We start from the raw sequence: 55,669 nt of genomic DNA, 5'->3' as shown, positions 1-55,669 counted from the left end.
TGCCCGGGGTGACGTCGGCGTCCTCCGCCTCGGCCAGTTCCCGCATCTCCTCGGACACCACCGAGTTGGGCGGCGGCTCCTCGTCGCCGGTGTAGCCGGGCTCCAGGCGCAGGTCGTCCTGGTCGGTGGGGAGCAGGTCGCCGGGGCCGAGGTCGCCGGGGCGCAGGCGCTCGCTCCACGGCACCCACTCGGGGGCGAGGAGGGCGTCGGGGCCGGGCAGGAGGACGACCTCGTCGAGCGTGACGATCCTGGCGCGGGAGGCCCGGGCGACCGTCACCGCCCAGCGCCAGCCCCGGTAGCCCAGCTCCTTGCACTCGAAGAAGTGCGTGACAACGCGGTCACCCTCCGACACCAGGCCCGTGTGCTCACCGATCACCCCGGGCGCGGCGGCCTCCTCGGCGGCGGCGCGGGCGAGGTCGACGGCCTCGGCGCACAGGCGGTCGGGGGTGCGGCTTCGCGTTGTCGCTGCGCTCACAGGTATCGCTTCTCTCCTACGCCGTCTCGTCGAGTGCGGCTGCCTCCGGCGGTTTCGCCTACGGAGCGGACCTGGGGACCGCATCGACGTCTGCATCCGCGCGCCCGGGCGCACCTCTGCCATCCATTCTGCGTTATGGCTGAGACAGGCACGCTACACCGGGCGGGATTCGTGCAATTTCCCACCCGGTCCGTACCCGGCCCCCGCACCGTCCGCCGCTCCCTCACGCCGTACGCCGCCGTCCGTGCCGTACCGCACTATCCGGGCCGCTCCCGGGGCACTATGAACGTCGTGGCAGCCACGGGCAAGGCGAGTGGTCGGGGCGGCGGTTCGGGCCGGGTGGGCGGGGCCGTCCGCGCGGTCGGCCGTGCCCTGCACCTTCCGGTCACCGGTACGGCGCGCGGTATCCGCCGGGCCACGCACGCGCACGGCGCGGGCGAGTCGGGCCTCGGCAAGCTGATCGAGCTGCACGCGGTGAACGGCGCCGGGGACGTCATGGTCACCGTGGCGCTGGCGTCGACCGTGTTCTTCTCCGTGCCCACCGACGAGGCGCGCGGCCGGGTCGCGCTGTATCTCGCCATCACCATGGCCCCGTTCACCGTGCTCGCCCCCGTCATCGGACCGCTCCTGGACCGGTTGCCGCACGGGCGGCGGGCCGCGATGGCGGGCGCGATGCTGGCGCGGGCGCTGCTCGCGCTGGTCATCTCGGGGGCGGTGGCGAGCGGCTCGCTGGAGCTGTATCCGGCCGCGCTGGGCGTGCTGGTGGCCTCCAAGGCGTACGGCGTCATCCGCAGTGCCGTCGTGCCGCGACTGCTGCCACGGGGGTTCTCGCTGGTGAAGGCCAACTCCCGGGTCACCCTCGCCGGGCTGCTGGCCACCGGGGCCGCCGCGCCGGTGGCGGCCGGGCTGCACGCGCTCGGCGACCCCTGGCCGCTGTACGGCGCCTTCGTGATCTTCGCTGCCGGGACGTTTCTGTCGTTCTCCCTGCCGCCCAAGGTGGACTCGGCCAAGGGCGAGGACGTGGCGCTGCTCGCGGCCGGCACCCGGCGTCCGCCCGGGGAGCGGGCCAGACGGCCGGGGCTGCGTTCGGTCGGGCCCGCCGTCACCTACGCGCTCGGCGCCAACGCCTCCTTGCGCTGCCTGTCCGGCTTCCTGATCTTCTTCCTGGCCTTCCTGCTGCGCGAGCACCCGCTGGCCGGGCAGAGCGCGGCGGTCTCGCTCGGCATCGTGGGCGTCGCGGCGGGCGCGGGCAACGCGCTGGGGACGGCCGTGGGCGCCTGGCTCAGGTCCCGCGCCCCGGAGATCATCATCGTGACCGTCGTCGCGGTGGTGCTCGGCGTGGCGGTGCTCGGCGGCCTGTTCTTCGGGGTGTTCCCGGTGGCCTGTCTCGCGGCGGTCGCCGGGTGCGCGCAGGCGCTGGGCAAGCTGGCGCTGGACGCGCTGATCCAGCGGGACGTGCCGGAGGCGGTGCGCACCTCGGCGTTCGCCCGCTCGGAGACGCTGTTGCAGATGGCGTGGGTGTTCGGCGGCGCGGTCGGCATCGTGATGCCGCTGGACGGCACGGTGGGGCTGCTGGTCGGCGCCGTCTTCGTGGCCGCCGGCTGGCTGACCACCCTGCGCGGGCTGCTCGCCTCGGCCCGGGGCGGCGGCTGCCCGGCACGCGCGACCTGACGAACCGGCCGCCCGGCACGCGAACCGGCCGCCCGGCGCGCCCGACCCGACGAACCGGCCGCCGGCGCACGTGGCGTAACGAACCGGGCACGCCGTACCCCACGTGGGCGGACGGCTCGGGGCGCCCGATAGCCTTCGGCCATGACCACGCTGCAATCCGCTGTGCGACGCCGCCGCGCCGTCGCCGTTGCCGGCGCCGTTTCCGCCGGACTGCTCGTCCTGTCGGCCTGTGACAAGCCGACCCCCGTCGCGACGATCACCGTCGGTGGGAACTCGGTCAACTCCGAGGCCCTCTGCTACAACGACGGCGACAAGCTGACCGCCGACTCGCTGAAGGACTGCGTCAAGAACTCCGACGACGTGAAGTCGATCGAGGTCGGCCAGGACGCACAGGTCCGCATCGGCGTCGACCCGAAGATCGCGGACGAGGGCTGGTTCGTCCTGGTCAACGGCCGTCCGTTCACCGAGCCCAGCAAGAACACGTACCGCACGATCCCGAGCGGCGCGTTCTTCAGCGCCCAGTACGGCACGCAGGGCGAGACCAACACGCTCACGATCCAGATGGGCCAGAAGGCGAACAAGGGCATGTGGTCCTTCAAGCTGAAGAACGCCGACGAGCTGAAGAAGGCCGAGGGCTGACCACGCCCCCCGTTCCCGTGCTCGTCGCCACCGCGGTCCCCGTCGAGCGGGACGCGGTGGCGAAGGCGCTGCCCGCGCCGGCCGAGGAGGTACGGCTGCCGGGCGCGGCCCTGTGCCGTACCGGCGCGGGCTGGGACCTGCTCGCCGCCGGCGTCGGACCGGCGCTCGCCGCCGCCTCCACCGCCGCCGCGCTGACCGCCGCCGCGCTGGCCGGCCGGCCCTACGGCCTGGTCGTCTCGGCCGGGATCGGCGGCGGTTTCCAGCCCGGCGCGCCCGTCGGCTCGCTCGTCGTCGCCGACGCGATCACGGCGGCCGATCTGGGCGCCGAGACCGCCGACGGCTTCCTGCCGGTCACCGAACTCGGCTTCGGGACCGTCACCCACCACCCACCGGAATCAGCCGTACGAGTCACCGCCGAGGCCCTCGGCGCCCGTACCGGCACCGTCCTGACCGTCTCCACGGTGACCGGCACCGCCGCCCGCGCCGCCGCCCTGCGGGCCCGGCATCCCGGCGCGCTCGCCGAGGGCATGGAGGGGTTCGGGGTGGCGGAGGCCGCCGCCGCGCACGGGGTGCCCGTGCTGGAGATCCGCGCCGTCTCCAACCCGGTGGGGCCCCGGGACCGCGCCGCCTGGCGCATCGGCGACGCCCTCGCCGCCCTCACCGAGGGCTTCGGGAAGCTCGCGCCCGCATTGGAGAGTTGGAACCCACATGACCACCAGTGAGCAGCGGTCCCTGCCGATCGCGTACTCCCCCTGCCCGAACGACACCTTCGTCTTCGACGCCCTCGCCCACGGCCGGGTGCCCGGCGCGCCCGCGCTGGACGTGACGTTCGCCGACATCGACATCACCAACGGCATGGCCGAGCGCGGCGAGCTGGACGTGCTGAAGGTGTCGTACGCCGTGCTGCCGTACGTCCTCGACGAGTACGCGCTGCTGCCGTGCGGCGGCGCGCTGGGGCGGGGCTGCGGGCCGCTGGTGCTCACCCGGGAGGCGGGGGCTGGGGGCACCTCCCACGCTTTCGGCAGTGGGGGACTGACGGGCCGTACGGTCGCGGTGCCGAGCGAGAGGTCGACCGCCTACCTGCTGTTCCGGCTCTGGGCCGCGGACACCCTGCCCGGCGGGGTCGGCGAGATCGTGGTCATGCCGTTCCACGAGATCATGCCGGCCGTGCGGGACGGCAAGGTGGACGCGGGCCTGGTCATCCACGAGGCCCGGTTCACGTACCAGGACTACGGGCTGCACAAGCTCGCCGACATGGGCGAGCACTGGGAGCGGACCACCGGGCTGCCGATCCCGCTGGGCGCGATCATCGCCCGGCGCTCGCTGGGCGCGCAGACGCTCACCCGGCTGGCCGAATCGATCCGTACGTCCGTGCGCATGGCCTGGGACGACCCGGAGGTCTCCCGCCCGTACGTCATGGCGCACGCCCAGGAGATGGACCCGGCCGTCGCCGACCAGCACATCGGGCTGTACGTCAACGAGTTCACGGCGGACCTCGGCGAGGACGGCTACGCGGCGGTCCGCGGGCTGCTCACCCGCGCGGCGGCCGAGGGGCTGCTGCCGCCCCTCGGCCCGAGGGCGCTGGACTTCCCCTGAGGAAGTCCGGGCCGGGTCAGACGTCCAGTTGGTCGGCGACCGCGCGGAGCAGACCGGCGATCTTCTTGCCGGAGGCCTTCTCCGGGTAGCGGCCCTTCTCCAGCATCGGGGTGATGTTCTCGAGAAGGGTCGTCAAATCCTGCACGATCGACGCCAGCTCGTCCGGCTTCTTGCGCTGGGCGGCGGCGACCGAGGGCGTCGGGTCGAGCACGTTCACCGACAGCGCCTGGTCACCGCGCTGACCGGCGACGACCCCGAACTCCACGCGCTGTCCCGGCTTGAGTGAGTCGACTCCGGCGGGGAGAACCGAGGAATGGACGAAGACGTCACCGCCGTCGTCGCGGGAGAGAAAGCCGAAGCCCTTCTCGCTGTTGAACCACTTGACCTTGCCGGTAGGCACGTCTGTCCTCGTCCTCGTACTCGTTGGGAAAACTACTTCGGAAACTGCTCTTGACAGCACTAGAGCGGGTCGACCATGACCCGCCGATACCAAGGCTAATGGTCTTCGGGCGGGTGACAAGACGTTCCCCGGTTGTTCTCTCGCGCAGGGAACTACCCTGGTCCGGTGCGTGACAAAACCCAAGCGAATTCCGCCGCGCCCGGTGACCGACTGATCCGGGCCGGGGCCGTCGTCTTCTTCCTCGGGGCCGTGGCCACCCTGGTCACGGTGGCCCCGCTGTTCCTCGGGGCGAAGCCTTTTCCGACCTACATGTTCGGTCTGAGCATGCTCATGGCCGTCGGATTCCTCATCGCCGGTGCCGGTGTACTGCGCTCGGTCACCGCCGGACGGCGTCAGGCGCGGGAGGCCGCCCCGGGCGCCTCGCGATAGCCGTCCAGCCATTCCGGGAAGGCGCTCAGACCGGCCAGGACGACGTCCGCGCCGGCCGCGCCCAGCTCCTCGGCCGGGCACGGTCCGGTCGCGACGGCGACCGAGAACGCACCCGCGGCGCGGGCCCCGCGGACGTCTCCGACGTGGTCGCCGACGTACACGGACGCGCCGTACTCGCGCAGTGCCTCCGCCTTCTGCTCGGCCCACAGGTCGCCGACGACCACGTCCGGCTCGATGCCGAGGTGGGACAGGTGCAGCTTGGCGTTCGGCTCGTACTTCGCGGTCACCACCATCGTCCGCCCGCCGGCCGCGCGCACCGCGTCCACCGCCTCCCGGGCGCCGGGCATCGCGGGCGACGCGGCGATGGCTATGGAGGGGTACATCGCCCGGTACATCTCGGCCATCTCGGGCACCCGCTCCGGCGGGAACCAGTGGGCCAGCTCCTCCACGAGCGGCGGACCGAGCCGGGTCACCGCCAGATCGGCGTCGATGAACGTGCCGGTTCGCTCCGCCAGGGCGCGGTAACAGGCGCGGATGCCCGGGCGGGAGTCGATGAGGGTCATGTCCAGGTCGAAACCGACGGTCAGGGTGGAGGCCATGGGGGACATTCTGCCGGGTGCGGACGGGAGGACGTCGCGGCCCCGTCACCGCCTCCCCTGCGCTACCCCTTCCGCTGTGAGCGCCACACCAGGTACAGCGCCGAGGCCACCGCCGCGCCCCGGACCACCCACGGCCAGGTGTCGCCGATCGCGTCGCTCATGTGGCCCTGCGGAATCGGGGTGCCCCAGCGGCCGTCGGTGCGGCCCCACAGCCAGAGCAGACCGGCCGCGACCGCCGCGCCGGGCAGGATCATCACGGCCCACTTGGTCTCCGCGGGGGTCAGCCGCCGGGAGCCGTAGGCGATGGCCCAGCCGAGGAGCAGGGCGAACCAGTTGCCGAGGACGGCGCCGGCGACCAGCGCGGCGGCGGCCAGCAGCAGAAGGGGGTTGGACCAGCCGGACAGCGGCCCACGGGCGGCCGCCCCGGCAGCCTCGGCCGGGGCCGCCTTGCCGCGGGCCGGCAGCAGTCCGCGCAGCCGGCGGCGCGGAGCGGGCGCCGGCTCGGCCTCCGGCGTGGCCTCGGTCCCCGAGGGGGCCTTGGGTCCCGGCACGGCCCCGGTCTCGGCGGTGCCCGGTCCGGCCTCCCGCGGGGGGCGTTTGAGCAGCTCCGGGATCTCCACCCCGCCGACGAACCCCGGCACCGGGTCGGCGTCCGCCACCGGACCGCGTACCCGCCACCAGTCGGGCGGTGCCGAGCCGTCGCCGAGTTCGTGCGCGGGGGCGAGGTGCGGCGGGGCCGGCCCGGCCGGTGCCGCGGCGGGCGGCTCGGGCTCGGCGGGGCGCGGGCGCGGTACGGCCCGGCGCAGCCCCCTGGGCCGCTCCCGCCGAGGCGCCTGCTCCTCGGCGGAGGGCTGGGCCGGTACGGCGGTGGCGGGCGGCTGCGGGGCACCGCCGGCCGTGTCCGCCGCCGTGACCACCTCGTCCGGGCTGCCCAGGCGGTCCAGGATGCGGCGGACGGCGGCCGGCGAGTCCACCGTCGCCTTCGCCCGGTGCCGGTCGATCTCGTTGCGCAGCTCCGACACCAGCCGCATGCGTGTCGCCGACGGCAGCTGCCGCTGCTGGGCGATGTCACCGACGCGGCTCAGATACTCGTAGACGACCTGATCGCTCTCGATCCCCACGGAACCCCTCCGGGGTGCGCCGACTTGAAACCCCGGGAGGGACGGTACCGCTTCCCGGTGGATGCCCTCGGCATATGGTTGTCCGCTAACGTTGACCGGATGAGCCCCGAGGCCCACTCAGCCCCTCGGTCCCTCGCGGAGGCACTGCGCGCGCGGGACGACTCCTCCCTCGCCGCGCTGCTACGCAGCCGCCCGGACCTCGTCACCCCCGTGCCCACCGATCTCACCCAGCTCGCCACGCGGGCCGGCACCCGTGCGTCGGTGCTGCGCGCCCTGGAGCGGCTGGACCGGTTCGCGCTCCAGACCGCCGAGGCGCTGGCCGTCGCCCCGGACCCGGCGTCGTACGACACCCTGCTCGGGCTGATGACCGGGGACGCGGGCGACGAGGCCGTGGCCGGCGCGCTGCCGCGGGCCCTTCACGCCCTGCGCGAACAGGCGCTGGTGTGGGGCGGGGACGACCGGCTGCGGCTGGTGCGGACCGCCCGCGAGGTGCTGGCCCCCTCGCCGCAGCACCCGTCCCCGACCGGGCTCGGGCCGACCGTGCAGGAGGCCACCTCGGGCATGTCGCCGGGGCGGATCCAGGAGATCGTGACGACCGCCGGGCTGCCGTCGACGCACGACTCGGTGTCCGCCGTGGCCGCGCTGACCGCCCTGTTCACCCACCGCAAGAAGCTGGCCCGGCTGCTCGCGCAGGCCCCGGAGGCCGCCCGCGAGGTGCTGTCCCGGCTGGTGTGGGGGCCGCCGTACGGGCAGGTCACCGCGGATCCGGCGGCGCATCTGCGCTGGCTGCTGGACCGTGGTCTGCTGCTGCCGACCGCGCCCGGCACGGTCGTGCTGCCCCGCGAGGTCGCGCTGCATCTGCGCGCCGGCCGCGCCCACCGGGCCACCGAGCCGCTGCCGCCCGCCGTGGTACCGGCCGCGTCGCACAGCCCGCAGGTCGTGGACGCCACCGCGGCCGGGCAGGCGTACACCGCGCTGGCCACGGTGGAGGAGCTGCTGAAGGAGTGGGACGAGGGCGGCCCGGCCGTGCTGCGGGCGGGCGGGCTGAGCGTCCGTGACCTGAAGCGGACGGCCGTGGCCCTGGACGTCTCCGAGCCGGTCGCCGCCTTCTGGGTGGAACTGGCGTACGCGGCCGGGCTGATCGCCTCCGACGGCGAGGCCGACGAGCGGTACGCGGCCACCCCCGCCTACGACGAGTGGCTGGAGCAGCCGCCGGCCGAGCGCTGGGTCCGGCTCGCCCAGGCGTGGCTGGCGGCCACCCGGACCCCGGGGCTGGTCGGCGGCCGGGACGCCAAGGACCGGACGCTGTCGGCGCTCGGCCCGGGGCTCGACCGGTCCGCCGCGCCCGAGGTACGGCACCGGGTGCTGTCCCTGCTGGCCGGGCTGGGGGCGGGTGCCGCACCGGACGCCGAGTCGGTGCTGGCCCGGCTGCGCTGGGAACGTCCGCTGCGGGGCGGCCGGCGGGACGGTGAGGAGGGCCGGCGGGACGGCGAGGAGGACCTGCGGTCCCGGCTGGCCCGCTGGACCCTGTCGGAGGCGGAACTGCTGGGCCTGACCGGCCGGGGCGCCCTCTCCGCCCACGGGCGCGCGCTGCTGGGGGCTCCCCCCGCGGCCCGCTCCGGCTCCTCGGCGGCCGAGGCACCGGGACCGGGGTCTTCCACCGCCGGCGGACACGGTGCCGAAGCCACGCAGGCCGACACCACCGGGGCCGGAGCCTCCGGTCACTCCGCCTCCGATGCCTCCGGTCACCGCGCCGCCGGCGGTGCCGGGGACAAGCTGCCCGTGCATCGCCACCGGGTCCCCGACCGGCTCGTGCCGCTGTCCGGGCCCGAGCAGGCCGTCGCGGGGGCCGAGGCGGCGCGGCTGCTCGCGCCGTTGCTGCCCGAACCCCTGGACCATGTGCTGCTCCAGGCCGACCTGACGGCGGTCGCCCCCGGCCCGCTGCGGCGCCCGCTCGCGGACACGCTGGGCGTGCTCGCGGACGTGGAGTCCAAGGGCGGGGCGACCGTGTACCGGTTCACCCCGGCGTCCGTCCGCCGGGCCCTGGACGCCGGCCGGACCGCCGCCGACCTGCACGCCTTCCTCACCGAGCACTCCCGCACCCCCGTGCCGCAGCCGCTCGCCTATCTGATCGACGACGTGGCCCGCAGGCACGGCCATCTGCGGGTCGGTGCCGCCTCGGCGTACGTCCGCTGCGACGACGACGCCCTGCTGAACGAGATCCTCGCCGACAAGCGCGCCGCCGCCCTGCGGCTGCGCCGCCTCGCCCCGACCGTGCTGGCCGCGCCGACCGACCCGGCGACGCTGCTGGAGGGGCTGCGCGCGATGGGCTACGCGCCCGCCGCCGAGTCCGCCGAGGGCGATGTGCTGATCGCCCGCGCCCACGCGCACCGGACCCCGCCGCGCGCCGCGCCCGAACCGGTGCCGGACGGGCCGCCGGCGCCCGACGCCACGCTGCTCACGGCGGCGATCCGCGCGATCCGGGCCGGTGATCTGGCCGCCACCACCCCGCGCAAGCCCGTCGGCGAGCCCCTGGCGGGCGGCGAGCTGCCCCGCACCTCCTCCGCCGAGACCCTGGCCACCGTGCAGGCCGCCGTCCTGACCGGCGACTCCCTGTGGATCGGCTACGTCAACGCCGAGGGCGCCGCCAGCCAGCGGGTCATCTCGCCGGTCCGGGTGGAGGGCGGCTTCGTCACGGCGTACGACCACACGGCGGACGAGATCCGGACGTACCCCCTGCACCGGATCACGGGAGTGGCCGAACTGGCGGAGGACTGAGCCGCCACCGTCGACGCCCCGCCGCCCAGGTCCCGGGCCGCCGACGCGTCCGCCCCGGCGGCCCGGGACCGGCGCACCCGGCCCGGCAGTCCGGGACCGACCCACTCGGCCCGGCAGCCCCTTCCCGGACGCCGAACCCGGCACCCCCGCCACACCCACCGACCCGGGCAGCCCCGCCGCACGCTCCACACCTGGCAGCCGCGCCCCGCAGGCCCGGTCGGCGCGCCGACCCCACGAGCCCCGGCCGGGCACCGCTCCCGCCCCGTACGGCCGACCCCGCGGCCCCCGGCAGCCCCCGTCCCGCCCCCTCAGCAGTCCCCGACCGGAGTGTCCTCGCGCAGGCCGTAGCGGGTGCGGGCCGCGTTCTCCAGGGGGGCGGAGGAGATCTGGTCGCGCAGGGCGAGCGTGCGGCGGCCGAAGTGGGACTCGGTCCAGTCCGCGTGGCCCGCGCCGTCGGGAGCCTGCTCGCGGGAGACCACCCGGTAGCGGCCGTCGGCGGCCCGCGCCAGCCGCAGCACCTGCGGGACCCGTCCGCCGCCGCACTCCACCAGGCCGCCGTCGCGCACCCCGTACTCGACGCACAGCGTGTCGACGCCCGCCCGGACCTCGTCCCCGTGCCGCTCCAGGCCGACCGGCTCGGCCCGGCAGAACCAGTGCGCGTCCAGCGCGGGCACCTCCTCGCCGTACCCGGTGCCCCGCTGCTCCGCCGCCAGCCGGGCCTCGATCACCGGCCGGACCTCCTCCCACAGCCGGGCATCGACCTGCCCCGGCCGCATGGCCCAGACACCGCTGCCCACCAGCACCACCACGGCCCCCGCGCCGGTCGCCCATCTGACCGCTGCCATTCCACGCCCTCCCCTCGGCCCCCGCCGCAGGCGTAGACCCACGGGGGCGGGACGAGGTTGCATAGCGCACGGCCTCGGGACAAACCCGCTCGATGAGGCACACTGGACGTTTGGCCGTTGTGGAAAGGGTGTGCCGCGCGTGAATGGTCCACTGATCGTCCAGTCCGACAAGACCCTGCTGCTGGAAGTCGACCACGAACGGGCCGACGACTGCCGGCGGGCCATCGCGCCCTTCGCCGAGCTGGAGCGGGCGCCCGAGCACATCCACACCTACCGGGTCACCCCGCTCGGCCTGTGGAACGCGCGCGCCGCCGGGCACGACGCCGAGCAGGTCGTGGACGCCCTGGTGCAGTACAGCCGCTATCCCGTGCCGCACGCGCTGCTCGTGGACATCGCCGAGACGATGGACCGCTACGGCCGGCTCACCCTCAGCAAGCACCCCGCGCACGGCCTCGTGCTGACCACCACCGACCGGCCGGTGCTGGAGGAGGTGCTGAAGTCCAAGCGGATCGCCCCGCTGGTCGGCGCCCGGATCGACCCGGACACGGTCGTCGTGCACCCCTCCGAGCGCGGGCAGATCAAGCAGACGCTGCTGAAGCTGGGCTGGCCGGCCGAGGACCTCGCCGGCTACGTCGACGGCGAGGCGCACCCCATCGAGCTGCTGGAGGACGGCTGGGCGCTGCGCCCCTACCAGAAGCAGGCCGTGGAGAACTTCTGGCACGGCGGCAGCGGTGTGGTCGTCCTTCCTTGCGGCGCCGGGAAGACGCTGGTCGGCGCCGGGTCCATGGCCCAGGCGAAGTCGACCACGCTGATCCTCGTCACCAACACCGTCTCCGCCCGGCAGTGGAAGCACGAGCTGGTGAAGCGGACCTCGCTGACCGAGGACGAGATCGGCGAGTACAGCGGCACCAAGAAGGAGATCCGGCCGGTCACCATCGCCACCTACCAGGTGCTGACGACCAAGCGGAAGGGCGTCTACCCGCACCTGGAGCTGTTCGACTCCCGGGACTGGGGGCTGATCGTCTACGACGAGGTGCATCTGCTGCCCGCGCCCGTCTTCAAGTTCACCGCCGACCTCCAGGCGCGCCGCCGGCTGGGGCTCACGGCCACCCTGGTGCGCGAGGACGGCCGGGAGTCGGACGTGTTCTCCCTCATCGGGCCCAAGCGGTTCGACGCGCCGTGGAAGGAGATCGAGGCGCAGGGCTATATCGCGCCCGCCGACTGTGTCGAGGTCCGGGTGAACCTGACCGACTCCGAGCGGCTGGCGTACGCGACGGCCGAGGCGGAGGAGAAGTACCGCTTCTGCGCGACCACCGCGACCAAGCGGAAGGTCACCGAGGCGATCGTCCGCCGGTTCGCGGGGCAGCAGGTCCTGGTCATCGGCCAGTACATCGACCAGCTGGACGAGCTGGGTGAGCATCTGAACGCTCCTGTCATCAAGGGGGAGACCTCCAACGCCCAGCGCGAGAAGCTCTTCGACGCCTTCCGTGAGGGCGAGATCAGCGTGCTGGTGGTGTCGAAGGTCGCGAACTTCTCCATCGACCTGCCCGAGGCCACGGTCGCCATCCAGGTGTCCGGCACCTTCGGCTCCCGCCAGGAGGAGGCCCAGCGGCTCGGCCGGGTGCTGCGCCCCAAGGCCGACGGCCACCAGGCGCACTTCTACTCGGTGGTCGCCCGCGACACCATCGACCAGGACTTCGCCGCGCACCGGCAGCGGTTCCTGGCCGAGCAGGGCTACGCCTACCGGATCGTGGACGCCGACGAGATCCTGGCGGAGGGCGCGGCCTGACGCTCCGGGCGGCGGACCGCCGCCCCCGCCAGCAGGACGAGCACCAGCAGCGGGTACGGGGACGCCGCCGGCTGCTGCCACCACGGCAGGTGCAGGTCCCGGTCGCCGGCGTGCGGGACGAGCCACAGCGTGCGGGCGGTGAAGACCGCCGCCGTGACGGCCGCCGCCCACCGGTGGCCGTCGCCCAGCAGCACCGCGAGCAGCGGCACGCACCACACCCAGTGGTGGGACCAGCTGATCGGGCAGACCAGCAGGGCCGTGCACGCGGTGAGCAGGATGCCGTGCCGCTCCTGCCGGGCGCGGGCCGCGAGCCACAGGCCGACGGCACCGGTGGCCAGCGCCGGCAGCACCCAGCCGAGGCCCGGCGCGGGATCGCCGAGCATCCGCGCGATCAGCCCCTGGAGGGACTGGTTGTCCACGATCCAGACCTTGCCGACCCGGCCGGTCTCCCACAGCCGCCGGGTCCAGAAGGAGACGCTCGCCGAGGGCAGCAGCACGGCGCCGCACGCGACCGTCCCCGCGAAGGCCGCGAGCGCGGTCGCCGCCTCCCGTGTCCGGCCGCGCAGCAGCAGCCAGGCCACGAACACGGCCGGGGTGAGTTTGATCCCGGCCGCGATCCCCAGGGCCGCTCCCGCCCACCGGGCGCCCGGGGGGCGGGTCAGGTCCCACAGGGTCAGGCAGGCGACGGCCAGGTTGACCTGGCCGAACAGCAGGGTCTGGAAGACCGGTTCGAGCCAGAGGGCGAGGGCGGTGGCGGCGCAGACCACCGGCGGGGCCGGGGTGCGCCGGGCCAGGCGGGCGGACAGGACGACGAGGACGGCGAGCAGGAGCACGTTGGCCGCGAGGAACGCCGTCTTCAGGACGGGAACGGGGAGCCAGGCCGCCGGGACGAACAGGATCGCGGCGAAGGGCGGGTAGGTCGCGGGGAGCCGCCACTCGGTGACGGTGAAGCCGTACAGGTCGGTGCCGTGGGCCACGGCGGCGCCCTCGGCGCGGTAGACGAGGAGGTCGGCCATGGGCGCGCCGCGCAGGGCGCAGAGCGTGCCGAAGGCGGCGAGGGAGAGGGCGAGCAGGATCAGGGCCGGGGCCGTCCGTTTCCGCACGGAGCCGACCCTATGTCGTCATCTGCGGCGTATGCCCGCTTCCTCGCCGTACTCGCCGTACTCGCCGAGGATGACGACGCTGAACGCGGCCTCGGCGAACACCTTGACGGCGCGCAGGGCGTCGCCCAGCGGGTGGTGGCGGGTGCCGTCCAGGACGGTGGCGCCGGACGGCGGCCGGAAGGGGGCGGGAGTGAGGGTCACTGCGCTCATGTCCCCATGGTGGATCGCCGGGCACCTCCGGCACATCGGCCCCCGGGTCCAGTTTCCGGCCGCCCCGCGTAGGCCCCCGGGTGGAGGCCACCCCTGAGACCGAGCGGCCCGTATCCCCTAGGGGACGGGCAGGCCGGGGACGCGGGAGCAGCGGGAGACCCCGGGAAACGGCCGAGCGAACCACGCGGAGAACGCCCGGCGCACGGACCACGAACGGCCGGCGCACGGACCACGAACGGCCCGCGCACGGACCACGAACGGCCGGGCCCGGAAATTCGTTGGACGTTTCCCGGCGCCCCGCCTAAGATCTCCGCCCTTGCCGCCTCCCCCACGGAGTGCCGCCGTCCGGCCGGAAACCGGGCGGCATCGTCGTAGCCCATGCAGCAGGCCCACCGGAGGCACCCCCTTGTCCACGCCCGCCCACGACCCGCTCGACGACCCCCTGGCCCGGGAGCGCGCCCACCTCGCCGCCTCCCGTGCCGCCCTGCGCGCCATGCGCGAGGACGTCGAGGCACTCGACATCCGCGACGTCACCGCGAACTGGGTCAACGCCGAGGTCCTCACCCGCCAGATCGACGAGCGCATCAAGGCGCTGGCCGACCTCAGCGACACCCCCCTGTTCTTCGGCCGCCTGGACTACCTGCACGCGCCGGGCGCCGAGCAGGCCGAGGGCGCCGGGGGCGAGCGGTTCTACATCGGGCGGCGGCATGTGCACGACGCCGACGGCGACCCCATGGTCATCGACTGGCGCGCACCGGTGTCGCAGCCGTTCTACCGGGCGTCGAAGAAGAACCCCATGGACGTCGGGCTGCGCCGGCGCTTCGGCTACACCGGCGGCGACCTGACCGCGTACGAGGACGAGCACCTGTCCGACCCGGCGGAGGCCGCCGCCACCAGCAAGCTGCTCCAGCAGGAGATCGAACGGCCGCGCGTGGGCCCCATGCGGGACATCGTCGCCACCATCCAGCCGGAGCAGGACGAGATCGTCCGGTCCGGTCTGTCCGGGACGGTCTGTGTGCAGGGTGGTCCGGGCACCGGGAAGACCGCCGTCGGCCTGCACCGGGTCGCGTATCTGCTGTACGCCCACCGGGAGCGGCTGGCCCGCACCGGCACCCTGGTCATCGGGCCGAACCGGTCCTTCCTGCACTACATCGAGCAGGTGCTGCCCGCGCTGGGCGAGCTGACCGTGCGGCAGGCGACGGTGGACGACCTGGTAGCCCATGTGGAGGTGCGCGGCACGGACGAGGCCGCCGCGGCGATCGTCAAGGGCGACGCCCGGATGGCCGAGGTGCTCCGGCGGGCCCTGTACGCGCACGTGACCCCTCCCACCGAGCCGGTCGTGGTCGTGCGCGGCTCCCGGCGCTGGCGGATCCCGGCGTACGAACTGGAGGAGATCACCGCCGAGTTGCTCGCCCGGGACATCCGTTACGGCGCGGCCCGGGAGGCGCTGCCGCAGCGCATCGCGCACGCGGTGCTGGTGCGGATGGAGCAGGCCGGGGAGGCCCCGGACGACCGGGTGCAGGACGCGGTGGCCCGCAACAGCGCGGTGAAGGCGGCCGTGAAGGCGATCTGGCCGGCCGTGGACCCGGCGAAGCTGGTGCTGCGGCTGCTGTCGGACGCGGAGTTCCTCGCCGAGCACGCCGCGGGGATCCTGGACGAGGACGAGCAGAAGACGATCCTGTGGACCAGGCCGGCCCGCAGCGTGAAGTCGGCCAAGTGGTCGGCGGCGGACGCCGTGCTGATCGACGAGGCGGCCGATCTGATCCAGCGCACGCACTCGCTGGGGCACGTGGTGCTGGACGAGGCGCAGGACCTGTCCCCCATGCAGTACCGGGCCGTCGGCCGCCGCTGCACCACCGGCAGTGCCACCGTGCTGGGCGACCTGGCGCAGGGCACGACCCCGTGGGCGACCCGCAGTTGGGCGGAGGCGCTCGCGCACCTGGGCAAGCCGGAGGGTGCGGTGGAGGAGCTGACGGCCGGTTTCCGCGTGCCGACGGACGTCATCGCGTACGCCTCCCGGCTGCTGCCGCACATCGCGCCCGGGCTCACCCCGGTCGCCTCGGTCCGGGAGAACCCCGGCTTCTTCGAGGTGCGTACGGCGACCGGGGCGGCCGATGTGGTCGATGCCTGCGCGCTGCTGCTGCGCAACGAGGGCTCGACGGGTCTGATCGCCGCCGACGCCCGGATCCCGGAGCTGGCCGAGGCCCTGACGGCCGCCGGCATCTCCTATCTCGCGCCCGGTGAGGAGACCACCCGCGAGACCCGGCTGACCCTGGTCCCGGCCTCGCTCGCCAAGGGCCTGGAGTACGACTACGTGGTGCTGGACGAGCCGCGGGCCGTGGTGGACGGCGAGCCGGACGAGCGCACCGGGCTGCGGCGGCTGTACGTGGCGCTGACCCGGGCGGTGTCGGGCCTGATCGTGACGCACGCGGCACCGCTCCCCCCGCAGCTCGCCGAGCGGAACGCGTAGGGTGCTGATCCGTTCCGGCATGTCCCCCTGGAGAGGCCCCCGTTGAGCACGCCGTACCCCCACTCCCCGTATCCCGCGTACCCGTACCAGCAGCCCGGGGCGCCGTACCCGCCCGTCCCCGGGACGGCGTGCGAGGTGTGCGGGGCGATGCCCGCCGCGCCGGTGACGGTGCGCGGGCACCAGGGCATGGTGGTGATGATGCGGCTGCTGCGGCGGCGGGACACGCTGTGCCGCACCTGCGCGCTGGCCGTGTTCCGCCGGATGCAGCGGGACACCCTGGTACGGGGCTGGTGGGGGCCGCTGTCGGTGTTGATCACGCCGGCCACCCTGCTGCTCAACCTCGGTGCGCTGGCCCGGATCCGGAAGCTGCCGGCACCGGCCACGGCCGCCTGGCGCCCGCCGCTGGACCCCGGCCGACCGCTGCTGCGGCGGCCGGCCGTGCTGCTCCCGCTCGCCGTCCTGGCCGCGCTGGTGATCGCCGTGCCCGTCCTGCTCGCGGCCGGCGGCTCCGACGAGCCGTCCCGGGTGCGCTTCCAGCCCCGGAAGAACACCGAGCCGCTCTCGGTCGGGGCGTGCGCGCACAACGACCGCGAGTGGCCCCACCAGGACCTCAGGAACGTGCCCTGCGACTCGCCGGACGCCCAGTACCTGGTCACCGAGCAGCACAACGGGTACTGCGCGGACGGCGACTACTACGCCTACCTCCAGTACAGCGCGAACGGCACGACCCCGCTGTGCCTGCACCCGGTGCGGAAGCAGCCGGCGTCGTCCCCGTCCGGCGCGGTGCGGGACTAGGCCCTGTCGTCGTCCCCGTCCAGCGCGGTACGCCACTGGGCGACCACCTCCGCCGAGACCGGCCCCCGCCAGCCGGCGGGGCGGGCCGCGCCGCCGATGTGGAACGCGTCGATCCCGCCCTCGCGGAGCCGGGCCACATGGTCGAGGCGCAGCCCGCCGCCGACCATGATCTGCTGCTCGTAGCCCGGGCCGCCGCCCTGCGCCGCCTCGGCGAGCAGCGTGGGCAGGCCGTCGTCCACGCCGGAGGCGGCGCCCGCGGTGAGGTAGGTGTCCAGGCCGGGCAGGTCGGCGAGCTGCTTGCGCAGGGCGTCCCGGTCGGCGGCCCGGTCGATCGCCCGGTGGAAGGTCCACGGGCAGCCGTCAAGCGCGTCGACGACCCGCTCCACTGCGGCCACGTCGGCGCCGCCGTCCTCGGCGAGGAACCCGAGCACGAACTGGTCGGCGCCGGCCTCCCGCAGCTCGCCGGCCAGGCCGACCAGCCGGTCCAGGTCGCCGGCCGCGAAGCCGCCCGCGATGCGGAGCATCACGCGCAGGTCGATGTCGACGGCGGCGCGGATCGCGGCGACGGTGGCGGGCGCGGGGGTGAGCCCGTCGGCCGCCATCTCGGTGACCAGCTCCAGCCGGTCCGCGCCTCCGGCCTGGGCGGCGACCGCGTCCTCGAGGTCGAGGGCGATCACCTCCAGGACTGCACGCTTGCTCATGGCACCCCATTCATCGGCATTCGTCGGGCGACTACAGGTCTAGTCCAATTCAAGAGTATGCCCGTCCCCCGGCGCCAGCCGTACGAACGGGGGCCAGCCGTACGAACGGGGGCCAGCCGCACGAACGGGACGGCCGGCGGACCACCGGCACGCGGGAGGCGGCGGGCAGGCGGGAGGCGGCGTTCCACGACCGGCGCGGAAGAATGGGGGCATGGCCGACCTCGACGCCCTGCGACTCCGCTTCACCCGCGCCCTGGAGGCCGCCCGCGCCCCCGGCGGCGGCCCCGACCCCGCCCCGTACGCCGACAACCTGCTCGCCCGCTGGCAGGAGCCGCAGCGCCACTACCACACCGTGGCGCACCTCACCGCCGTACTCGACCACGTCGACACCCTCGAGCGGTACGCGGCCGACCCGGACGTGGTCCGGCTGGCCGCCTGGTTCCACGACGCCGTCTACCTCCCGGAGCGGTCCGAGAACGAGGAGCGGTCCGCGCGGCTGGCCGAGCGCGCCCTGCCGGAGGCCGGCCTTCCGGACGCGAAGACGGCCGAGGTGGCCCGGCTGGTCCGGCTCACCGTCGGCCACGACCCGGCCCCCGACGACGCCGACGGCCAGGTGCTGTGCGACGCCGACCTCGCGATTCTGGCCGCGCCCCCGTCCGCGTACGCCGTCTACACCGCCGGGATCCACGAGGAGTACCACTTCGTGCCCAACGACGCCTTCAGGGACGGGCGTTCGGCTGTTCTTCGCCAACTCCTCGGCCTGCCCCGCCTGTTCCACACCCCCTACGGCCGGGAGCGCTGGGAGGCCACCGCCCGCTACAACCTCTCCTCCGAGCTGGAAATGCTGTCGACCTGAGGGAAGCGGGCCGCCTAGGGTGCGCCCATGCGATCGATGAACGGCGATGACGTGACCGAGGCCGTCGCGGGCTGCCTCGCGGCCCTGCGCCCGGCGGTGGACCGCGACTGGACGGCCGTCACGGCCGGGAGGCTGGAGTGGGACTGCCGCGCCACGGCCGTGCACATCGCCGACGACCTGGTGGCCTACGCCTCCAACCTCGTCGCACGCGCCCAGGACGACTACGTCCCCTTCGAGCTGACCCCCGACAAGGGTGCGGGCAACGCGGACCTGCTCCAGGTCATCAACGCGACCGGCGGCCTGCTGGCGGCGGCCGTCGACACCGCCCCGCCCGGGGTGCGCGCCTACCACCCCTACCCGTACGGCAGCGCCGACCGCGCGGGCTTCGCGGCGATGGGCGTCGCCGAGGTGCTGCTGCACACCCATGACATGGCCCAGGGCCTCGGCCTGCCCTACGAGCCCTCCGCGGACCTCGCCGAGTCCCTCCTGACCTGGATCTTCCCGCACGTCCAGCCGGGCCCCGAGCCCTGGCCGACCCTGCTGTGGGCCACCGGCCGCGGCGAACTGCCCGGCCGCGCCCCGGTCACCGAGTGGCGCTGGCGCAACAACCTGGTCATACCCACCGAGCGGTGCACCCTCACCGGCCTCCGCCCGGCCGTCGCCCACGATCTGCGCCTCGGCGGCGACGGCGGCTTCGACTGGCTCGGCGGCGAGCCGTACACCGGCACCCAGCAGGCCGCCGGCATTCTGGTGAAGGCGTACCAAGCGGGCGTGCACCGGCCGGAGTTCGGGGTCTTCGCCGTCGTCCGGAACGAGGACGGCCGCGCCCTCGGCGGCATCGGCTTCCACGGCGCCCCCGACGAGGAGGGCCGGGTGGAGATCGGCTACGACCTCGTGGAGGAGGCCCGCGGCCAGGGCTACGCGACCGAGGCGCTGCGCGCGCTGACCGAGTGGGCGCTGGCCCGCGAGGACGTCGACCTGGTACTGCTGACCATCGAGCACGGCAACACCGCCTCGCAGCGGGTCGCGGCCCGCGCGGGCTTCGTCCGGGCGACCGTGGAGGAGGAACGGACGGCCCACGACGAGCACGGCATGGAAACCGGACTCGGGCTGTATCTGCGCCGCTCCTGACGCCGCCCCCGGATCTAGCCGCCCCGCGCCCGCAGCCCCTTGGGCCGGCGCAGCCCCGACTCCCGCAGCAGCCGGACCACTTCCCGGCTGCTGACCTCCACCGCCCCCGCCGCCACCGCGTCCGCGTACCGGCGCTCCGGGAGGTCGTAGTGGTCGCCGTCGAAGGCCCGCCGGGGCAGGCCCAACCGGGCGGCGAAGGCGTGCAGTTCGTCGTACGAGGCGTCGCTGACCAGGTGGGACCACAGGCGGCCGTGCCCGGGCCAGGCGGGCGGGTCGACGTACAGGGTCACGACGAGACCGTTCCCCCGGTGGCCGCGCCCAGCGATCCCACCGCCGCGACCTTCACGCCCGCCTTGTGGCACACCCAGTGCGGGTCGGGGCCCAGTTCCGGTTCCACGTCCAGGGCGTGCGGGTCGCCGGAGCCGCACACCGGGCACAGCGGCCAGCGGCCGTACCGCTCCAGCAGGGCGTCCTGCACGTCCTGGGCGACCAGCCCGGCGACGAAGGCGGCGCCGTCCGGCCACTGCTCGACCCACCAGCGGCGCTGGGCGATGGACTCCTCCACCAGCGAGACCACGTCGGCCTCGGCGACCTCGCGCGCGACCAGGTCCGCGAGCACCAGGGCGCGGGCCGCGTGCAACGCCTGTTCCAGGGGGCTGATGGGGTCCATGCACCCATTGTGCGCACTCTTGACCGGGACACCGAACCGAAAATATCTTTCACGTGTGACCCAGGACGTGAAGGAAATTTTCGGCAGTCCGGTCGGCTCCCTCGCCGCGAAGGTGCGCACGCTCGCCCCCTCCATGACCCGGTCCATGCAGCGGGTCGCCGAGGCCGTCGCCAACGACCCGGCCGGCTGCGCCGCCCTCACGGTCACCGGCCTCGCCGAACTCACCGGCACCAGCGAGGCCACCGTCGTGCGCACCGCCCGGCTGCTGGGCTACCCCGGCTACCGGGACCTGCGGCTCGCCCTGGCCGGACTCGCCGCCCAGCAGCAGTCCGGCCGCGCGCCCGCGATCACCACCGACATCGCGGTGGACGACTCCCTGGACGACGTCGTCGCCAAGCTGGCCTACGAGGAGCAGCAGACCCTCGCCGACACGGCCGCCGGACTCGACACCGGGCAGCTCGGCGCGGCCGTCACCGCGCTGGTCGCGGCCCGGCGCACCGATGTGTACGGCGTGGGCGCGTCCGGGCTGGTCGCCCAGGACCTCACCCAGAAGCTGCTGCGGATAGGCCTTATAGCCCACGCGCACAGCGACCCGCATCTGGCGGTCACCAACGCCGTGCAGCTCCGTTCGGGCGATGTGGCGATCGCGATCACGCATTCCGGGACGACGGGGGACGTCATCGAGCCGCTGCGGGTCGCCTTCGAGCGCGGGGCGACGACGGTGGCCGTCACCGGGCGGCCGGACGCGCCGGTCACCCAGTACGCCGATCTCGTGCTGACCACGTCGACCTCGCGGGAGACGGAGCTGCGGCCCGCCGCGATGTCCTCCCGGACCAGTCAGTTGCTGGTGGTGGACTGTCTGTTCGTCGGGGTGGCGCAGCGGACGTACGAGACGGCGGCACCGGCGCTGGCCGCGTCCTACGAGGCGCTGGCGCACCGGCACCGGAGCGCTTCGCGATAGACCGTAGGGACAGCACGTCCCCGTACCGGAGAGAGCCACCCCCCTTATGACCTCTCACGACCTGCGCAGTCAGCTGGCCTCCCTGACCACCGAGGCCTTCCGGCCCGAGCTGGCCGGCATCGATCAGCTGCCCACCCTGGAGATCGCCCGGCTGATGAACGGCGAGGACGCGGGCGTGCCCGGCGCCGTGGCCGGGCAGCTGCCGAGGATCGCCGCCGCCATCGACGCCGTGGCCGAGCGCATGAGCCGCGGCGGCCGGCTCGTCTACGCCGGGGCCGGCACCGCCGGGCGGCTGGGCGTGCTGGACGCCTCCGAGTGCCCGCCCACCTTCAACACCGACCCGGACCAGGTCGTGGGCCTGATCGCGGGCGGCCCCGCGGCGATGGTCACCTCCGTGGAGGGCGCGGAGGACTCCGCCGAGCTGGCCCGCCGGGACCTGGACGCGCTGAAGATCACCCCGGACGACAGCGTGGTGGGCGTCTCCGCCTCCGGCCGCACCCCGTACGCCGTCGGCGCCGTCGAGCACGCCCGCGCCCTCGGCGCGCTGACCGTCGGCCTGGCCTGCAACGAGCACAGCGCGCTGGGATCCGCCGCCGAGCACCGTATCGAGGTGGTCGTCGGTCCGGAGCTGATCACCGGCTCCACCCGGCTGAAGGCGGGCACGGCCCAGAAGCTGGTGCTGAACATGCTGTCGACGATCACGATGATCCGGCTCGGCAAGACGTACGGGAACCTGATGGTCGACGTGCGCGCCTCCAACGCCAAGCTCCGGGCCCGCTCGCACCGGATCGTCGCCCTGGCCACGGGCGCCGGGGACGCCGAGATCGACCGGGCCCTCACGGAGACCGGCGGCGAGGTGAAGCACGCCATCCTGGCCCTGCTCGCCGGCGTCGACGGCCCCACGGCCGCCCGTCTGCTTCGGGAGTCGGGCGGCCACCTGCGCGCCGCCCTGGCCCACGCGCCCGACTGACCCACCCCCGGCCACAGGGCCGGCGGACCGAGAGCCACCGTGCCGAAGACCGCCGAGCCGAGAACCGCCGAGCCGAGAGCCATCGGGCCAAGGACTGCCGGGCCAAGGACCGCCGAGCGGAGGGTCATCGGCTGAGGGCCGTCGGCCTGATGGTCACCAGGCCGAGGACCGCGGGGCTGAAGGTCACCGGGCCGAGACCCGCCGAGCCGAGGGCCACCGGCTGAGAGCCACCGGCCTGAAGGTCACCAGGCCGAGGACCACCGGGCTAAAGGTCACCGGGCCGAGGACCGCCAAGCTGAGGGGCATCAGCTGAGGGCCGCCGGCCTGAAGGTCACCAGGCCGAGAACCGCCGGACTAAAGGTCACCAGGCCGAGGACCGCCAAGCTGAGGACCGCCAAGCTGAGGACCGCCGGGCCGAAGACCGCCGGGCCGAAGACCGCCGGGCTGAGGGTCATCGGCTGAGAGCCACCGGCCTGAAGGTCACCAGGCCGAGGACCACCGGGCTAAAGGTCATCAAGCCGAGACCCGCCAAGCTGAGGGCCACCGGCTGAGAGCCACCGGCCTGAAGGTCACCAGGCCGAGAACCGCCGGACTAAAGGTCACCAGGCCGAGGACCGCCAAGCTGAGGACCGCCGAGCCGAAGACCGCCGGGCCGAAGACCGCCGGGCTGAGGGTCATCGGCTGAGAGCCACCGGCCTGAAGGTCACCAGGCCGAGGACCACCGGGCTAAAGGTCATCAAGCCGAGACCCGCCAAGCTGAGGGCCACCGGCTGAGAGCCACCGGCCTCAAGGTCACCAAGCCGAGAACCACCGGACTAAAGGTCATCAGGCCAAAAACCGCCAAGCTGAGGGCCACCCGCTGAGAGCCACCGGCCTCAAGGTCACCAAGCCGAGAACCGCCGAGCTAAAGGCCACCGGGCCGAGACCCGCCAAGCCGAGGACCACCGGCCGAGGACCGCCAAGCCGAGGGCCACCGGCAGAGAGCCACCGGCCTGAGTGCCGTCGGCCTGAGGGTCACCGGGCTGAGGGCCGTCCGCTCGAAGGTACCCGCCACACCAGTGTGTAGCGCCAGAACAGGCGGCGTCGCAGCCGGGCGCCGGGCAGGAGGCGGCGGGCCGTGCGGGAGATCTCGGCGTAGGTCTCCCGCGGGTCCCGGGTGGTGGCCGTCATGGACAGGGGCCGGCGCGGGGCCGGCCGGCCGCGGTTCTTCGCCCAGCCCGTCAGCGCGTTGAGCGGTACGGCGACGAGCCCGAGCGCGTGGTCCAGCGGGTCCGCCGCCCGCGCGCAGCCGACGACGACGAGCGTGCCGCCGGGCGCGAGCCGGTCCCTGAGGCGGGTGAGGGTCTCGGCGAGGGGGAGGTGGTGGAGCACGGCGACGCAGGTGATCACGTCGTAGGGCCCGTCGGGGAGTTGCCGGGCGGCGTCGGCGACGCGGTAGGCGACGGGTGCGCCGCCTGGCGTCGACTCCCGGGCCCGGGCCAGGATTTCGGCGTCGGAGTCGACGGCGTGCACCTCCCGGGCGCGCCGGGCGAGCAGCCGCGCCAGCTCCCCGCTGCCGCAGCCCACGTCCAGCGCGGTGCCGAAGCGGCGGGGCAACTGCCTCAGCAGCCAGGGGTGGTAGTGGGCGTTGTGGTCCCAGGGGTGGGCCGCGTTGAAGCGATGGAGGGCCTCCGACAGGCGGCCCGCACGGCGCGTCGTCATGGCGCCCACTCCACCACGGCCCGCGCCCGGGCCGCGGGCCAGGGCACCATGGAGGGGAGGAGGCGACCGACCGATATGAACCACGCCCAGCTCACCGCCCTCGGACGGGCTCTCCGGCTGCTCGGGGAGCACGGCGAGGCCCTGACCGCCGACACGCCGGACGCCCGGCTGCACGAGATCAAGGACGACCTGCGGCGCGCCCTGGACCTGCTGGAGGACAGCGTGACCACGGGGGCGCCCGCCACCCGGTGTCCCGAGCATCCGCAGGGTCCGGTGGACGAGAGCGCCCCCGACCTGTGCCTGCTGTGTGAGACCCGGCGCCGGGCCGCGCGCCGCTCGGAGTACCAGGGTGCCCGGCGTCCGGCGGAGCCCGCCCCCGCCGCGCCCTCCCGGTACGGCGTGCGCGGGGACCGCCCGCAGGCCCAGCAGCGGTGGCTGCCGGAGCTGTGGAACGGGCAGGAGTGGCAGCTGTGCGGCACGCCCCGCCGGGACCGGCGCGAGGCGGAGGCCTATCTCGCGGCCCAGCGGCGCGGCTCCCGGCCCGCGATGGCGTACCGGCTCGTCCACGAGTTCACCGACTACGAGGTGCTGCGGGTGTGGGGGACGCCGGTGCGGGTCGGGATCGAGCCGCTGGGCAATCTGTGACGACGGTCCGGCTCAGCTGAGGGTGGCGAGGGCCGACGCGTCGTAGGACTTCAGTTCGTCGAAGCGGTCGGTGAGGACCTTGGCCGCCCACTCGGGGTCCTGGAGCAGCGCGCGGCCGACGGCCACCAGGTCGAACTCGTCGGCCTCCAGGCGGTCCAGGAGGTTGTCGATGCTCTTGACCGAGGAACTCTCGCCCTGGAAGGCGTTGATGAAGTCGCCGTCGAGGCCGACCGAGCCGACCGTGATGACCTGCTTGCCGGTGAGCTTCTTGGTCCAGCCGGCCAGGTTCAGGTCGGAGCCGTCGAACTCGGGCTGCCAGTAGCGGCGGGTGGAGGCGTGGAAGACGTCGACACCGGCCTCGGCGAGCGGGGTGAGGACGGCCTCCAGCTCGGCGGGGGTCTCGGCGAGGCGGGCGGTGTAGTCCTGCTGCTTCCACTGCGAGTAGCGGAAGATCACCGGGAACTCCGGGGAGACCGCCGCGCGGACCGCGGCGACGACCTCGGCCGCGAACCGGGTGCGGGCCACCGCGTCGCCGCCGTAGGCGTCGGTACGGCGGTTGGTGCCCGCCCACAGGAACTGGTCCAGCAGATAGCCGTGGGCGCCGTGGATCTCCACGCCGTCGAAGCCGATGCGCTCGGCGTCGGCCGCGGCCCGCGCGAAGGCGGCGACGACGTCGTCGATGTCCTTCTGCGTCATCGTCACACCGGTGGGCTCCGCGCCCGCGGTGACCAGGCCGGAGGGGCCGATGGCCGGGGCGTCCGGGTAGGGCCGCTGGCCCGGCTTGCGGACCATGCCGATGTGCCACAGCTGCGGGACGATGGCGCCGCCGGCCGCGTGCACCTCCTCGGCGACCTTCGCCCAGCCCGCCAGCTGCTCCTCGCCGTGGAACAGCGGGACGCGGCCGCTCTCGCCGGCCGACTCGTGGCCCACGTACGTGCCCTCGGTGACGATGAGGCCGACGCCCGCGGCGGCACGGCGGGCGTAGTACGAGCGCACGTCCCCGCCGGGGATGCCGCCCGGGGAGAACTTGCGGGTCATCGGCGCCATCACGATCCGGTTCGGGACGGTGAGGCCGTTCAGCCGGAGGGGGCGGGACAGGACGCGGGCCGCGCGGGAGGCGGCGGGCGCGAAGGTGGTCATGGGGGGCTCCTAGCTACCAGGGGCGACCAGCTGGTATGTGCGGCTGCATTGTTGCAGCTCCTTAAGTAATGCGGGAACCCCGGGGCCTCATTCCCGGACCACTCCACCCACCCGTGTGAACCCCGCCATACGGCCCGTCCGCCGACAACCGGGTGAATTGCCCGCACTTCCCTGTCGCGCCGCTCGGAAGATCGGGCTACGAGCCTTAAATAACACAGCGTGACTATTACGCAACACAACGCGAGCAGCGGAGTGACCTGGGCGCCCGTCGCCGGCCCCGGAGTCACGCGGTGGACCGACCGCCTCGACGCGGCCGGTGAGCACACCCCCACCCCCCTGCAAGGACTGACCGTCGCGGTCGTCGGCCTCGGCTACGTCGGCCTGCCCACCGCCCTCGGCCTGCTGGACGCCGGCGCCACCGTCCTCGGCATCGACATCAGCGAACAGCGGCTGGCGGACATCCGCACCGGCCGCGTGGACCTGCTCCCGGCCCAGCACGCCGCCCTGGCCTGCACCCAGAACACCGGCGACTTCCTGCTCACCACGGACGTCGACACCCTGCCCCGCGCGGACGCCGTCATCGTCTGCGTACCGACCCCGATCACCGAGGACTACCGGCCCGACCTGCGCGCCCTGCGCGCCGCCTGCGCCACCGTGGTCGAGCGGGCCGTACCGGGCCAGCTGATCGTGCTGACCTCCACCAGCCACGTCGGCACCACCCGGGACCTGCTGCTGGCCCCGCTCGCCGCCCGCGGCCTGACGGCCGAGCAGGACGTCCTCGTCGCCTTCGCCCCCGAGCGCATCGACCCGGGCAACGAACGCCACACCCCGGAGACCACCCCGCGGATCGTCGGCGGCGCCGGACCGGTCAGCTCCCGGGCCGCCGCCTTCGTGCTGCGGGCCACCGCCTCGCGCATCCACCAGGTGTCCGGCCCGGAGACCGCCGAGATGGCCAAGCTCTGGGAGAACATCTTCCGCGCGGTCAACATCGCCCTCGCCAACGAACTGTCGGAGGCCTGCGCGCACCTCGGTCTCGCGCCCGTCGAGGTCATCGACGCCGCCGCCACCAAGCCGTACGGCTTCATGCCGTTCTACCCGGGCCCCGGGGCCGGCGGCCACTGCATCCCCTGCGACCCGTACTACCTGCTGCACCAGCTGCCGCCCGGCGGGCCGTCCGCCCCGGTGCTGAGCACCGCGATGACCGCCCTGCGCGAGCGCCCCGCGCAGATCGCCGCGCAGGCCGCCGAGCGGCTGCGCGCCGACGGCCGCCCGCTCGACGGCGCCCGCGTCCTGGTCCTCGGCGCCGCCTACAAGCCGGGCGTGTCCGACATGCGGGAGAGCCCGGCGCTGCGGCTGCTCGCCCTGCTCGCCGAGCAGGGCGCCGACGCCCACTACAGCGACTGCCACGTGCCGCGCCTGACCGTGGAGGGCCGGGAGCTGGGGTCCGTGGCGGACCCGCACGAGGAAACCTGGGACCTGGTGATCGTGCACACCGTGCACCCCGGCACCGACCTCGGCTGGCTGGACGCGGTGCCGCGGGTGCTGGACACCCGGCACCGCATCCGACCCGCTGCCCCCGCCGCGGTCCGGTGAGCGCCGTACTCGACACCCTGCCCACGGCGCCCGCCACGGCCGGTTCCCCCCTCCGCCGCCGGCTGCGGGCCCGCCTGGGCGGGGCACTGGAGACGATGGACCCGCGCGAACGGGCCGCCCTGGTACGGCTGCTCGGCCTGATCGCGCTGGTGCCGGTGCTGCTGCTGATCGCCCGGCGATCGGTCCGGCTGCCGTACGAGCCCAGCCTGATCACCTGCTACGGCCTGGCCGTGCTGACCGGCACCGCCGGCCTGCTCTACCTCGCCTACACCCAGTACGACGACCCGGCGGTGCGCACCCTGCGCCGCCGGGCGCCCGGCCACGAGACGTTCCCGGCGCTGCCGGAACGGCCCAGGGTCAGCTTTCTGCTCGCGGTCAAGGACGAGGTCGGCAACGTCGAGGCGTGTGTCCGCTCCATGGCCGCCTCCGACTACCCCGACCTCCAGATCATCGTCGTCGACGACGGCTCCCGGGACGGCACCGGCGCGGTCCTCGACGGCCTCGCGGACGAACTCGGCATCACCGTCATCCGGCTGGACCGCAACATCGGCAAGAAGGCCGCCCTGGTCCGCGCCTGCGCGCTGGCCGACGGCGACATCCTGATGTTCACCGACTCCGACTGCGTCCTCGCCCCGGACGCGATCCGGCAGTGCGTACGGGCCATGGTCCGCCATCCCGACCTGGGCGCGGTCAGCGGGCACTGCCGCGCCCTCAACCCGCACCAGAGCACCCTGACCCGCGTCCAGGACGTCTGGTACGACGGACAGTTCCGGATCGCCAAGGCGGCCGAGGCCGCGTACGGGGCGGTCACCTGCGTCTCCGGTCCGCTGGCCGCGTTCCGGCGCGAGGCCATCTACAACTACCTGCCCGCCTGGGCGGAGGACCGGTTCGCGGGCGCCCCGTTCCGGTTCGCCACCGACCGGCAGCTGACCGGGTACGTGCTCGGCCAGGCCTGGCGCGGACGCGCCCTCAAACAACGGCACGCCGGCTCGCCGTTCATCGCCGGACAGGACCACCCCGAGCGGCGCTGGCTGGTGGGCTACACCAAGTCCGCCCGGGTGTGGACCAACGTGCCCGCCCACTGGCGCCCCTTCATCCACCAGCAGGTCCGCTGGAAGAAGAGCTTCATCCGCAACCTCTTCTTCACCGGCGGCTTCATGTGGCGCCGGGGGCCGGTCCCGGCCCTGCTCTACTACGGCCACGCCCTGTGGGTGACGGCCGCCCCCGCCCTGGTCTTCCTGCACCTGGTGTGGGCCCCGCTGCACTGGGCGGCCGGGCTCACCGCGCTCTACGTGGCCGGGATGCTGCTCAAGGGCAGCATCTGGGGTCTGGCGTTCCGGTTCGACAACCCGGGCGACAGGCGCTGGCGCTACCGGCCCCTGATGAGCCTGCTGTCCTGCTGTGTCCTGGCGTGGCTGCTGCCGTACGCCGCTCTCACCCTCCGCCGTGGAATCTGGACGAGGACTCCCGCATGAGCATCACCGCAAGCCCGTCAACCCCGCACCCGCCCCGGCGAGGCCGGGTCCGCAAGGGCATCGGCTACCTGTTCCGGCTGACCGTCGCCGTACTCTCCGCCGCCGCCGTGCTCGCCCTCTACTACGTCGTCCTCACCCGGGGAGGCTCCCGATGAGCCGGCGCCCCGACTCCCGTACGACCGCCACCGGCCGCGGGACGGGCCGCCGGCTGCTCGGTCCCGCCGTACGCAGTGCGCTCGGTGCCCTCGCCGCCATGGTGGTGGTGACGCCGTTCCTCGGCGCGTGGAGCTACGACAGCGCCCGGCGCGCGGTGTCCGCGCAGGCCGCCGCGCCCCGCGTCGAGCCGGAGGCGCTGCCCGGGGAGATCGTCAAGGCCCGCGCGAGCGCGCCGATCGTGCTCGCGTACCACGACATCAACCCCGAGCCCACCAACGACTACACCCTCACCCCGCAGCAGCTGGACACCCAGCTCGCCAAGCTGGAGGCGGCGGGCTACCGCTCCCTGACCACCGAGGAGTTCACCCGCTACCTCACCACGGGCACGACACCGGCGCCGCACACCGTCTACCTCACCTTCGACGACGGCACCCGGGGCCTGTGGACGCACGCCGACCAGGTCCTCGCCAAGCACAAGATGCGCGCGGCGTCCTTCCTGATCACCGGCGCGGTCGGCACCCACCGCCCGTACTACCTGTCCTGGGCCGAGATCGACCGGATGAAGGCATCCGGGCGCTGGGACTTCCAGGACCACACGCACCTCAGCCACGAGCGGGCGGCGATCGACGCCGCCGGACACCAGGGGTCGGTGCTCGCCAACCGGCTCTGGCTGGCGAAGGAGAAACGGCTGGAGACCGAGAACGAGTACCGCACCCGGGTGCAGACCGACCTGGACAAGTCCCTGCGGGCGTTCTCCGACCACCGCCTGCCGGCGCCCCGGCTGTTCGCCTACCCCTTCTCGGAGACGGCCGCGCCGACCAACCTCACCGCCCGCAACACCTCCGTGCTGGAACGGCTGCTGCGGGAGCGGTTCGCCGCGTCGCTGACCAACGTCTCCTCGCGCCCGCTGCCGGCCGGGCCGCGCGCGGCCGCCGCCCGGCAGGTGGAGCGCCTGGAGGTGATGCGGACGACGTCCACCGACACCTTCGTGAAGCGGCTGAACGAGTGGGTCACCCGCTCCCCCGCCGAGGTCCCCGAGCCACTGCGCAACCCCGAGCAGTGGCGGTTCCCGGGCAGCCCCTCGGGCACCGGCCTGGCGGCGCTGACCGGCAAAGGCGTGGCGAACGGCACGTACGTGTCGGCCGTCCATCTGCCGATGGGTACGGCGGACTGGAACACCTACCAGGTGAGCGCGACCGTCGCCGGGCTGAGCGGGACCAAGACCAGCGCGTCGGTGGAGGTCGGGCACGGCAGCCTGGTGCCGGTCACGGTCACCGTCTCGGAGGCGGGGCTGCGGGTGACCGAGCGGCCGGCCGACGGCGCGGAGCGCGTCACGACCGGCAAGCTCACCCCGGCGGCGACACACCGGCTGGACCTGACGGTCTCCCCCGGCGGCGTCCGTATCACCGTGGACGGCGGTCACGCGGTGGTGGCCCGCGCCACGAAGCAGCTCGACCCGGCGCGTACCAGTGGGGGCGTGTCCCTGGCGGTGCGCAACGAGGCGGACAAGGCGGCCAAGGTGGCCTGGCCCCGCTTCACCGCGCTGCGCGTCAAACCCTGAACGTCGACTGATCTCCGGAAGGCCGCCCCCCTCCTTTGGTGGGCGGCCTTCCGTACGCGCGGCGGAGCTTTCCAGTGGCCGTCGGGCCGCTCGCTTCCCGGTCAGTGTCGTGCTTCCACGGGCCGCCTCAAGGGCGCTACGCGTCGCCTTCGGCGATGGGCCTCCGGCCCACCCTTGACCCACCCCGCTCCAGCACGAGGCAGAAGCGAGCGAGCGGCCGAAAGACCAGTGGCCCAGCCCGGTACCAGACCCACAGGTGAGCTACAAACTCCCGTCAACAGGGAACGCAACCGCCCTTCGCCAGCACGCCGGGCCGTCTTGGCGGCCTACGGCCCGGTGGGCGGCACGCGGACGCCCCCACCCGCACGCCAGGCCGGCTTAGCGGCCTGCGGCCCGGTGGCGGGTACGCGATCGCGCCTCGCCAGCACGCCGGGCCGGTTAAGCGACTTACGCCCCGGTGGCAGGTACGCGATCGCACCTCCCCAGCACGCCGGGCCGGCAAAGCGGCCTCCGGCCCGGTGGGAGGCACGCGGACTCCCCCCACCCGCACGCCAGGCCGGCTTAGCGGCCTGCGGCCCGGTGGCGGGTACGCGGTCGCGCCTCGCCCGCACGCGGGCCAGCAAAGCGGCCTACGGCCCGGCGGGCGGCACGCGGACGCCCCCACCCGCACACCGGGCCAGTTAAGCGACTTACGCCCCGGTGGCAGGTACGCGGTCGGACTCCACAAGCACGCCCGGCCGGCTCGGCGGCCTGCGGCCCGGTGGCAGGTACGCGATCGCGCCTCGCCCGCACGCGGGCCAGCAAAGCGGCCTACGGCCCGGCGGGCGGCACGCGGACGCCCCCACCCGCACACCGGGCCAGTTAAGCGACTTACGCCCCGGTGGCAGGTACGCGGTCGGGCTCCACCAGCACGCCCGGCCGGCTAAGCGACTTACGCCCCGGTGGCAGATACGCAGACGACCCCACCAGCGCGCCGGGCCGGCAAAGCGGTCTCCGGCCCGGCGGGTGGCACGCAATCGCCCCCACCCGCACGCCGGGCCGGTTAAGCGGTCTACGGCCCGGTGGCAGGTACGCGGTCGGGCTCCACCAGCACGCCCGGCCAGCTCAGCGGCCCTCCGACCCGTGGCAGAGCCTGCGGGCGAGCGGGGCGGCTCACGGAAAGGGGGCGGGCGGCCCCATAGGCCCCCCGGCCTGCGCCAGCCAATCCAGCGGCGAAGGCGGGATACCGCCACGGCGGCCCTGACCGCGAAGGGCAAGGAAGCGCGGAGGCAAGAGGGCGGGGAGGCAAGGGGGCTAGTTATGGACAGGCATTCCAAAAACAACCCACCCCTCCACCAGCCCACCCGCCGGGACCACCGCCCAACCACCCAGCAACACCACGCACCACCCACCGGGCCGCAAGCCACCGAACCCACCCAGCGCCCCCGCCAGACGCAAGCGCGCAACCCCCGACCCACGATGCGAACGCAACCCACCACAGGGACCAACGGACCTGAGCCGGCCACTTTCCCCCGGCCGCCCGCTCGCTTCTCCCCCGTGCTGGAGTGAGGTGTGTCAAGGGTGGGCCGCAGGCCCATCGCCGAAGGCGACGCGCAGCGCCCTTGACTCACCTCACGGAAGCACGACACTCACCGAGAAGCGGGCGGCCCCACGGCAACCTCCCGACACCGGTCCGGCACCGGAAACGCCCGAGGGCGGTACCCCGGCCGGAAAGCCAGGAGTACCGCCCTCGTTCGTAGGACAGGAGATCAACCCTCAGGTCGATCAGAAGTCCATGTCACCGCCCGGCATGCCGCCGCCGGCCGGCGCCGCGGCCTTCTCCGGCTTGTCGGCGATGACGGCCTCGGTGGTGAGGAACAGCGCAGCGATCGACGCGGCGTTCTGCAGCGCGGAACGCGTCACCTTCGCCGGGTCGATGATGCCCTCGGCGACCAGGTCGACGTACTCGCCGGTCGCGGCGTTCAGGCCGTGGCCCGGGGTCAGGTTGCGCACCTTCTCCACCACGACACCGCCCTCGAGGCCGGCGTTCACGGCGATCTGCTTCAGCGGGGCCTCCAGGGCGATGCGCACGGCGTTGGCGCCGGTCGCCTCGTCACCCTCCAGCTCCAGCTTCTCGAAGACCTGGGAGGCCTGCAGCAGGGCCACGCCACCACCGGCGACGATGCCCTCCTCGACGGCGGCCTTCGCGTTGCGGACGGCGTCCTCGATGCGGTGCTTGCGCTCCTTGAGCTCCACCTCGGTGGCGGCACCGGCCTTGATGACGGCCACGCCGCCCGCGAGCTTCGCCAGGCGCTCCTGGAGCTTCTCGCGGTCGTAGTCGGAGTCGCTGTTCTCGATCTCGGCGCGGATCTGGTTGACCCGGCCGTTGACCTGCTCGGAGGAGCCGGCACCGTCGACGATGGTGGTCTCGTCCTTGGTGATGACGACCTTGCGGGCGCGGCCCAGGAGGTCCAGGGTCGCGTTCTCCAGCTTGAGGCCGACCTCCTCGGAGATGACCTCGCCGCCCGTGAGGATGGCGATGTCGCCGAGCATGGCCTTGCGGCGGTCGCCGAAGCCCGGGGCCTTGACGGCGACGGACTTGAAGGTGCCGCGGATCTTGTTGACGACCAGGGTCGACAGGGCCTCGCCCTCGACGTCCTCGGCGATGATCAGCAGCGGCTTGCCCGACTGCATGACCTTCTCCAGCAGCGGGAGCAGGTCCTTGACCGCGGAGATCTTGGAGTTGGCGATGAGGATGTACGGGTCCTCGAGAACCGCCTCCATGCGCTCCATGTCGGTCGCGAAGTAGGCGGAGATGTAGCCCTTGTCGAAGCGCATACCCTCGGTGAGCTCGAGCTCCAGACCGAAGGTGTTGGACTCCTCGACGGTGATGACGCCTTCCTTGCCGACCTTGTCCATGGCCTCGGCGATCAGCTCGCCGATCTGGGTGTCGGCGGCGGAGATGGACGCGGTGGAGGCGATCTGCTCCTTGGTCTCGACGTCCTTCGCCTGCTCCAGCAGGGCGGCGGAGACGGCCTCGACGGCCTTCTCGATACCGCGCTTCAGAGCCATCGGGTTGGCGCCGGCGGCGACGTTGCGCAGGCCCTCCTTGACCAGGGCCTGGGCGAGCACGGTCGCGGTGGTCGTACCGTCACCGGCGACGTCGTCCGTCTTCTTGGCGACTTCCTTGACCAGCTCGGCGCCGATCTTCTCGTACGGGTCCTCGAGCTCGATCTCCTTGGCGATGGAGACACCGTCGTTGGTGATCGTGGGCGCGCCCCACTTCTTCTCGAGGACGACGTTGCGGCCCTTGGGGCCGAGCGTCACCTTCACGGCGTCCGCGAGCTGGTTCATGCCGCGCTCGAGGCCGCGCCGCGCCTCCTCGTCGAACGCGATGATCTTGGCCATGTGAAGTGGTCCCTCCAGGACTGGGGGTGATTCCTTCGGACCGCGCCCGCGCCCGCGACGGACGGCTCGCCGGCCTCGTGGTTCCTTGCCCCACCCGGCCCGCGGGCCTCACCGACCCGGTCCTTCACTGTCACTCTCACCTTCAGAGTGCTAACGCAATGATTAGCACTCGGCATGGTCGAGTGCAAGCGCCCGGCCGGGTGGAGAGGTGCCCGTCAGCCGCCCGCGAACGCCGGAACCGGGAGCCGGCGGCGGGCATGGCGAAGGGCCCGCACCCTCTGCGAGGTGCGGGCCCTTCACACAAAACATTCAGGCGGTGACGCGAACCATGTCGGCCTGCGGACCCTTCTGGCCCTGCGAGATCTCGAACTCGACCCGCTGGCCCTCTTCCAGGGTGCGGTAGCCGTCCATCTGAATCGCGCTGTAGTGGACGAAGACGTCCGCACCACCGTCGACCGCGATGAAGCCGTACCCCTTCTCCGCGTTGAACCACTTGACGGTGCCCTGAGCCATGCCTAACTCCCCTATTACTGGCCCTTGCACAGATCCACACTTCGCGGACCCGGGTCAGACCTCACCCCCCAACTGGTCGGGGGCGTGCGCCGGAACGCGTCGACCGCGGCCGAATGTATCTGTCCAACTGCCGTCTGCAACAGGTCAATCGGACGAGAAATCTGGACGTCAGAGGTCCGGAATATGGCGAGAATTCACCCGACGTCAGGGCAAGTCGGGCCCCATAAAAGCCACAAAAGCCGCGCAGAACCCGCACAACTTGGCTGTTTCTTATCGGGCGCGCAGCATGTTTCACGGGCTCGCGACCACCCGATCGCGACCGTGTTCCCCAACTCTACCGCGTTCAATCACGCAGAATTGCCCCCTCCGTTTCTCTCACGGAGGGGGCAATCGAGTGGACGGTCAGTGACCGGATCTACCGCCGGTAAGGGATCAGCCGCCGGCGACCGCGGGGATGATCGAGATCCCCGCGCCGTCGGGGGTCGCGGTGTCCAGGCCCTGCTCGAAGCGCACGTCGTCGTCGTTCACGTACACGTTGACGAACCGGCGCAGCTTGCCCTGGTCGTCCAGGACGCGGGCGGCGATCCCCGTGTGGTTCTTCTCCAGGTCCGCGATGACCTCGCCGAGCGTGCCGCCCTCGGCCGGGACCTCGGCCTGGCCGCCGGTGTAGGTGCGCAGGATGGTGGGGATGCGAACGGTCACGCTCATGCGAGGCCAGCCTCTCGGAAGGAGTCCAGGGTCGGGCGGATGGTGGCGGTCAGGCCGGTGCCGGCCACCGCGTCCAGGGTCTTCAGGCCGTCGCCGGTGTTGAGGACGACCGTGGTCTTCGCAGGATCCAGCACGCCCGCCTCGAGCAGCTTGCGGGTCACGCCGACGGTCACGCCGCCCGCCGTCTCCGCGAAGATGCCCTCGGTGCGCGCCAGCAGCCGGATGGCGTCGACGATCTCCGGGTCCGTGACGTCCTCCACGGCACCGCCGGTGCGGCGGGCCACGTCCAGGACGTAGGGGCCGTCGGCCGGGTTGCCGATCGCCAGGGACTTGGCGATGGTGTCCGGCTTCTGCGGCCGTACGACGTCGTGGCCGGCCTTGAAGGCGGTGGAGACCGGGGAGCAGCCCTCGGCCTGGGCGCCGAAGATCTTGTACGGCCGGTCCTCGACCAGTCCGAGCTTGATCAGCTCCTGGAGACCCTTGTCGATCTTCGTGAGCTGGGAGCCGGAGGCGATCGGGATGACGATCTGGTCGGGCAGCCGCCAGCCGAGCTGCTCGCAGATCTCGTACGCCAGCGTCTTGGAGCCCTCGGCGTAGTACGGCCGCAGGTTGACGTTGACGAAGCCCCAGCCCTCGCCGGCCGGGTCGCCGATCAGCTCGGAGCAGAAGCGGTTCACGTCGTCGTAGTTGCCCTCGATGCCGACGAGTTCGCCGCCGTAGACCGCGGCCATGACGACCTTGCCCTGCTCCAGGTCGTGCGGGATGAACACGCAGGAGCGGAAGCCGGCCCGGGCGGCGGCGGCGCCGACGGCACCGGCGAGGTTGCCGGTGGAGGAGCAGGACAGGGTGGTGAAGCCGAAGGCGCGGGCGGCCTCCAGGGCCTGGGCGACGACCCGGTCCTTGAAGGAGTGGGTCGGGTTGCCGGAGTCGTCCTTGACGTACAGACCGCCGGTCACGCCCAGTTCGCGGGCGAGGTTGTCGGCCTTGACGAGCTTGGTCCAGCCGGGGTTGAGATTGGGCTTTTCGGCGACGTCGGCCGGGACCGGCAGCAGCGGGGCGTAGCGCCAGATGCTGGCGGGGCCGGCCTCGATGCGCCGGCGCAGTTCCTCGGTGTCGTAGGCGGAGAAGTCGTAGGCGATCTCCAGCGGGCCGAAGCACTCCTCGCAGGCGAAGACCGGTCCGAGGGGGACCCGGTGGCCGCATTCGCGACAGCTGAGGGCCGCTGCGGGACCGAGGTCCACGGTGGAGTCGCTGGTGGTGGCAACTGTCTGCACAGCCATGTGAGGCGAGGCCCTTTCTCCTCATCTTCCTCACGACGCATCTCGCCGTGAGACGGATTTGGCACCTTCCCTAGCCGGGAGCCTCGCTCGGAAGAAGACGAGAATCGGCTGGAGGGTTGCCGGGGCTTCATCGGGCCGTGTCCCTCTGCCCCTCTGGATGAGCTGTATGTGGTTGTCAACGCCGCTTGACCCCCCGACATGCGATGGTCATCGGCGTTGTTCAAGACTGTAACCGAAGGCCAGGACAGTTGAGATAGTCGTCCGAACCGCGAGATGCATCACACGGCGACGTGTGGTGGTGACAGTGAGGAGCCGCCGACCGTGCTGGAAGAAGTCGAGCGCTGGCTGAGCCGCCGCTCCTGGTCCGTGGCCGACCGTCCGCCGCACCAGGTGCTGGCCGCCAAGCAGCGCACGGGCCAGACGATCAGCGTCGTACTGCCCGCCCTCAACGAGGAGGAGACGGTCGGCGACATCGTCACCGTCATCCGCCACGACCTCGTGGAGCAGATCCCGCTCGTCGACGAGATCGTGGTCGTCGACTCCGGCTCCACCGACCGCACCTCCGAGGTCGCCGCGCGGGCCGGCGCCCGGGTCGTCCACCGCGACGAGATCCTGCCCCGCATCCCGGCCGTCCCCGGCAAGGGCGAGGTGCTGTGGCGCTCGCTGCTGGTGACCGGCGGGGACATCGTCTGCTTCGTCGACGCGGATCTGCGGGAGTTCTCCTCCGACTTCGTGCTCGGCATCGTCGGGCCGCTGCTCACCGACCCCGGCGTGGACCTGGTCAAGGCGATGTACGACCGTCCGCTCGCGGGCTCCGCCGGGCAGGGCGGGCGGGTCACCGAGCTGATGGCCCGGCCGCTGCTGAACATGCACTGGCCGCAGCTGGCCGGTTTCGTGCAGCCGCTGGGCGGCGAGTACGCGGCCCGCCGCTCGCTGCTGGAGCAGCTGCCGTTCCCGGTGGGGTACGGCGTGGAGCTGGGCATGCTGGTGGACGCGCTGCACCTGGTCGGCCTGGACGCGCTGGCCCAGGTCGACGTGGGGGTGCGCAAGCACCGCCACCAGGACGGCCAGGCCCTCGGCCGGATGGCCGCCGCGATCTACCGCACGGCCCAGCTCCGGCTGGCCCGGGGGCATCTGGTGCGGCCGGCGCTGACCCAGTTCGAGCGGGGCGAGGACGGTTTCGAGCCGCGTACCTACTCGGTGGACACCGAGGAGCGTCCGCCCATGGTGGAGGTCGCGGAGTACGCGGAGCGGAAGGTGGCGTGAACGGGCCGTACACGGCCGGCTTCGCAGGTGGATCGCACGTTTGAGGGTTTACGGGCCGGGCTAGGTTGAGGCGTATGGCTTCCACGCGCACCTCTGTCGGCAAAGCTCGGGTACTGGTCGCCTCCAACCGCGGCCCGGTCTCCTATCAGGTACGCGAGGACGGTTCGCTCGACGCCCGGCGGGGCGGCGGCGGGCTGGTCTCGGGACTGTCCGCCATCGGGCCGGACGCGGACTCGGTGTGGGTGTGCGCCGCGCTGGGCGACGGCGACCGGGCGGCCGTCCGGCGCGCCGACGGCGGGCTGCTGCCGGTGGAGGAGACCGGTGGGCAGCGGGTGCGGATGCTCGACATCGACGCCTCCGTGCACGCCGAGGCGTACAACGGCATCGCCAACTCGGTGCTCTGGTTCGTCCACCACCTGCTGTACCAGACCCCCCTGGAACCGGTGTTCGACGCGGACTTCCGCCGCCAGTGGGCCTCGTACCAGGCGTACAACCAGGCGTTCGCCGAGGCGCTGGCCGAGGAGGCGGGCGAGGGCGCGGCGGTGCTGATCCAGGACTACCACCTGGCGCTGGCCCCCCGGATGCTCCGCCGGCTGCGGCCCGACCTGCGCATCGGCCACTTCTCGCACACCCCGTGGGCCCCGCCGGACTACTTCCGGCTGCTGCCCGACGACATCGCGGCCGAGCTGCTCGGCGGCATCCTGGGCGCGGACCGGGCGGGGTTCCTCACCCGGCGCTGGGCGGACGCCTTCACCGTCTGCTGCCATGAGGTGCTGGGGCCCGGCATCCCCACCGGCACCCGGATCGGGGTGCACGGGCTGGGCGCGGACGCGGACTTCCTGCGCGAGCGGGCGCACCGGGATGACGTGGCCGAGCGGATGGCGGCGCTGCGCGAGGAGATCGGCGAGGGACGCCGGACGATCGTCCGGGTGGACCGCACCGAGCTGTCCAAGAACATCGTGCGCGGACTGCTGGCGTACGAACAGCTGCTCGACGACCGCCCCGAGTGGCGGGAGCGGGTCGTCCACGTGGCGTTCGCCTACCCCTCCCGCCAGGACCTCGCCGTGTACCGGGACTACACCGACGAGGTGCGGCGGGTCGCTGACCGGATCAACGAGCGGTACGGCACTCCGGGCTGGACCCCGGTGGTGCTGCACGTGAAGGACGACTTCGCGCGCTCCCTGGCCGCCTACCGGATGGCCGACGTGGCGCTGGTGAACCCCATCCGGGACGGCATGAACCTGGTCGCCAAGGAGATCCCGGTGGTCTCCGACGAGGGCTGCGCGCTGGTGCTGTCCCGGGAGGCCGGGGCGCACGAGGAGCTGGGCGAGGACGCCTTCACGGTGAACCCGTACGACATCACGGGCACGGCGCGGGCGCTGCACGAGGCGCTGACCCTGCCGGCGGAGGAGCGGGCGGCCCGCTCCAAGCGGCTGGCCGCCGCCGCGACCGCGCTGCCGCCCGCCCGCTGGTTCCTGGACCAGCTCGAGGCCCTGACCGCTCAGCCGAGCTGAGCGGCGAGCGCCCGCAGCAGTCCTACGACCCCCTCCGGGCCGTCCACCACCAGGTCGGCCCGCTTGGCCAGTTCGGTGACCTCCGTGCTGCCGCTGCACACCAGCAGGCCGGGGACGCCCTCGGCGCGGAGGGTGTCGACCGCGGCGAAGGCGGGCAGGTCGCCGAGGTCGTCGCCGGCGTAGACGACACAGCCGGCGCCGACGGCACGGGCGTGGTCGAGGAGGGCCACGCCCTTGTCCATGCCGGGCGGGCGCAGCTCCAGCACCAGGCGGCCGGGCTCGACGATCAGCCCGTGCCGGGCGGCGAGGTCGGTGAGGGGGGCGCGCAGGGACTCGAAGGCGCCTTGGGGGTCGGCGGCCCGGCGGGTGTGCACCGCGAGCGCCCGGCCCTTCTCCTCGATCCAGATGCCCTCGCCGGTGCCGGCCCGCTCCAGCAGGCGGGGCAGCTCGGCGCGGGCGGCGGCCACGCCGGGGTGCGGTGGCGGTGCGGTGACGGTGCCGGTGGCCGCGTCCCAGCGTTCGGCGCCGTAGTGGCCGAGGACGGTGAGGTGCTCCAGACCGGGGACGCCGGCGAAGCCGCCGTAGCGGACGGCGACCTCGGGCGGGCGGCCGGTGATCACGGCGACGGAGGCGATCTCGGGGGCGAGGGCGGCCAGCGCGGGGACGGCGCCGGGGTGGGCGCGGGCCTGCTCGGGGTCGGCGACGATGGGGGCGAGGGTGCCGTCGAAGTCCAGGCCGATCAGCGCGGTGCGGGGCCGAGCGAGCAGCGCGGCGAGCCCGTCGCGGCCGGACTGGGTCTGCGGGGTGGGCAGAGGATCCATACCGCGACAGTATCCGGCGCGGGCGGGGCTCACGCCTGAGCCGAAGCTCACGCCTGCGCCGGAGTTCACGCCTGTGCCGGAGCCCGGGTCAGCGCTCCGCCCGCCGGGCCTCCCGGATCCGGCGCAGGCGGTTGACCGTGACCGGGTCGTGGGCCAGGGCGCGCTCGTCGTCCAGGAGGGCGTTGAGCAGCTGGTAGTAGCGCACCGGGGAGAGGTCCAGTTCCTCGCGGATGGCGCGTTCCTTCGCGCCGGGCCCGGGAAAGGCCCGGCGCTCCAGCGCGAGGATGGCTTTTTCGCGGCTGCCCAGTTCCATGCCGGCCACCGTAGCGGCCGGCGGGGAGGCGGTGCTCAGTTCGCGGTGGTGCTGTCGGCCGCCGTGGCCGTCGCCTGGATCCGGGTCAGCACGCCGTTGGGGCTGCCGTTCGGGGCGACGGCCTGGCCTATGTTCTGCTTCACGGCCGCGCTGACCGCCGCCCAGGAGGTCTTGCCGACCGGGTAGAGCTCGGTGCTGGGCAGCTCTTCCAGGAAGGGGCGCAGGGCCTTGTCGGCCGCGTCGTTCGACGTGCTCATGGCGTTGGAGGCGGAGCTGGTGACCGGCAGCAGCCCGTAGGTGCGGGAGAAGTCGAGGACGTTCTTGTCGTTGTAGACGAAGTCGAGGAAGTCGCCGACCTGGTCGCGGTGACCGTTCTTGAAGGCCATCATCCAGTCGGTGACGCCCATGGAGGCCCTGGCCTTGCCGGTGCGGCCCGGCGTCGGCACGGTGCCGAACTTCACGCCCTTCGCGGCGGCCTGCTGGATCAGCGTGGGGTGGCCGTTGAGCATGCCGACCTGGCCGTCGGCGAAGGCGGCGAAGGCGTCGGCGCGGTTCAGCTTGCCGGGGGCGACCGGGCCGGTGAGGCCCTTGCCGACCAGGTCGTCCTTGAGCCAGGTGAAGGTGGAGACGTTGGTGGCGGAGTCGATGGTGTAGGTGCCGATGTCGTCGGTGTAGCCGCTGCCGCCGTTGCCGCCGGCGAGCAGCCACTGCATGGTCTCGGCCTGCGCCTCCTCCGGGCCGAGCGGCAGCGCGAAGGGGTACTTCACGCCCTTGTCCTTGAGCGCCGCGGCGTCGGCGGCCAGCTCGGCCCAGGTGGTGGGCGGGGTGATGCCGGCCTTGGCGAACAGGGTCTTGTTGTAGAAGAGCACGCGGGTGGAGGCGGCGAACGGGATGCCGTACTGGGTGAACTTCCACTCGCCGGCGTCGGAGAGCTGGGAGAGGAAGTTGGCCTGGGTGCGGATGGAGAGCAGCTCCGAGGCCGGGTAGAGCTTGCCGGCGGCTGCGTAGTCGGCGTAGGCGCCGATCTGGGCCAGGTCGGGGGCGTGCCCGGCGTCGACCATCTCCTTGACCTTGCGGTCGACGTCGTTCCAGGAGTAGACGCTGACCTCGACCTTCACGTCCGGGTGCGTGGACTCGTAGTCCTTGACCAGGTCGTCCCAGTACTTCTTGGAGCTGTGGGCCGGCGAGTCGCCGTAGTCCGCGGCGACCAGTCTGAGCGTGACGTCGGAGGACCCCGTGCTCCCGCAGCCGCCGAGGACCGCCGCCATGCCCAGTGCGGACGCCACCGCGATCGTTCCTGCCGTACCCCGACGCACCCTCAAAGCCCCAACCCTGCCGTCTGACCGTTCAACATATGGACACATAAGGTCTACACCACGTGAGTGGACTAGACCTCTCGCGGGTGGGAGGGTCACACTAGCCCCGTGGTGAGACATGTCATCGCCCTGGACGTGGGCGGTACCGGGATCAAGGCCGCCCTCGTCGGCGCCGACGGCACGCTGCTGCACCGCGCCCGCCGCTCCACCGGCCGGGAGCACGGCCCCGAGGCGGTCGTGGCGGGCATCCTCGACTTCGCCACCGAGCTGCGCGCCCACGGCGTCGGCAGTTACGGCGAACCGGCCGGCGCGGCCGGCATCGCCGTCCCCGGCATCGTCGACGAGCGGGACGGCACCGCCGTCTACTCCGCCAACCTCGGCTGGCGGGACGTACCCCTGCGCTCGCTGCTCGCCGACCGGCTCGGGATGCCGGTCGCCCTCGGGCACGACGTGCGCACCGGCGGCCTCGCCGAGGGCCGGATCGGCGCGGGCCGGGGCACGGACCGGTTCCTGTTCCTGGCGCTGGGCACCGGGATCGCCGGCGCGATCGGCATCGGCGGGCGGGTGGAGGCCGGCGCGCACGGCTTCGCGGGCGAGATCGGCCACATCGTCGTACGGCCCGGCGGCACCGACTGTCCCTGCGGGCAGCGCGGCTGCCTGGAGCGGTACGCCTCCGCCGCCGCCGTCGGCGCGGCCTGGGCGGCTGCCTGCGGCGACCCGGACGCGGACGCCGCGGACTGCGCGCGGGCCGTCGCGTCCGGTGACCCGAACGCCGTCCGGGTCTGGCAGGAGGCGGTGGACGCGCTCGCCGACGGACTGCTCACCGCCGTCACCCTGCTGGACCCGCGCACGCTGATCATCGGTGGCGGGCTGGCCGAGGCGGGGGAAGTGTTGTTCCGGCCGCTGCGGGAGGCCGTCCGGCGCCGGATCACCTTCCAGAAGGCACCCGCCCTCGTCCCCGCCGCCCTCGGCGACAGCGCCGGCTGCCTGGGCGCGGGGCTGCTGGCCCGCGATCTGCTGACGATCACTCCTACGACTCCGGAGGTAAGCACCTGATGGCAACCGAGCGGGAAACTCCGGCCCCGGACGGCGCCCCGAGAGGGGCGCGGGGAACTGCGCGCTCCGCCACGACGACGCCGCAGGTGCTCACCGGCGCGCACGTGGTGCTGCCCACCGGGACCGTGGAGAACGGCCGGCTGGCGATCGACGGCACCCGCATCGCCGCCTCGGCACCGGCCGGCGCCGAGGTCGTCGACGTCACCGGGCACTGGCTGGTCCCCGGCTTCGTGGACATCCACAACCACGGCGGCGGCGGCGCGTCCTTCGCGGGTACGGCGGAGCAGGCCATGACGGCCGTGCGCACCCACCGGCTGCACGGCACCACCACGCTGGTCGCCTCCACCGTCACCGACGAGATGGACCTGCTGGTCCGCCAGGCCGGGCTGCTGAGCGAGCTGGCCGAGCAGGGCGAGATCGCGGGCATCCACTTCGAGGGCCCGTTCATCTCGCCGTGCCGCAAGGGCGCGCACTCCGAGTCGCTGCTGCGCGACCCGGACCCGGCCGAGGTCCGCAAGCTGATCGACGCGGCGCGCGGCCACGCGAAGATGGTCACCCTCGCCACCGAACTGCCCGGCGGCATCGACTCGGTGCGGCTGCTCGCCGAGCACGGGGTGATCGCGGCGATCGGGCACACGGACGCCAGCTACGAGCAGACGGCCGAGGCCATCGACGCGGGCGCCACCGTCGCCACCCACCTCTTCAACGCCATGCCCGCGCTGAACCACCGCGCGCCCGGACCGATCGCCGCGCTGCTCCAGGACGAGCGGGTCACCGTCGAGCTGATCAACGACGGCGTCCATCTGCACCCGGCGGCCCTGGAACTGGCGTTCCGGCACGCGGGCGCGGAGCGGGTCGCGTTCATCACCGACGCGATGGACGCGGCCGGCAGCGCCGACGGCCGCTATCTGCTCGGTCCGCTGGAGGTCGAGGTCAGCGAGGGCGTGGCCCGGCTGGTGGAGGGCGGCTCGATCGCGGGCTCCACGCTCACCCTGGACCGGGCGTTCCGGCGCGCGGTGACCGTCGACAAGCTGCCGGTGGAGGACGTGGTGACCGCGCTGTCGGCCAACCCGGCGCGCCTGCTCGGCCTGGACGACCGGATCGGCTCGCTGGAGCCCGGCAAGGACGCGGACCTGGTCCTGCTGGACGCGGACTTCGCGCTGAAGGGCGTCATGCGGCGGGGCGAATGGGTGGTAGCGCCCCAACTGCCCTGATCCGTAACCCCGTCGAGGAGACGGTGGCCGGTCCGCGCACTGGGCCGGTGGCCGTCTCTTTGGCATGATCGAGGCCCCGGACACCCAAGACATCGCAGGGACTTCGAGGGAGGTCGGCCCGGGTGATCCTCACGGTCACACTGAACACCGCTCTCGACATCACCTACCGCGTACGGTCGCTGCGGCCGCACGCCACCCACCGCGTCTCGGAGGTCGCCGAACGCCCCGGCGGCAAGGGCGTGAACGTGGCCCGGGTGCTGGCCGCGCTCGGCCACGACGTGACGGTCACCGGCTTCGCGGGCGGCCACACCGGCGCGGTCCTGCGCGCGATGCTGGCACCGGCGCCGACGGCCCCCGTGGCGCGGGAGCAGGGGGGCGCGGACGCGCCCGGTGCCCTGGTGGACGCGCTGGTGCCGGTCTCCGGGGCGACCCGGCGCACGGTCGCGGTGGTGGACGAGCGCACCGGTGACACCACCCAGCTGAACGAGCCGGGCCCGCAGATCTCCCCGGCCGAGTGGGCGGCCTTCCTCGGCCGGTACCAGGAGCTGCTGCCGGGCGCCGAGGCGGTGGCGCTGTGCGGGAGTCTGCCGCCGGGGGTGCCGGTGGGGGCGTACGCGGGCCTGGTCCGCGCGGCCCGCTCCGCCGGTGTGCCGGTACTGCTGGACACCAGCGGGGAGGCGCTGCGCCGGGGGGTCGCCGCCCGGCCGGACATCATCAAGCCGAACGCCGGGGAACTCGCCGAACTCACCGGCTCCCACGAACCGTTGCGCGCCACCCAGGACGCCCGCCGGCGCGGGGCGCACGCGGTGGTCGCCTCCCTCGGCGCGGACGGCCTGCTCGCCGTCACCCCGGAGGGCCACTGGCGCGCCGCCCCGCCCGCCCCCGTCCGCGGCAACCCCACGGGCGCCGGCGACTCGGCGGTGGCGGGCCTGCTCTCCGGCCTGGTGGACCGCCTCCCCTGGCCGGACCGCCTGGCCCGCGCGGCAGCCCTGTCGGCGGCGACGGTACGGGCCCCGGCGGCGGGCGAGTTCGACCACGCCGCGTACGCGGAACTCCTCGGCCGGGTCCGGGTCACGGGGGCGGCCAGCGCGGCCTAGCCGGCCGGCGACCTGACCGGTTCTAGCTGGTGACGCGGCCCTTCTTGATCCACATCTGGTCCAGCAGGACGTTGCACTTGTCGCCGGGCTGGCAGGAGATCGAGATGGTGTTGCGGCCCTTGTCGAGGGTGGGCCACACATAGGAGTGCGTCCAGCCCTTGGCGAAGTCGCCGTCGGGGGCACTGCGCCAGTTGCGGAACCCGATCTTGCTGCCGAACTCCTTGCCGTTGACGGACACCGTCATCGACTGGTCCTCACCGGTCACGCTGTACCGCGTGAAGATGGTGTACGCGCCCGCCTCGGGGATGTTGTCGACCGTCCAGGTCACCGACGCGCCCGCCGTGTTCAGGCCGCCCACGTAGGTGCCGCCGGCCGCCTGCGCGCCCTGGACGTCCGAGGCCGCGGCCGCGCCGCCGGACAGCTGGACCGAGCCGCTCGCGGCGTCGGTCTTCGGCAGTTCACCGGCCGTGGGCGAGCTGCTGCCCGTCGGGCTCGGGGACTGGCTCTGGGACTGGGTGGGGGCGGCGGTGGCCTGGTTGCCGGACTCGTCGTCGTCGGTGTTGCCGTTGATCATCGCGACGCCGATGCCGATGACGACCGCGGCGACCACGGCTATCGCGCCGATCAGCAGGCCCTTGGTGTTCGGGCCGCGGCGGCCGGGCGCGGGCGGCGCGGTCCGGTGGCCGGCCGGGGGCGCGCCGCCGGGCAGCGTCTCCGGGGCCTGGTAGTGGGCGTTCGGCTGGCCGTAGGCACCCTGCTGCGGAACGCCCTGGCCGTACGTGCCCTGCGGCTGCTGGCCGTAGGGCCCCGGCTGCTGGCCGTACCGGCGCTCGCCGACCGCGCGCACCCTGCTGACCGAGTTCGGGTAGCCGTAACCGCCGCCGGACGGCGGCTGGGCTCCCCGGGCCTGGCCGTCTGCGTACAGGTAGCCGAACGGGTCGTCGTCCTCGGGCGTGCTCGCGCCGTTGTCGCCGGGCGTCATCCCTTGGTACTCCTCAACAGGTGCGTGCGGATGGGGTACGGGTTGGAATGGCGAGCCTACCCGCTCTCCGTCCCCCAAACGGGTGACCGGGATCGCGTCAACCCGCTGACCTGCGGTTCATCCCGCGCGGCGATGCTGTTTGGGACGAGATCGTTTCTCTACGTACATCCGCTCGTCGGCGGACTTCAGCACCTCGTCCGCCGTCATGCCGCAGTGCGCCCAGCCGATGCCGAAGCTCGCGCCCACCCGGACGGACCGGCCCTCGGCCCGGATCGGCTGGATGATCTCGTTGCGCAGCCGTACGGCGAGGTCCTGGGCGTCGGCCCGGCCGAGGCCGTCGGCGAGGATCACGAACTCGTCGCCGCCGAGCCGGGCCACCGTGTCCCCGTCGCGGACCCCGTTGCTCAGCCGCCGGGCGACCTCGATGAGGACCGCGTCGCCCGCGTTGTGCCCGAACCGGTCGTTGATCGACTTGAAGCCGTCGAGGTCGCAGAAGAGGACCGCGAGGCCCTTGGCGCCGTCGTCGCGGCCGTCCTCGGGGGCGACGGTGTGCACATGGTGGTCGTAGGCGTCGTACGCCTCGGCGCCCGGTGCGAAGTCGAAGCCGTGGGCGGCCGGGATGTCGTGGGCGGGGTGGCCGTAGGCCGCGTCCAGGGAGTCCGGGGCGCCGGCGTGGGCGGGGCGCCGGCAGAGCCGGGCCGACAGGCGCGAGCGCAGCTCGGCGGAGTTCGGCAGGCCGGTCAGCGAGTCGTGGGAGGCGCGGTGCGCGAGCTGGAGTTCGCGCCGCTTGCGCTCCTCTATGTCCTCCACGTGGGTGAGCAGGAAGCGCGGCCCGTCGGCGGCGTCCGCGACCACGCTGTTGCGCAGCGACACCCAGACGTAGCTGCCGTCGCGGCGGCCCAGGCGGAGTTCGGCGCGCCCGCCCTCGGCGGAGGTGCGCAGCAGGGTGCCGATGTCCTCGGGGTGGACGAGGTCGGCGAAGGAGTAGCGGCGCATCGCGGAGGCGGGGCGGCCGAGCAGCCGGCACAGCGCGTCGTTGGTGCGCAGGATGCGGCCGTGCTGGTCGCCGCCCATCTCGGCGATGGCCATGCCGGAGGGAGCATATTCGAACGCCTGTCGGAAGGACTCCTCGCTGGCGCGCAGGGCCTGCTGCTCGCGCTCCAGACGGATCAGGGCGCGCTGCATGTTGGAGCGCAGGCGGGCGTTGCTGATCGCGATGGCGGCCTGGAAGGCGTACATCTGGAGGGCCTCGCGGCCCCAGGCGCCGGGTCGGCGGCCGTTGCGCGGCCGGTCGACGGATATGACGCCGAGCAGCTCGCCGCAGGCGCCGCCCTGGACGCCGGGGGTGTACATGGGCGCGAAGAGCCGGTCCGAGGGGTGCCACTCGTCCTCGAAGCGCGGCTCGGGGCCGTCGGTGAACCACTGGGGGACGTCGTCGTCGTCCAGGACCCAGCCCTCGGTGTGCGGTATGAAGATCAGGTCGCCCCAGCGTTCGCCCATGGTCAGGCGCCGCTCCCAGGACTCGCGGGAGCCGACCCGGCCGGTGATCAGGGCCTCGGCGGCGGGGTTGCCGGAGAAGGCGGCGACCACCAGGTCGCCGTCGGGGCGGACCATGTTGACGGCCGCCATCTCGTAGCCGAGGGCGTTGACGGCGCCGTCGGCGACGGTCTGCAGTGTGTCCGCCAGGTTGCGTGCCGTGTTGATGTCGGCCATGACCTGGTGCAGCTGTCGCAGGGACGCAAGACGGACATACGGCTCCGACTCGGTCTCCATGCTCGCCCTCCCCCCGAGACCTCGCAGCGAATCAAGGGTTGCCTTCGGCGCTTCTCCCGCGTGGTCAGCGGTGGCTCTTCGTCATGCTGTGCGCGTTGTCCTTGCGGCTCCCCGCCACTGAATCACAGCGCGCTGCCCACTCGGTACACAGGGTCAACAATTCCCGCCTCTTGTGACTCAAGTCACAAGGAAACGTGAACAATTGAGTGCAGTTTCTGCGTTTGCCCCGTGTGATTCCCGAAGACACACGGTGCGCGCCCGTTCACATCATGCACGCGGCGAACGCGCCGCTGGTCCTCGCGACCTAGGACCCGGCTCGGGCCAGGGCCCGATGCCGGCCGCACCGGGCGAAGACTAGCGTTTCCGGCGTGCTGAAGACTCCCTCCCCCACCACCCCCCTGCCTTCCGGGCATGCTGAGGGGGTGAGCAACGACGAGTTCCGGGCCGCGATGTCCCGGCTGGCCGCGGGCGTGGTCCTGGTCACCGCGCAGGAACCGCCGCTGGACCCGGACGACCCCCACGCACCGGGGGTGGAGGACGTCGGCATGACCGCCACCGCGTTCCTGTCGGTCTCCCTCGACCCGCCGCTGGTCATGGTCAGCCTGCGCGAGGGCGCCCGCATGGACGACCTGCTCGCCGAACAGCCGCTGTGGGCGGTGTCGGTCCTCGCCGAGAGCCAGCGGCACATCGCGGGCCGCTTCGCCATGAAGGGCCGGATCAGCGACCGGCTGCTCTTCGAGGACATCCCCTACCGCCGTGGCGAGGTCACCGGCGCCCCGCTGGTCGGGGGCGCGCTGGCCACCCTGGAGTGCCGCACCGAGCAGCGGGTGGCCGCCGGGGACCACACCCTGGTCATCGGCCGCGTCCTCACCGCGCGCGTGCCCAGCGCCGAGGGCGGCCCGCTGCTGTACTTCCGCGGCCGCTACCGGCAGCTGGGCTGAGCCGGGAAATTCCGTGGCCACGGCGGGGCCGGCGTGCCTACGGTGCGCCGATGACACCTCGCCTGGAAGTGGTGACCCCACGGAACTTCGAGACCGCCGTCGCCCTGCGCGTCCGCCCCGACCAGGAGCACGCCGTCGCACCGGTGGTGCGGTCGCTCGCCGAGGCGTACGTCCACCCGGACGGCGTCGCCTGGCCCCGGCTGATCACCGACGACGGCCGGGCGGTCGGCTTCCTGATGGCCTACTTCGGCATCGACTGGCACGGCGACGGCAGCCTGTACCGCTCCGGGCTGTGGCGGCTGAACATCGCGGCGGGCGAACAGGGCCGGGGCTACGGCCGGTTCGCCGTGGACGCGGTGGCCACCGAGATCCGCCGCCGCGGCGGCACCCACCTGTACGCCAGCTGGCACCCCGGCCCGCACGGCCCCGGCGACTTCTACACCCGCCTGGGCTTCCGCACGACCGGGGAGACGGACGGGGACCAGGTGGTGGGGGTACTGGAGCTGTGAACGGGCGCCCGCCGGGCGGTTCCTGGCGGAGGGAAACGTGACCGGGCCGGCCTCGGCTGGACGTGACCGGGCCTGGCCTGCTCGGCTGGACCAAATCCGGCCGGTCCGACCCGGCTGCGCGGGGTTTCCGCCGGAACCGGCGGCCCACGCCGCGCCACACCGCCGGCCGACCGGACCCGCCAAGCCGGACCCCAGCCCAACCAGACCCCAGCCAAGCCGGACCCCAGCCCAACCAGACCCCAGCCAAGCCGGACCCCAGCCCAACCAGACCCCAGCCAAGCCGCCCAATCGGACCCGCGCCAAGCCGGACCCCAGCCCAACCAGGCCCTCAGCCCAACCGGGCTCACGCCGTGCCGTACCCCCAGCCGACCGGCCCCCGCCAAGCCGCATCCCCGGCCGGGACAGGCCCTCGCCGAGCCGTACCCGCCCATGGCCGGTCCCGGCGGGGCGGGCCATCGCCGGGACCGGCCTCCGCCCCGAACCGCCCCCCAACACCGGCCCAGGGGCTACGCCTCCTCCACCGTCAGTTCCGCCAGGCGGGACGGGTCGGTGATGATGTCGATCTCCGTGATGCGGTCGGCGACGAAGGTGAAGGTCAGGACCTGCGTCACGCGGCCGTCGGCGAACAGGGCCAGGCCCGTCGCGCCGTCGATCAGCGCGGGCCGCGCGAGCCGCGCCAGGTGGGCGAAGCTCGCCGCGCCCGCGGCGACCCGCGCCGCACCGCTGTTGACACCGGACTCCGAGCGGGCCACCACATCCGGGTCGAGCACCGCGAGCAGCCCCTCGAAGTCGCCGTCCCGCGCGGCGGCCAGGAAGGCGTCCACCACCCGCCGCTGCCGGGCCAGGTCGGCCTCCGGCGCCTCGACCCCCCGCACCCGGCGCCGGGCCCGGCTGGCGAGCTGCCGCGCCGAGGCCGGGGTACGCCCGAGGATGCCGGCGATCTCCTCGAACGGCACGCCGAACATGTCGTGCAGCACGAACGCCAGCCGCTCGGCGGGCGAGAGCGTGTCCAGGACGACCAGCAGGGCGAGCCCCACCGAGTCGGCGAGCAGGGCGCGCTGCGCGGGGTCCGGCTCCTCGGACGGCGCCGGCAGCCGGCTCTCCAGCGGCTCCTCGCCCCGCGAGCGGCGGGAGCGCAGCATGTCGAGGCAGACCCGGCCGACCACGGTCGTCAGCCAGCCCCCGAGGTTGGTCACCGCCTCCGTGTCGGACCGGCTCAGCCGGACCCACGCCTCCTGGACGGCGTCCTCGGCCTCGGCGGCGGAGCCGAGCATCCGGTAGGCGACGGCCCCCAGGTGCCCCCGGTACGCCTCGAACCGCTCGGCGAGAAAGTCGTTGTCGGTCGTCATGGCGGGTCGGGCCTCTTCCGTCGTGGTCCTCGGTGCTGTCACCGACTCTGACGACGGAGCGGCCGCGGATGTGACAGCGGCCCGCCCGCTACCCCCACTCGCGGCCCGACCGGCCCCGCTTCGTCTCCGAGCGCTGCTTCTTCTCCCGCAGCCGGCGTTCGTTGATGCCACGCGGGATACGGGTGGGCTTGCGGGGCTTGGGCGGGGGCGCGGTGGCCTCGGCGAGGAGCGCGGCGAGGCGTACGGCGGCGGCCTCCCGGTTGCGCCACTGCGAGCGGTGCTCGGAGGCCCGTACGGTCACCACCCCGTCCACGAGGCGGCCGGCCAGCCGGTGCAGCGCCCGCTCCTTCCACACGGGCGGGAGCGCCTCGGTGCGCGCGAGGTCGAAGCGCAGCTCCACCTGCGAGTCACTGGTGTTGACGTGCTGCCCGCCGGGCCCGGACGACCTGGAGAAACGCCACATCAGCTCGGCCTCGGGCAGCGAGACCGAACCACGGATGAGATAGGGCCCGGACATGCCCTCCATGTTCCCGGTCCGGCCCGGCGCACGTCACCTGGATTTCCGGCCCCCGGTCCACCCCGCCGGGAGCGCCCTGCTCGGGGCTCGGTAAAAAAGGTAAAGCGATCCGGAACCCAGGGGACACCCCGCGTCGTTGTCCCGGGTGACGGTAGCTTCGTCGGCATAGCTCCGTCGGCACAGATGTGCGCACATACGCACGGGTATCCAAGGAAGGGACTCCCAACATGGCTGTAAGCCTGTCCAAGGGTGGCAACGTCTCGCTCACCAAGGAGGCTCCGGGCCTGACCGCCGTCACCGTGGGCCTCGGCTGGGACGTCCGCACCACCACCGGCACGGACTTCGACCTGGACGCCTCCGCCATCGCGGTGAACACGCAGGGCAAGGTCTACTCGGACGCCCACTTCGTGTTCTTCAACAACAAGCAGACCCCGGACAACTCGATCGTCCACACGGGTGACAACCGCACGGGCGAGGGCGCCGGCGACGACGAGGCGATCAACGTCGACCTGGCCGCGCTCCCGGCCGACGTCGACAAGATCGTCTTCCCGGTGTCCATCTACGACGCCGAGAACCGCGGCCAGAACTTCGGCCAGGTCCGCAACGCCTACATCCGCATCGTCAACCAGGCCGGCGGCGCCGAGATCGCGCGCTACGACCTGTCCGAGGACGCGGCCACCGAGACGGCCATGATCTTCGGCGAGCTGTACCGCAACGGCGCGGAGTGGAAGTTCCGCGCGGTCGGCCAGGGCTACGCCTCGGGCCTGGTCGGCATCGCCCAGGACTTCGGCGTCAACGTCTGACGGTAGGCACACATCCGAAGACCCCCCAAGTCGCCTTTGGGGGGTCTTCTTCATGGGCGGACGAGACCGTCGTCGGGGAACTCGCCCGCCGATCGCGCCGGCGCTTCGAGGTCCGCGTGATCCCACTCGCACTTCCCGGGATGGCCCTTGTAGATCGTGCAGGACGATCCCAGGGGCGTTTTGGTCTTCAGGCAGACCTCGGCATCGACGATCCACTGCGTTCCCGGGTCATCGCGCCAGCACAGGTACACGTCCTTCTCGAGCTCCGAGCCGCTTCGCAGCCACGTGGCATGGAACTCGTGTTCTTCTTCACCCAGCACACACCGGAGGTCGTCCAGGAAAGCCCAGTCGACTTCACCGTGGTCGGCGCAGGGCAGTCGTTGGGCCAACCGGAAGGTGTGATCCTTGATTTCGCAGGTGCTGGTGCAGCGGAAGGTCATCCCCTGACCACCCTTGCCTGCACACCGGCCTCGATGGTGAGCGCGAGTTCTTCGGCCGCCTCGATCCCGATGCACTGGACGGCCAGGAAGCCGCCCGCGGGGTCGATCAGCACGTCCACGATGGCGCCGGCCCGCATGATGGCCTTCTCCAGGTGGGCCCGCGCCCTGACTGTCCTAGGCGGATGTTCCATTGACCGCCTCCTCCGGGTGCCGCTCGCGGAGGGACAGCCCGTCCTTCAGGAGATCGAGGAGGTCGCGGGCCTGAACGACGTTGCAGTCACCGAGCCGGACCACCCAGCGGCGGTTCTCGGCGGGTGACAGCCGGGTGTGGAACTGCGGAAGCCTGATACCGGCCTGCGCCAGCACCGCGTCCAGGGCGAAGGTGATCTCCCCGACTTCTAGCGTCTGCCGGATTCCGAGGCTCTTCTCGCCGTCAACTTGTGCCGGTTCGTTCAGTCTTTCGGGCACGAATGCTCCTCTCCGTAGCACTGCGACTACCGGACGGGTTCAGCATGGGACTGAACCTGGGAACCGTTCAACGTGTTGGCAGGGAAGGGAAGGTTGGTGAACGGCTGTTGAATCGCAAGGAGTTGAACCCCGAGGCGTCGCCGCAGGCAGCGTTCGGCGCGCGTCTGCGCAGCCTGCGGGAGGCCCGTGGCTGGACCCAGGACGACCTGGCCGTCCTGACGGAATATTCCAGCGTGCATATTTCGGCCGTCGAAACTGGTCGGAAACCTCCGACCCTTCGCTTTTCGCGTAGCGCGGACAGAGCATTCGACCTCACAGGCACCGCAGACTCGTTCGAGCGCGAGTATCGGCAGATCCAGCACGGCAGCCTGCTGGAGGGCACCCCCGAGTACATCAAGTGCGAGGCCAGGGCAGCGGAAATCCGGCTGTACGAAATCGGGGTCATCCCCGGCCTGCTCCAAACACCGGAGTACGCGCGCGTCTTGGCGGAGAGTGCCGTGCGACGAGGCACCATCACCCCCCAACAGGCGGAGGAAAGACTCTCGTCTCTGGCGGAACGGCAGGCGGATCTGGAACGCGGCCGCATCCCCTCGATACTGGTGGTGATGGATGAGAGCTGCATCCGCAGACAGGTCGGCGGTACCAAGGTCATGAGGGCCCAGCTCGACCGGTTGGAGGGGTTCGCCGAGCTGCCGAACACCGTGCTCCAGATCGCACCCTTCGGCATGGGTGAGCGTCGCCCGTTCAACCTGCCTGTCTACCTGCTGACGATGCCGGACCTGTCCGTGATCGCGTACGCGGAATCGCAGATGCGAGGCCACTTGGAGCGCGAATCGGCAGCCGTAATCCCGCTGTTGGCGGGCTACCATCAGTTGCAGGCCGATGCTCTGCCCCAGGCTGCATCGGTGGCCGTGATCAAAGAGGCAGGAAAGGGCACCCCGTGACAACCGAGTCCCCCCGCTGGTTCAAGTCCTCCTACAGCGATAACGGCGGCGTCTGCATCGAGGTCGCCACCAACCTCGTCGCCGCCCACAACGTGGTCCCCGTCCGTGACTCCAAGAACACCGACGGCGCCGTACTGCACTTCACCGCCGATACCTGGACCTCCTTCCTCGCGTACGCCGCCGACCAGAGCGTCTGAAACCCCGCTCGCTACCGCCTCCTCCTTCCGCTGTAGTGGGAGGAGGCGCGCGCCCCCACCAGACCGGCACGAAAGGGCACCCCATGACGACCGAGGCCCCCCGCTGGTTCAAGTCCTCCTACAGCGGCAACGGCGGCCAGTGCATCGAGGTCGCCACCAACCTCGCCCCCACCCACGACGTCGTCCCCGTCCGCGACTCCAAGAACGCCGACGGCGCCGTACTGAACTTCACCACCGGCACCTGGACCTCCTTCCTCGCGTACGCCGCCGACCAGAGCGTCTGAATACACCCGCTTGGTACGCCTGTCGCGTCGGACGGGCCGAACGTGTGCGGGCCGTCCGCGTGACAGCCGCCCGGCCCGGGAATGTCGTCCCCGCCGCGCCGGTCCCGTCGGCGAAGCCTATGGGGCATGCATTCCATCGGAAACCGTGTGGCGGCTCTCCGGTCCGGACTGGGCCGGGCCGGTCTCGCCTGCGCACTCGTGGCGGGCCTGGCCCCCACCCTGATCCTCGGTGTGGGAGCCGGCCAGGCCCAGGCCGCCCCGCTGCCGGGCGGGCTCGGCCCCTGCGTCCCGGGGGACTGCCCGGACCCGTTCCCGGGCATCAACAACGGCCCCTTCGCGGGCCGGGACAACGGCATCAACATCTTCGTCGGCAACGACTTCCTCGTCCGGGGCAGGGCCGCCGAGGCGGAGGGCCGGATCGTCGTCCTGGACGACTTCGACATGGCCAAGGACACCGGGGGCAGCTCCGTCTACAACGTCGGCATCGTCGGCGTCGGCTCGCGGGTGCCACCGCCCGACGGCGCGGACTTCCTGACCACCGGCGGCGACATCACCGTCGCCCCCGGCCAGCGGCTGCTCGCCGAGGGCGGGGTCGTCCGGTACGGCGGCACGGTGACCGGCACGGTGGAGGGCACCCTCGTCCACGACCCGGACGCCGCACAGCCGTACCTGCCGCTGCGCGACCAGCTGACCGCCGCGAGCCAGTGCTACGCCCGCGTGGACGGGACGCCCCGGCCGGCCACCGGTACGGCGGTGAACCAGGGCTACCAGACGCTGTTCACAGGCGACGGCACCTCCGCGCTCCAGGTGTTCAACGTCGACTTCGACCTCACCGGGCCCGGCGGGGGCCAGCAGGGGATCGCCTTCGCGAACATCCCGGACGACGCGACGATCCTGGTCAACATCGTCGGCGCCAACCGGGTCATCAACACCTACAGCGGCGGCATCGACGACGCGACCGACCCGTTCAACGCCTACCGCGAACGCCTGCTGTGGAACTTCCCCGACGCCACCTCGGTGAACCTGACCGGCACGGGCCAGTTCCAGGGCAGTGTCCTGGTCGGTCAGCAGGCGTCCATGACCACGGTGTCGCTGCCCGGGATGGACGGCCGCTTCCTCACCACCGGTTCGCTCACCCACACCAGCGCCCAGACGGGCGTCGAGTTCCACTCGTACCCGTTCAACGGCGACCTGCCGGACTGCGGCGGCGAGCCGCAGCCGGTCACCGGCGAGGTCCGCGTCGAGAAGACCGACGCCGAGACCGGAGACCCGCTCGCGGGCGCCGAATTCGAGCTGTGGGAGGAGACGAACGGCACGCCCGGCCTCCAGACCTCCGGCGCCGACCCCGACACCCGCGTCGGTGACACCTGCACCACCGGCACGGACGGCCTCTGCGCCCGGACGGTGGAGACCGGCACGTACTACTGGCGCGAGACCGCGGCCCCCGACGGCTACGACCTCCCCAACCCCAACGTCTTCGGCCCCCTGACCCTCACA

Annotated in this window: 56 protein-coding genes and 1 riboswitch (2 of these 57 cut by a window edge); of the genes, 30 read left to right on the top strand and 26 right to left on the bottom strand. The window is 73.1% G+C overall.

Annotation, left to right across the window (positions count from 1 at the left end):
* Positions 1–475, bottom strand: partial view of a DUF3027 domain-containing protein gene (locus tag IE251_RS06260; RefSeq protein ID WP_189751884.1) — the 5' portion only. 452 nt of this gene lie to the left of the window's left edge; the window shows 475 of its 927 coding nt (coding positions 1–475); the start codon lies at positions 473–475; its stop codon lies beyond the left edge, outside the window.
* A 282-nt stretch (positions 476–757) separates the two neighbouring features.
* Between IE251_RS06260 and IE251_RS06255 the strand changes: the two genes are divergently transcribed.
* The 4 genes from IE251_RS06255 (at position 758) to IE251_RS06240 (ending at position 4,381) form a co-directional block, all read left to right on the top strand.
* The gene (locus IE251_RS06255; RefSeq protein WP_189752163.1) at positions 758–2,146 is read left to right on the top strand and encodes an MFS transporter; all 1,389 of its coding nucleotides are present in this window, start codon (positions 758–760) and stop codon (positions 2,144–2,146) included.
* Between the two features lie 141 nt (positions 2,147–2,287).
* Positions 2,288–2,785, top strand: coding sequence for a DUF2771 family protein (locus IE251_RS06250; RefSeq protein ID WP_030779476.1), 498 nt, complete (start codon positions 2,288–2,290; stop codon positions 2,783–2,785).
* A 17-nt stretch (positions 2,786–2,802) separates the two neighbouring features.
* A complete protein-coding gene (locus IE251_RS06245; protein WP_189751883.1) occupies positions 2,803–3,507 on the top strand; it encodes a futalosine hydrolase in 705 nt (234 codons plus the stop codon).
* Entirely contained in the window at positions 3,494–4,381 is an 888-nt protein-coding gene (locus tag IE251_RS06240; protein WP_189751882.1) for a 1,4-dihydroxy-6-naphtoate synthase, read from the top strand. The genes IE251_RS06245 and IE251_RS06240 overlap by 14 nt, the downstream gene beginning before the upstream one ends.
* A 16-nt stretch (positions 4,382–4,397) precedes the next feature.
* Here IE251_RS06240 and IE251_RS41895 read toward each other — a convergent pair whose 3' ends face one another.
* Positions 4,398–4,781 carry a cold-shock protein gene (locus tag IE251_RS41895; RefSeq protein ID WP_030779482.1) on the bottom strand — a complete coding sequence of 128 codons (384 nt, stop codon included), beginning with the start codon at positions 4,779–4,781 and terminating at the stop codon, positions 4,398–4,400.
* Positions 4,782–4,946: 165 nt separating this feature from the next.
* Here IE251_RS41895 and IE251_RS06230 point away from each other — a divergent pair, with 165 nt between their 5' ends.
* Positions 4,947–5,210 (top strand): hypothetical protein, encoded by a 264-nt coding sequence (locus tag IE251_RS06230; RefSeq protein WP_189751881.1) that lies wholly within the window; start codon positions 4,947–4,949, stop codon positions 5,208–5,210.
* Here the strand turns inward: IE251_RS06230 and IE251_RS06225 are convergent.
* Together IE251_RS06225 and IE251_RS06220 are read right to left on the bottom strand one after the other, a co-directional pair.
* A complete protein-coding gene (locus IE251_RS06225; protein WP_189751880.1) occupies positions 5,174–5,818 on the bottom strand; it encodes an HAD family hydrolase in 645 nt (214 codons plus the stop codon). The two genes, IE251_RS06230 and IE251_RS06225, sit on opposite strands and share 37 nt — an antisense overlap.
* 53 nt (positions 5,819–5,871) lie before the next feature.
* Positions 5,872–6,930, bottom strand: a complete 1,059-nt coding sequence (locus IE251_RS06220; protein WP_189751879.1) for a hypothetical protein — start codon at positions 6,928–6,930, stop codon at positions 5,872–5,874.
* 99 nt (positions 6,931–7,029) lie between these two features.
* Between IE251_RS06220 and IE251_RS06215 the strand changes: the two genes are divergently transcribed.
* On the top strand, positions 7,030–9,708 hold the full coding sequence (locus IE251_RS06215) for a helicase C-terminal domain-containing protein (protein WP_189751878.1): 2,679 nt from the start codon (positions 7,030–7,032) through the stop codon (positions 9,706–9,708).
* A 308-nt stretch (positions 9,709–10,016) separates the two neighbouring features.
* On the opposite strand, the gene IE251_RS06210 is transcribed toward IE251_RS06215, so the two are convergent.
* Positions 10,017–10,553 (bottom strand): hypothetical protein, encoded by a 537-nt coding sequence (locus IE251_RS06210; protein ID WP_189751877.1) that lies wholly within the window; start codon positions 10,551–10,553, stop codon positions 10,017–10,019.
* A 139-nt stretch (positions 10,554–10,692) separates the two neighbouring features.
* Between IE251_RS06210 and IE251_RS06205 the strand changes: the two genes are divergently transcribed.
* Entirely contained in the window at positions 10,693–12,342 is a 1,650-nt protein-coding gene (locus IE251_RS06205) for a DNA repair helicase XPB (RefSeq protein WP_189751876.1), read from the top strand.
* Here IE251_RS06205 and IE251_RS06200 read toward each other — a convergent pair.
* Positions 12,294–13,415, bottom strand: coding sequence for a glycosyltransferase 87 family protein (locus tag IE251_RS06200; protein ID WP_373301976.1), 1,122 nt, complete (start codon positions 13,413–13,415; stop codon positions 12,294–12,296). The two genes, IE251_RS06205 and IE251_RS06200, sit on opposite strands and share 49 nt — an antisense overlap.
* A gap of 48 nt (positions 13,416–13,463) precedes the next feature.
* Positions 13,464–13,655 (bottom strand): hypothetical protein, encoded by a 192-nt coding sequence (locus IE251_RS06195; protein ID WP_189751875.1) that lies wholly within the window; start codon positions 13,653–13,655, stop codon positions 13,464–13,466.
* Between the two features lie 406 nt (positions 13,656–14,061).
* On the opposite strand from IE251_RS06195, the gene IE251_RS06190 reads away from it, so the two are divergent.
* Positions 14,062–16,125, top strand: coding sequence for a HelD family protein (locus IE251_RS06190; protein WP_189751874.1), 2,064 nt, complete (start codon positions 14,062–14,064; stop codon positions 16,123–16,125).
* Between the two features lie 42 nt (positions 16,126–16,167).
* Positions 16,168–16,920 (top strand): LppU/SCO3897 family protein, encoded by a 753-nt coding sequence (locus IE251_RS06185; RefSeq protein ID WP_229896631.1) that lies wholly within the window; start codon positions 16,168–16,170, stop codon positions 16,918–16,920.
* Here IE251_RS06185 and IE251_RS06180 read toward each other — a convergent pair.
* Positions 16,917–17,621: a copper homeostasis protein CutC gene (locus IE251_RS06180; protein WP_189751873.1), complete on the bottom strand. Its 705-nt coding sequence runs from the start codon at positions 17,619–17,621 to the stop codon at positions 16,917–16,919. The genes IE251_RS06185 and IE251_RS06180 overlap by 4 nt on opposite strands.
* A gap of 211 nt (positions 17,622–17,832) precedes the next feature.
* Between IE251_RS06180 and IE251_RS06175 the strand changes: the two genes are divergently transcribed.
* Together IE251_RS06175 and IE251_RS06170 are read left to right on the top strand one after the other, a co-directional pair.
* Positions 17,833–18,477 (top strand): HD domain-containing protein, encoded by a 645-nt coding sequence (locus IE251_RS06175; protein WP_189751872.1) that lies wholly within the window; start codon positions 17,833–17,835, stop codon positions 18,475–18,477.
* A 27-nt stretch (positions 18,478–18,504) separates the two neighbouring features.
* Positions 18,505–19,608: a GNAT family N-acetyltransferase gene (locus IE251_RS06170; protein ID WP_229896630.1), complete on the top strand. Its 1,104-nt coding sequence runs from the start codon at positions 18,505–18,507 to the stop codon at positions 19,606–19,608.
* Positions 19,609–19,622: 14 nt separating this feature from the next.
* Here IE251_RS06170 and IE251_RS06165 read toward each other — a convergent pair whose 3' ends face one another.
* Both IE251_RS06165 and IE251_RS06160 read right to left on the bottom strand, forming a co-directional pair.
* Complete coding sequence (locus IE251_RS06165) at positions 19,623–19,898, bottom strand: DUF4031 domain-containing protein (RefSeq protein WP_189751871.1); 276 nt, start codon at positions 19,896–19,898, stop codon at positions 19,623–19,625.
* Positions 19,895–20,278 (bottom strand): DUF8819 family protein, encoded by a 384-nt coding sequence (locus IE251_RS06160; protein WP_189751870.1) that lies wholly within the window; start codon positions 20,276–20,278, stop codon positions 19,895–19,897. The genes IE251_RS06165 and IE251_RS06160 overlap by 4 nt, the downstream gene beginning before the upstream one ends.
* 55 nt (positions 20,279–20,333) lie before the next feature.
* Here IE251_RS06160 and IE251_RS06155 point away from each other — a divergent pair, with 55 nt between their 5' ends.
* Positions 20,334–21,239 (top strand): MurR/RpiR family transcriptional regulator, encoded by a 906-nt coding sequence (locus IE251_RS06155; RefSeq protein ID WP_189751869.1) that lies wholly within the window; start codon positions 20,334–20,336, stop codon positions 21,237–21,239.
* Between the two features lie 46 nt (positions 21,240–21,285).
* The gene (gene murQ, locus IE251_RS06150) at positions 21,286–22,209 is read left to right on the top strand and encodes an N-acetylmuramic acid 6-phosphate etherase (protein WP_189751868.1); all 924 of its coding nucleotides are present in this window, start codon (positions 21,286–21,288) and stop codon (positions 22,207–22,209) included.
* A gap of 1,014 nt (positions 22,210–23,223) precedes the next feature.
* On the opposite strand, the gene IE251_RS06145 is transcribed toward murQ, so the two are convergent.
* Positions 23,224–23,910, bottom strand: a complete 687-nt coding sequence (locus IE251_RS06145) for a class I SAM-dependent methyltransferase (protein ID WP_189751867.1) — start codon at positions 23,908–23,910, stop codon at positions 23,224–23,226.
* A 75-nt stretch (positions 23,911–23,985) separates the two neighbouring features.
* Here IE251_RS06145 and IE251_RS06140 point away from each other — a divergent pair, with 75 nt between their 5' ends.
* On the top strand, positions 23,986–24,555 hold the full coding sequence (locus IE251_RS06140) for a hypothetical protein (RefSeq protein ID WP_189751866.1): 570 nt from the start codon (positions 23,986–23,988) through the stop codon (positions 24,553–24,555).
* A gap of 12 nt (positions 24,556–24,567) precedes the next feature.
* On the opposite strand, the gene IE251_RS06135 is transcribed toward IE251_RS06140, so the two are convergent.
* Positions 24,568–25,695, bottom strand: coding sequence for an NADH:flavin oxidoreductase (locus tag IE251_RS06135; protein WP_189751865.1), 1,128 nt, complete (start codon positions 25,693–25,695; stop codon positions 24,568–24,570).
* 219 nt (positions 25,696–25,914) lie between these two features.
* Between IE251_RS06135 and IE251_RS06130 the strand changes: the two genes are divergently transcribed.
* From IE251_RS06130 to IE251_RS06115, 4 genes are read left to right on the top strand one after another with little or no spacing between them, the layout of a single operon-like run.
* Positions 25,915–27,288 carry a nucleotide sugar dehydrogenase gene (locus IE251_RS06130; RefSeq protein WP_229896629.1) on the top strand — a complete coding sequence of 458 codons (1,374 nt, stop codon included), beginning with the start codon at positions 25,915–25,917 and terminating at the stop codon, positions 27,286–27,288.
* Positions 27,285–28,763, top strand: coding sequence for a glycosyltransferase family 2 protein (locus IE251_RS06125; protein ID WP_373301973.1), 1,479 nt, complete (start codon positions 27,285–27,287; stop codon positions 28,761–28,763). Before IE251_RS06130 ends, IE251_RS06125 begins: the two co-directional genes overlap by 4 nt.
* On the top strand, positions 28,760–28,918 hold the full coding sequence (locus tag IE251_RS06120; protein WP_157855549.1) for a hypothetical protein: 159 nt from the start codon (positions 28,760–28,762) through the stop codon (positions 28,916–28,918). The genes IE251_RS06125 and IE251_RS06120 overlap by 4 nt, the downstream gene beginning before the upstream one ends.
* Positions 28,915–30,480, top strand: a complete 1,566-nt coding sequence (locus IE251_RS06115; RefSeq protein WP_189751864.1) for a polysaccharide deacetylase family protein — start codon at positions 28,915–28,917, stop codon at positions 30,478–30,480. Before IE251_RS06120 ends, IE251_RS06115 begins: the two co-directional genes overlap by 4 nt.
* A gap of 1,764 nt (positions 30,481–32,244) precedes the next feature.
* On the opposite strand, the gene groL is transcribed toward IE251_RS06115, so the two are convergent.
* From groL to thrC, 4 genes are all read right to left on the bottom strand, one after another.
* Positions 32,245–33,867, bottom strand: coding sequence for a chaperonin GroEL (groL, locus tag IE251_RS06110; protein WP_030779546.1), 1,623 nt, complete (start codon positions 33,865–33,867; stop codon positions 32,245–32,247).
* Positions 33,868–34,176: 309 nt separating this feature from the next.
* The gene (locus IE251_RS06105) at positions 34,177–34,380 is read right to left on the bottom strand and encodes a cold-shock protein (RefSeq protein WP_004986573.1); all 204 of its coding nucleotides are present in this window, start codon (positions 34,378–34,380) and stop codon (positions 34,177–34,179) included.
* Between the two features lie 432 nt (positions 34,381–34,812).
* Complete coding sequence (locus tag IE251_RS06100; protein ID WP_189751863.1) at positions 34,813–35,088, bottom strand: MoaD/ThiS family protein; 276 nt, start codon at positions 35,086–35,088, stop codon at positions 34,813–34,815.
* Positions 35,085–36,368, bottom strand: a complete 1,284-nt coding sequence (gene thrC / locus IE251_RS06095) for a threonine synthase (RefSeq protein ID WP_189751862.1) — start codon at positions 36,366–36,368, stop codon at positions 35,085–35,087. The genes IE251_RS06100 and thrC overlap by 4 nt, the downstream gene beginning before the upstream one ends.
* Positions 36,369–36,386: 18 nt before the next feature.
* A riboswitch (SAM riboswitch) is annotated at positions 36,387–36,532 on the bottom strand.
* A gap of 157 nt (positions 36,533–36,689) precedes the next feature.
* Between thrC and IE251_RS06090 the strand changes: the two genes are divergently transcribed.
* Together IE251_RS06090 and IE251_RS06085 are read left to right on the top strand one after the other, a co-directional pair.
* The gene (locus tag IE251_RS06090) at positions 36,690–37,634 is read left to right on the top strand and encodes a glucosyl-3-phosphoglycerate synthase (protein ID WP_189751861.1); all 945 of its coding nucleotides are present in this window, start codon (positions 36,690–36,692) and stop codon (positions 37,632–37,634) included.
* Positions 37,635–37,708: 74 nt separating this feature from the next.
* The gene (locus IE251_RS06085) at positions 37,709–39,148 is read left to right on the top strand and encodes an alpha,alpha-trehalose-phosphate synthase (UDP-forming) (RefSeq protein ID WP_189751860.1); all 1,440 of its coding nucleotides are present in this window, start codon (positions 37,709–37,711) and stop codon (positions 39,146–39,148) included.
* On the opposite strand, the gene otsB is transcribed toward IE251_RS06085, so the two are convergent.
* From otsB to IE251_RS06070, 3 genes are all read right to left on the bottom strand, one after another.
* Positions 39,136–39,969 carry a trehalose-phosphatase gene (gene otsB, locus IE251_RS06080; protein ID WP_189751859.1) on the bottom strand — a complete coding sequence of 278 codons (834 nt, stop codon included), beginning with the start codon at positions 39,967–39,969 and terminating at the stop codon, positions 39,136–39,138. The two genes, IE251_RS06085 and otsB, sit on opposite strands and share 13 nt — an antisense overlap.
* Before the next feature lie 88 nt (positions 39,970–40,057).
* Entirely contained in the window at positions 40,058–40,282 is a 225-nt protein-coding gene (locus IE251_RS06075; protein WP_030779566.1) for a DUF3263 domain-containing protein, read from the bottom strand.
* A gap of 35 nt (positions 40,283–40,317) precedes the next feature.
* Positions 40,318–41,646, bottom strand: coding sequence for an ABC transporter substrate-binding protein (locus IE251_RS06070; protein ID WP_189751858.1), 1,329 nt, complete (start codon positions 41,644–41,646; stop codon positions 40,318–40,320).
* Positions 41,647–41,709: 63 nt separating this feature from the next.
* On the opposite strand from IE251_RS06070, the gene IE251_RS06065 reads away from it, so the two are divergent.
* The 3 genes from IE251_RS06065 to IE251_RS06055 all read left to right on the top strand — a co-directional run bounded on the left by IE251_RS06065 (position 41,710) and on the right by IE251_RS06055 (position 44,965).
* Positions 41,710–42,654: an ROK family protein gene (locus IE251_RS06065; RefSeq protein ID WP_189752157.1), complete on the top strand. Its 945-nt coding sequence runs from the start codon at positions 41,710–41,712 to the stop codon at positions 42,652–42,654.
* An 86-nt stretch (positions 42,655–42,740) separates the two neighbouring features.
* On the top strand, positions 42,741–43,868 hold the full coding sequence (gene nagA / locus IE251_RS06060) for an N-acetylglucosamine-6-phosphate deacetylase (protein ID WP_189752156.1): 1,128 nt from the start codon (positions 42,741–42,743) through the stop codon (positions 43,866–43,868).
* A gap of 122 nt (positions 43,869–43,990) precedes the next feature.
* On the top strand, positions 43,991–44,965 hold the full coding sequence (locus IE251_RS06055) for a 1-phosphofructokinase family hexose kinase (RefSeq protein WP_189751857.1): 975 nt from the start codon (positions 43,991–43,993) through the stop codon (positions 44,963–44,965).
* A gap of 22 nt (positions 44,966–44,987) precedes the next feature.
* On the opposite strand, the gene IE251_RS06050 is transcribed toward IE251_RS06055, so the two are convergent.
* A complete protein-coding gene (locus IE251_RS06050) occupies positions 44,988–45,947 on the bottom strand; it encodes a carbohydrate-binding protein (RefSeq protein ID WP_189751856.1) in 960 nt (319 codons plus the stop codon).
* 117 nt (positions 45,948–46,064) lie between these two features.
* Positions 46,065–47,720, bottom strand: a complete 1,656-nt coding sequence (gene cdgB / locus IE251_RS06045; protein WP_189751855.1) for a diguanylate cyclase CdgB — start codon at positions 47,718–47,720, stop codon at positions 46,065–46,067.
* Between the two features lie 449 nt (positions 47,721–48,169).
* Here cdgB and IE251_RS06040 point away from each other — a divergent pair, with 449 nt between their 5' ends.
* Positions 48,170–48,661, top strand: coding sequence for a flavin reductase family protein (locus IE251_RS06040; RefSeq protein ID WP_249459147.1), 492 nt, complete (start codon positions 48,170–48,172; stop codon positions 48,659–48,661).
* A 50-nt stretch (positions 48,662–48,711) separates the two neighbouring features.
* The gene (locus IE251_RS06035; protein WP_189751853.1) at positions 48,712–49,170 is read left to right on the top strand and encodes a GNAT family N-acetyltransferase; all 459 of its coding nucleotides are present in this window, start codon (positions 48,712–48,714) and stop codon (positions 49,168–49,170) included.
* Between the two features lie 506 nt (positions 49,171–49,676).
* On the opposite strand, the gene IE251_RS06030 is transcribed toward IE251_RS06035, so the two are convergent.
* Together IE251_RS06030 and arfB are read right to left on the bottom strand one after the other, a co-directional pair.
* A complete protein-coding gene (locus tag IE251_RS06030) occupies positions 49,677–50,519 on the bottom strand; it encodes a sigma-70 family RNA polymerase sigma factor (protein ID WP_189751852.1) in 843 nt (280 codons plus the stop codon).
* An 88-nt stretch (positions 50,520–50,607) separates the two neighbouring features.
* Entirely contained in the window at positions 50,608–51,045 is a 438-nt protein-coding gene (gene arfB, locus IE251_RS06025) for an alternative ribosome rescue aminoacyl-tRNA hydrolase ArfB (RefSeq protein WP_030612215.1), read from the bottom strand.
* Positions 51,046–51,263: 218 nt separating this feature from the next.
* Here arfB and IE251_RS06020 point away from each other — a divergent pair, with 218 nt between their 5' ends.
* Positions 51,264–51,839 carry a TerD family protein gene (locus IE251_RS06020; protein WP_030779593.1) on the top strand — a complete coding sequence of 192 codons (576 nt, stop codon included), beginning with the start codon at positions 51,264–51,266 and terminating at the stop codon, positions 51,837–51,839.
* A gap of 50 nt (positions 51,840–51,889) precedes the next feature.
* On the opposite strand, the gene IE251_RS06015 is transcribed toward IE251_RS06020, so the two are convergent.
* The 3 genes from IE251_RS06015 to IE251_RS06005 are packed head-to-tail and all read right to left on the bottom strand — an operon-like array spanning position 51,890 to position 52,747.
* Positions 51,890–52,279: a hypothetical protein gene (locus IE251_RS06015; protein ID WP_189751851.1), complete on the bottom strand. Its 390-nt coding sequence runs from the start codon at positions 52,277–52,279 to the stop codon at positions 51,890–51,892.
* Positions 52,276–52,470 carry a hypothetical protein gene (locus IE251_RS06010; RefSeq protein ID WP_189751850.1) on the bottom strand — a complete coding sequence of 65 codons (195 nt, stop codon included), beginning with the start codon at positions 52,468–52,470 and terminating at the stop codon, positions 52,276–52,278. Before IE251_RS06010 ends, IE251_RS06015 begins: the two co-directional genes overlap by 4 nt.
* Complete coding sequence (locus tag IE251_RS06005; protein WP_189751849.1) at positions 52,454–52,747, bottom strand: hypothetical protein; 294 nt, start codon at positions 52,745–52,747, stop codon at positions 52,454–52,456. The genes IE251_RS06010 and IE251_RS06005 overlap by 17 nt, the downstream gene beginning before the upstream one ends.
* Before the next feature lie 107 nt (positions 52,748–52,854).
* Here IE251_RS06005 and IE251_RS06000 point away from each other — a divergent pair, with 107 nt between their 5' ends.
* The 4 genes from IE251_RS06000 to IE251_RS05985 all read left to right on the top strand — a co-directional run.
* Positions 52,855–53,691, top strand: coding sequence for a helix-turn-helix domain-containing protein (locus tag IE251_RS06000; RefSeq protein ID WP_189752155.1), 837 nt, complete (start codon positions 52,855–52,857; stop codon positions 53,689–53,691).
* A complete protein-coding gene (locus IE251_RS05995) occupies positions 53,688–53,888 on the top strand; it encodes a DUF397 domain-containing protein (protein ID WP_189751848.1) in 201 nt (66 codons plus the stop codon). Before IE251_RS06000 ends, IE251_RS05995 begins: the two co-directional genes overlap by 4 nt.
* An 83-nt stretch (positions 53,889–53,971) precedes the next feature.
* Positions 53,972–54,172 (top strand): DUF397 domain-containing protein, encoded by a 201-nt coding sequence (locus IE251_RS05990; RefSeq protein WP_189751847.1) that lies wholly within the window; start codon positions 53,972–53,974, stop codon positions 54,170–54,172.
* Positions 54,173–54,298: 126 nt separating this feature from the next.
* Positions 54,299–55,669 carry the 5' portion of a SpaA isopeptide-forming pilin-related protein gene (locus IE251_RS05985; protein WP_189751846.1) on the top strand. Its footprint extends 1,890 nt past the window's final position, so only the first 1,371 of its 3,261 coding nucleotides appear in the window; the start codon lies at positions 54,299–54,301; its stop codon lies off the right edge, out of view.

The organism is Streptomyces eurythermus, from assembly GCF_014649115.1.
GTDB classification, from domain to species: Bacteria; Actinomycetota; Actinomycetes; order Streptomycetales; family Streptomycetaceae; genus Streptomyces; species Streptomyces eurythermus.
This window is presented reverse-complemented; position numbering and strand designations above follow the sequence as displayed.

Bases quoted from the DNA above. Each gene is read 5' to 3' on its own strand.
- IE251_RS06145 (WP_189751867.1), bottom strand. From the start codon at position 23,910: ATGACGACGCGCCGTGCGGGCCGCCTGTCGGAGGCCCTCCATCGCTTC.
- IE251_RS06175 (WP_189751872.1), top strand. From the start codon at position 17,833: ATGGCCGACCTCGACGCCCTGCGACTCCGCTTCACCCGCGCCCTGGAG.
- otsB (WP_189751859.1), bottom strand. From the start codon at position 39,969: ATGGATCCTCTGCCCACCCCGCAGACCCAGTCCGGCCGCGACGGGCTC.
- IE251_RS06250 (WP_030779476.1), top strand. From the start codon at position 2,288: ATGACCACGCTGCAATCCGCTGTGCGACGCCGCCGCGCCGTCGCCGTT.
- thrC (WP_189751862.1), bottom strand. From the start codon at position 36,368: ATGGCTGTGCAGACAGTTGCCACCACCAGCGACTCCACCGTGGACCTC.
- IE251_RS06030 (WP_189751852.1), bottom strand. From the start codon at position 50,519: ATGACGACCGACAACGACTTTCTCGCCGAGCGGTTCGAGGCGTACCGG.
- arfB (WP_030612215.1), bottom strand. From the start codon at position 51,045: ATGGAGGGCATGTCCGGGCCCTATCTCATCCGTGGTTCGGTCTCGCTG.
- IE251_RS06050 (WP_189751856.1), bottom strand. From the start codon at position 45,947: ATGACGCCCGGCGACAACGGCGCGAGCACGCCCGAGGACGACGACCCG.
- IE251_RS06035 (WP_189751853.1), top strand. From the start codon at position 48,712: ATGACACCTCGCCTGGAAGTGGTGACCCCACGGAACTTCGAGACCGCC.
- groL (WP_030779546.1), bottom strand. From the start codon at position 33,867: ATGGCCAAGATCATCGCGTTCGACGAGGAGGCGCGGCGCGGCCTCGAG.
- IE251_RS06075 (WP_030779566.1), bottom strand. From the start codon at position 40,282: ATGGAACTGGGCAGCCGCGAAAAAGCCATCCTCGCGCTGGAGCGCCGG.
- IE251_RS06170 (WP_229896630.1), top strand. From the start codon at position 18,505: ATGCGATCGATGAACGGCGATGACGTGACCGAGGCCGTCGCGGGCTGC.
- IE251_RS06210 (WP_189751877.1), bottom strand. From the start codon at position 10,553: ATGGCAGCGGTCAGATGGGCGACCGGCGCGGGGGCCGTGGTGGTGCTG.
- IE251_RS06115 (WP_189751864.1), top strand. From the start codon at position 28,915: ATGAGCCGGCGCCCCGACTCCCGTACGACCGCCACCGGCCGCGGGACG.
- murQ (WP_189751868.1), top strand. From the start codon at position 21,286: ATGACCTCTCACGACCTGCGCAGTCAGCTGGCCTCCCTGACCACCGAG.
- IE251_RS06255 (WP_189752163.1), top strand. From the start codon at position 758: ATGAACGTCGTGGCAGCCACGGGCAAGGCGAGTGGTCGGGGCGGCGGT.
- IE251_RS06120 (WP_157855549.1), top strand. From the start codon at position 28,760: ATGAGCATCACCGCAAGCCCGTCAACCCCGCACCCGCCCCGGCGAGGC.
- IE251_RS06070 (WP_189751858.1), bottom strand. From the start codon at position 41,646: ATGTGTCCATATGTTGAACGGTCAGACGGCAGGGTTGGGGCTTTGAGG.
- IE251_RS06105 (WP_004986573.1), bottom strand. From the start codon at position 34,380: ATGGCTCAGGGCACCGTCAAGTGGTTCAACGCGGAGAAGGGGTACGGC.
- IE251_RS06225 (WP_189751880.1), bottom strand. From the start codon at position 5,818: ATGTCCCCCATGGCCTCCACCCTGACCGTCGGTTTCGACCTGGACATG.
- IE251_RS05990 (WP_189751847.1), top strand. From the start codon at position 53,972: ATGACGACCGAGGCCCCCCGCTGGTTCAAGTCCTCCTACAGCGGCAAC.
- IE251_RS06010 (WP_189751850.1), bottom strand. From the start codon at position 52,470: ATGGAACATCCGCCTAGGACAGTCAGGGCGCGGGCCCACCTGGAGAAG.
- IE251_RS06140 (WP_189751866.1), top strand. From the start codon at position 23,986: ATGAACCACGCCCAGCTCACCGCCCTCGGACGGGCTCTCCGGCTGCTC.
- IE251_RS06015 (WP_189751851.1), bottom strand. From the start codon at position 52,279: ATGACCTTCCGCTGCACCAGCACCTGCGAAATCAAGGATCACACCTTC.
- IE251_RS06195 (WP_189751875.1), bottom strand. From the start codon at position 13,655: ATGAGCGCAGTGACCCTCACTCCCGCCCCCTTCCGGCCGCCGTCCGGC.
- IE251_RS06135 (WP_189751865.1), bottom strand. From the start codon at position 25,695: ATGACCACCTTCGCGCCCGCCGCCTCCCGCGCGGCCCGCGTCCTGTCC.
- cdgB (WP_189751855.1), bottom strand. From the start codon at position 47,720: ATGGAGACCGAGTCGGAGCCGTATGTCCGTCTTGCGTCCCTGCGACAG.
- IE251_RS06100 (WP_189751863.1), bottom strand. From the start codon at position 35,088: ATGAGCGTGACCGTTCGCATCCCCACCATCCTGCGCACCTACACCGGC.
- IE251_RS06085 (WP_189751860.1), top strand. From the start codon at position 37,709: ATGGCTTCCACGCGCACCTCTGTCGGCAAAGCTCGGGTACTGGTCGCC.
- IE251_RS06240 (WP_189751882.1), top strand. From the start codon at position 3,494: ATGACCACCAGTGAGCAGCGGTCCCTGCCGATCGCGTACTCCCCCTGC.
- IE251_RS06020 (WP_030779593.1), top strand. From the start codon at position 51,264: ATGGCTGTAAGCCTGTCCAAGGGTGGCAACGTCTCGCTCACCAAGGAG.
- IE251_RS06160 (WP_189751870.1), bottom strand. From the start codon at position 20,278: ATGGACCCCATCAGCCCCCTGGAACAGGCGTTGCACGCGGCCCGCGCC.
- IE251_RS06180 (WP_189751873.1), bottom strand. From the start codon at position 17,621: ATGAGCAAGCGTGCAGTCCTGGAGGTGATCGCCCTCGACCTCGAGGAC.
- IE251_RS06040 (WP_249459147.1), top strand. From the start codon at position 48,170: ATGTCCCGGCTGGCCGCGGGCGTGGTCCTGGTCACCGCGCAGGAACCG.
- IE251_RS06215 (WP_189751878.1), top strand. From the start codon at position 7,030: ATGAGCCCCGAGGCCCACTCAGCCCCTCGGTCCCTCGCGGAGGCACTG.